Consider the following 56,632-nt stretch of genomic DNA (forward strand, 5'->3'; position numbering starts at 1 on the left):
CCCTGAACGAAGCCGTTGGCATGGTTGCCGTTCTTGCCGTGCCGCTCGATAACGGCGACCTTGATGATGTCGTTGCCGAGGTCGACGTCGGTCTGGTTGCCCTTCACGGGAAGCCGGTAGCGGCGATATTCGGTGATGATCTTGCCGGGGGTGACGCCGATGACGGGCGTTTCTCCATCGGCGACCGGCACGCCGAAATGAGCGGCGTTGACGGGCCTGGCCTTCACACTGTCGAGGCCGACGGGCTCCACCGGTTTGCGGGTGGCAAAGAGTTCGGCGGTTACCTCGCGTCCGGCCACAAAAACGATATCGGCGCGGCAGTTTTCCAGGCTGTCGATCACCACGAGGTCCGCGCGCCAGCCGGGGGCGACGAGGCCGCGATCTCTCAGTCCGAAGGCCCGCGCAGCCGAAATCGATGCGGCGCGGTAGATAGCCAGCGGCTCGACGCCGTTCTTGATCGCGGTGCGGATCATGTAGTCAAGGTGGCCGTGCTCGGCGATGTCGAGCGGATTGCGGTCGTCGGTGCAGAGCGCAAGGTGCGGCGACAGGCGTTCGGTGATAATGGGCATCAGGGCCGCGAGATCTTTCGACACTGAACCCTCGCGCACGAGGATGTGCATCCCCTTGCGGATCTTTTCCAGCGCTTCTGCAGCACTCGTGCATTCGTGCTCGGTGCGGATGCCGGCGGCGAGATAGCCGTTCAGGTCGTTGCCCGAGAGCAGGGGCGCGTGGCCATCGATATGCTCGCCCTGGAAGGCGTCGAGTTTGGCCATGCAGACGGGATCCTTGTGGATCACGCCGGGGAAATTCATGAACTCTGCAAGGCCAATGACTTTCGGATGACGGCGGAAGGGCAACAACCGCTCGATCGGCAGATCGGCGCCCGACGTTTCCAGGTGCGTGGCGGGCACGCAGGAAGAAAGCTGGACGCGGATGTCCATGATCGTCTCGAGGGACGAATCCAGGAAATACTGAATGCCTTCGGTGCCAAGGACATTGGCGATCTCATGCGGATCGCAGATGGCAGTTGTGACGCCATAGGGCAGGACGCAGCGGTCGAACTCGTGCGGTGTCACCAGCGAGGATTCGATGTGGAGATGCGTGTCGATGAAGCCAGGCACGACGATCTTGCCTGAGATATCGATCTCGGTTTCGCCATCGTAGTTGCCGCATGTGCCGACGATACGCTCTTGGGCGATAGCGATATCCGATGCCACAAGTTCGCCAGTAACGAGATCGAAGAAGCGCCCGCCTTTCAGCACGATATCGGCAGGCAGTTGGCCCGTTCCCTGGTCGATGAGGCGTTCGAGCTTGGCGGTCATGGGCATCCTCGTGCTGGCGTTTGTCCAGTTATAACCCATGTGTCGGACAAAGCGAGATCGGCTTGCCGGCTGGTCCACAAACGAAAACCGGGCGCCCCAAAGGGACGCCCGGCGATCCATCCGCGAGATCGAAAGGCTTATTCGGCCGGAACGATCTTGCCACCTTCCCACTTGTAGAGCGCGAAGCTCTGCGACGTCAGGTCACCGGTTTCGCCGTAGGTCAGCTTGCCGATGGTGGTCGAGATCGGCTCGCCGCCCTTCAGCGCCTTGGCGACTGCTTCGGAATCTTCGGCGCTGCCGGCCTTCTCGATGCCTGCCTTCAGGACTTCGACTGCGGCGTAGGCGTTGAGCGTGAAGGCTTCGGCCGGGATGCCCTTGGCCTTCAGCGCATCGGCTGCCGCCTTGGAATCCGGGCTCTTGGTCGCGTCGACCGCGTTGGTGAAGATCGTGCCGCCGGCGGCATCGGTGCCGATGTTCCAGAACTCGCTGTTGGAGAGGCCATCGCCGCCGATGATGACGGCATTGACGGAGAGATCATGCAGCTGGCGGGCCAGCAGACCGCCTTCCGGGTGATAGCCGCCGAAATAGACGACGTCGACCTTCTCGGCCTTGAGGCGGGTTGTCAGCGCGCTGAAGTCCTTGTCGCCAGGGGTCAGCGAGTCGTCGAGCACCTCCTTGATGCCGCCGGCGTTGAGCGTTGCCTTGAAGGAATCGGCCAGACCCTTGCCGTAGGCGCCCTTGTCGTTGATGATCGCGACGCGCTTGTCCTTGAAGTTTTTCAGGACGTAGTTGGCAGCGACTTCGGCCTGCTGGTCGTCACGGCCGCAGGTGCGCAGAACGTTGGTGAGGCCGCGCTTGGTCAGGTCCGGGGCGGTTGCGGTCGGAGTTACCATCAGCACGCCGTTTTCGGCGAGAACGTCGGATGCCGGGATCGCGACGCCTGAGGTGACCGGGCCGACGACGAAGCGGATGCCGTCGCCGACGATCTGGTTGGCAGCGGAAACGCCCTGCTTGGGTTCGCCGGCGTCGTCGGCGTACTTGAGGATGACTTTCTCGCCGAGGATGCCACCCTTCTTGTTGATCTCGTCAACAGCGGCCTGCGCGCCATTCTTCACCTGATCGCCATAGGCGGCGACCGGACCGGTCAGCGGCGCGATGAGGCCGATGGTGATGTCTGCATGGGCGAGCGGCGCAAAGGCGAGCGAGGCGACAAGGGCCGCCGACAAAGTCTTCAGACTCATTTTCTTTCTCCTTGGGTGGGTTTCAAAACCCGCGATTTGAGTACCGCGGCGGCGAGCCCAGATCGTACAACAGCCCTTGCGGGATGCGCCAAGAGACGATGAGCAGCCGCCCGGCCGAGACACCCGCCTTCCATGTTTGGCTTCGGAGGGTGCACAGCAAGTTTCTTAGGAATTTCACAGCGATTAGGCAAGAAGATAGCAAATCGATCGCCACTTTTGACGAATTCTGTCATGAGCTACGCCGGAATCACGGTTTTCACGAGAAAATCCGCGATTCCGCCTGTTCCGCCGCACCATCTATTTTGCGGGAAGTGCTTTGGCCAGAAAGGCAAGAGAAATGTCGCTGACCTGCCTGTGGATCGATTGTCGCTTGGCGCCCGTCGCGGCAGAGCTTGGATAGGCAGAGAATGCGGCGAGCACAGAAAGAAAAGCGCAAGCAGTCTCGTGAACATGAAATGATCTCCAATCGAAAGGAACGTGTCCTTTCTGGCGGAGAAATGCGGTGGCCAAGACCTGTAACGCGATTGAGGTCTTGGCGTTATACAGATTTGTCATTCGGTGGATGACGAGCAAAGCGGTGGTCGGTCATCGCGTATTTTGTGCTCATCGCGTTTGATGCCTCTCCCCCTCTGGCAGGGGAGAGGATTAAAAGGCGGGCACTCTACCGTTGCCGATATCAGATGTTGCTTTGCAGAATTTCGCGCAGTTTTCCGAAGAGTTCGTCGATGTGGTGCTTCTCGATGATCAGCGGCGGCGAGAGCGCGATGATGTCACCGGTGGTGCGGATCAGCAGGCCTTTCTCGTAGGCCCTCAGGAAGGCGGTGAAGGCACGCTTGGTCGGCTCGCCAGCGATCGGATCGAGCTCGATGGCGCCGATAAGGCCGGTGTTCCTGATGTCGATGACGTTCGGGCAATCCTTCAGGGAGTGCAGCGCGTCGGCCCAGTAGTCGGAGAGTTCCGCAGCGCGGGTCAGGAGGCCTTCTTCCTTGTACGTGTCGAGCGTGCCGAGCGCGGCGGCGCAGGCGATCGGGTTGCCCGAATAGGTGTAGCCGTGGAAGAACTCGATCATGTGTTCCGGGCCGCTCATGAACGCGTCATGGATCTCCGCAGTCACGAAGACCGCGCCCATCGGGATGACGCCGTTGGTCAGGCCCTTCGCGGTGGTGATCATATCGGGCTTGACGTCGTAATATTGCGCGGCGAACGGGGCGCCGAGGCGGCCGAAGCCGGTGATGACTTCGTCGAAGATCAACAGGATGCCATGCTTGGTGCAGAGCTCGCGGAGCTTCTGCAGATAACCCTTCGGCGGGATCAGCACGCCGGTTGAACCGGCGATCGGCTCGACGATGACGGCCGCGATCGTCGAGGCGTCGTGTAGCGTGACGATGCGTTCGAGCTCGGTCGCCAGATCGCCGCCATGCTCGGGCTGGCCGCGGGTAAAGGCGTTCTTGCCGGGCTGATGGGTGTGCGGCATGTGATCGACGCCCGTCAGCAGGGTGCCGAACATCTTGCGGTTGGAGACAATGCCGCCGACGGAGATTCCGCCGAAGTTGACGCCGTGATAGCCGCGCTCGCGGCCGATCAGACGGAAGCGCGAGCCGTTGCCCTTCACGCGATGATAGGCGAGAGCGACCTTCAGCGCGGTCTCGACCGATTCAGACCCGGAATTGGTGTAGAGAACGTGATCCATGCCTTCGGGCGCGATATCGACGAGGCGGTTCGCCAGTTCGAAGGCCTTGGGATGGCCGAGCTGGAAGGCCGGCGCATAGTCGAGCTCGCCCGCCTGTTCGCGGATCGCCTCGGTGATCTTCGGCCGGCAGTGCCCTGCATTCACACACCAGAGGCCGGCGGTGCCGTCGAGCACCTGGCGGCCGTCATGGGTCTGATAATACATGTCCTTGGCGCTGACGAAGAGACGCGGCTCCTTCTTGAACTGACGGTTCGCAGTGAAGGGCATCCAAAAGGCCCGCAGGTCATTTGGCGTGGTATTGAGGCGGTTGGACATGCTGTTCTCCATGGCCGTTTCGGAGGCCGTTCCCGGTATTGGCTGATGCCGTTTTTTACTGCCCGGTCAAATTATCAGCGCTTCTCCGGGCGTCAAGCCGCGGACGTTGCCGTCTGGGCACCGCAGCGGCGAACAACATGCAAAAAATAGACCGGCATTGCTGCCGGTCTAAGAGTATGCAGACGTGCTGAAATAAGGTTGCCACACTATTCCGGATGCATCCCTCGGCAGTGCGGCTTATAGGCTGACGTTATGTCAGCGCATCCTTACGCCGCAGACTTGGTGCGGCTTTGAACAGCATAGATGTCAGTGAGGGCTTCGAGGATTTTGAGAACCTGCTCGGAATTGCTCGAATAGTAGATCGTCTGGGCGTCGCGGCGCGTTTTTACCAGTTTCTGGGCGCGCAGCTTGGACAGGTGCTGCGAGAGAGCCGACTGGCTCAAACCGACCTCCTGCGCCAACGCACCGACCGGAATTTCACCCCTCACGAGGTTGCAGAGAATGAGAAGTCTCTTCGGGTTTGCCATAGCCGACAACAGGGCAGCGGCAACGTTTGCATTGGCGGTTAAATCGATTGTATCCATATCCTGTTCCCGATGTGAAACTAATTTCAAAAACGCACGTTCCCGCTCAATGCCGGACGGCGAAAACTATCAATACAGCGTCAAGATTGTATATAGCTAAATTTCAGGTATTGCGTATTTTATGTTAGGTATATGTGAATAAACGTCCTCAACACCCTGCGCAACGGCATCAAACTCGTAACGCAGGAGCAAATCACCCGAAATGAGATCGAAACCGGCGCAATCCACTCCACAAATGCGCCAATCGCCGTTGCCGGCCTCCCGGCCCGCCGCAGCCGCAGCCGCGAGATCCGGGCGCATGGCTAGCAATTCTTGCACTATCGCGTCGGCTTGCGCTGCCACGGCTTCGCTGCCGGGGGATCGAATCGTCAGATCTTCGCCCTCCAGCAGATAGGCGCGACCGAAACCGCCATTGAGGCTTGCGGACTGCGGCACAAGCCGGAAGAAACGGAAGTCCGGGAAATCGATGTAGAGCTTTGCCTTGGCATGGCGGTTGAGGAAGCGGCTGCGAATCCGGACGTGGATGTCGCTGTCGCGCTCGACCGGTTCGGCAAGGCATTGGGTCGTTAGGCGCGGATAGGCAAGCGGATCGCCCTTGCCGGGCTCGCCCGTCAGAAGCGAGGCGCGGCGGTCGGCGTCGAGCGCGCGCGTATGCGTCGACAGGCCCGAGACGAGAATGACGGGAACACCATCAATATCGGTGCCGAGCAGGACGCGACTCGCAAAGGGAAAGCCGGTCCCGGGATCGAGAACGGCAATTGCGGCATAGCGGGCGGAGCGGAGAAGCGTGCGAGCGAGTTTGCGGGCTTCTCCGTCCGTTTCCCTGAGAACGGAAGCTTGATCTTTCATGTCCACTTTGTGACGGAAGCGGACGGCGGGATCAAGCCTGTTCTTTGCGCCGGTGCTGGGTCAGGCCTTCGACGATATCCTGCGCCGAGATAGTCCCGACGATCGCGCCGTTTTCCACGACACCGATACTGCCCGGCTGGCGCGACAGCGCATCGAGAATGTCGATCAGCGGCGTCTCGGCGCGCGCCGTGCCGCTGACGCTCGCGCCAGCGGCCGCATGTCCGAGACCGCGCTGCATCACGTCCTGCGCCGTCAGCATGCTGATCGGGTTCATGTGCTGGACGAAATCGGCGACGTACTGGTCGGCCGGGTTCTTGACGATTTCCTGCGGCGTGCCGCACTGGATGATGCGCCCACCCTCCATGATGGCGATGCGGTTGCCGATGCGGAACGCCTCGTCGAGGTCGTGGCTGACGAAGAGGATCGTCTTCTTCAGCCGCCGCTGGAACTCGAGAAGCTCATCTTGCAGACGCGTGCGGATCAGCGGATCGAGCGCCGAGAACGGCTCGTCCATCAGCAGGATCGGTGCACCAGTCGCAAAGGCACGCGCTAGGCCGACACGCTGCTGCATGCCGCCAGAGAGTTCGTTGACCTTGCGGTCGGCCCATTTCGTCAGGTTGACGAGCTCAAGTTGTTCGCCCACGCGCTTCTTGCGCTCGGCTTCCGGCATACCCGCGAGCTCGAGGCCGAAGCCGACATTCTCCGCCACCGTGCGCCACGGCAGCAGCGCGAACTGCTGGAAGACCATCGAGACGGTGTGCATGCGCAGGTCGCGCAAGCCCTTGGCAGTGGTCTTGTAGGGATTACAGAGGCCGTTTTGCGTTGCGACAGACACCTCGCCACGTACGACAGGCGCCAGCCCGTTCACGGCACGCAGCAAGGTCGATTTGCCGGAGCCCGAAAGGCCCATGAGGACGAGGATCTCGCCTTCCTGTACGGAGAGCGAGGCATCCGCCACGCCGAGAACGAGACCGGTCGCGGCGCCGATCTCGTCGCGATTCTTGCCCTGATCGGCCAAGGCGAGGGCGTTTTCCGGCTTGTCGCCGAAGACGATGCTGACGTTGTCGAAGCGGACCGCGGTCATACGCCTTCTCCTTCACCTGTCGCACGGAACATGCGGTCGAGAATAATCGCGAGGATGACGATACAGAGACCCGCCTGGAAGCCCATCGAGACATTGACCGTATTGAGCGCGCGCACCACCGGTTTTCCGAGACCATCGGCGCCGACAAGCGCCGCGATAACCACCATCGAGAGGGAAAGCATGATGGTCTGCGTGAGGCCGGCCATGATCTGAGGCATGGCGAAGGGGAGCTCGACCTTACGCAGCACCTGCATCGGCGTCGCGCCGAAAGACTCCGCTGCTTCCACGAGGGACGGCGGCGTCGAGATGATGCCGAGACGCGTCAGGCGGATCGGGGCGGGGATCGCGAAGATTACGGTCGCGATCAGACCCGGAACCATGCCGAGACCGAAGAGGATGAGCGCGGGGATGAGATAGACGAAGGTCGGGATCGTCTGCATCAGATCGAGAACCGGCCGCATGATGGAAAACACCCAGGCGCGCCGCGCACCGGCGATACCGAGTGGAATGCCGACCGCCATGCTGACAAATGTCGATGCCAGGACGAGCGCCAGCGTTTCCGTCGTTTCCTTCCAATAGCCCTGGTTCATGATCAGCAACAAGCCGAGCAGGGTGAAAACCGCGACGCCGATCGAGCGGCGTAGCCAATAAGCGATCCCAACGATCGCAGCCAGTACGATCAAAGGATGCGGAGCCTGCAGAATGAAAAGCAACGCATTGATAACGTGCGACAAAACGAAAGCAAGCTGGTTGAAAAACCACTCACCGCTCGACGTCAGCCAGTCGACGGTCGATTTGGCGAAAGGGCCAATAGGAATTTTGTAGTCGGTGATCCAGTTCAAGGAGCGCGCCTATCCGAAAGAGCAAAGATCGAGATGAAACAAAAAGGGGCGGCGAGGGCCGCCCCCTTCATCAGTTTCAAAGGCCGAGGCCCGACTTCACGGCGGTAAGGGCGTCCTTGCCGTCCTTGGTCGTAACGCCTGCGAGCCACGGATCGACTGCGTTCGGATTTGCCTTCAGCCACTCGGTCGCGGCGACCTGCGGATCCTCACCATCGTTGAGGATCTTGCCCATGATCTGGTTTTCCATTTCCAGATTGAACTTCAGGTTCGAGACGAACTTGCCGACGTTGGGGCATTCGGTGGTGTAGCCGGCGCGGGTGTTGGTGTAGACCGTCGCGCCGCCGAAATTTGGACCGAAGGTGCTGTCACCGCCCGTCAGGTAAGTCATCTTGAAGTTCTCGTTCATGGGGTGGGGTGCCCAACCCAGGAATACGACCGGCTTGCCTTCCTTCTCGGCGCGGGCGACCTGTGCCAGCATGCCTTGTTCGGAGGACTCGACGAGCTCAAGGCCGCCCATTCCCATCTCGTTCTTTTCGATCAGGGTCATCACGAGGCGGTTGCCGTCGTTGCCGGGCTCGATCCCGAAGATCTTGCCGTCGAGTTCATCCTTGTGCTTGCCGATATCGCTGAAATCCTTGATGCCGAGTTCAGCGCCCTTGGCATTGGTCGCGAGCGTGTATTTGGCGCCCTCGAGGTTGACGCCGAGGGAAACGACCGTCTTCTCATCGAGGTAGGGCTGGACATCCTTCGCCTGAGCCGGCATCCAGTTGCCGAGGAACACGTCAATGTCCTTGTTCTTCAGCGACTGATAGGTGACCGGAACCGAAAGAACCTTGATATCAGGCTCGTAGCCGAGGTTCTTCAGAATGACTGCGGCCGTGGCGGTGGTTGCGGTGATATCAGTCCAGCCAACGTCGGAAAGACGGACGGCGGAGCAGCTATCGGGGTCTGCGGCAAATGCTGCTGTTGCGACAGAGAGAGCGGCAACTGCGGTGGCGGTGGTCAGTTTGAATGCGCTTGTCGTTTTCATTTTTAGACTCCCAGTCTTGCGTTCCCAAGCCAATCACCAATAACCGAGTTTGACAAGCGATCTGAGCGCGTTTGCGCCGCATTGCAGTACCCGATTGCGACGTGGGGCATTTTTCGCGGAGTGCCGGGTTTTCAAGGCTTTTGGCGGTTTTTGGCCGCGATTTTCCTGTGATTATCAAAATGAGGGACTTTTCTTCGCAGTTTCGAGCTTCCAAGAAGCGAAAGACGGAGAAAACGATGGCAAAACTCTATTTCAACTACTCGACCATGAACGCCGGCAAGTCGACGATGCTGCTGCAAGCCTCCTATAATTACGAGGAGCGCGGCATGCGTGTCGTTTTGCTGATCGCGGCCTTCGATGAGCGCGCCGGAAAAGGGATTATCGGCTCTAGGATCGGGCTGCAGGCGAGCGCCGTGGCCTTCGAACCGGAAGCAGACTTGCAGGCCTTGATTGGCGAACTCAGCAAGGAGGGGGAGCCAATCGCTTGCGTCTTCGTCGACGAAGCTCACTTCATGACGCGCGAGCATGTCTGGCAGCTTGCCCGGATCGTCGACCGGATGAACATTCCGGTCATGGTCTATGGTCTCAGGACCGACTTCCAGGGGAAGCTGTTTCCTGCGTCTGAGGAGCTTCTCGCGATCGCAGACGAGATGCGTGAAGTGCGGACCATCTGCCATTGCGGACGCAAGGCGACGATGGTGGTGCGCCTCGACGCAGAAGGAAAGGTGCTGCGCGAAGGCGCGCAGATCGATGTCGGGGGCAACGAAAAGTACGTATCGCTTTGCCGGCGGCATTGGGATGATGCCATGAACGGGCAATGGCTCGCCGAGGCGGTGTGAGTGTTCCTCAAATCGATTCCGGTTTGTCGGCTTATGCGCTAGGTTCGCGGTAACCGATTCATGGAGGCGTTCCGGTGCGCAAGCCTTTCTCCTTCGACACGCAGCTGGAAGCCGCGCGAGCGCTCGTGGAACAGCTGCGTCTTGAAGCCAGGGTCTGCGTCGATTTCGTCAGCGAGTTTGCGCGCCAAGGGGCCGCCGTCGATGATGAGCGCTTCCTTGTCGAGAACGGGCGCTTCCAGGCGTTTGTCACAAACGGCGCGAGCCTGACCAATCTGCTGGCGGAACTCGTATCCGTCCTCGACACGCTGACGGTCAAGGTTTCAGCGGATCTCGACAGTTTCCGCGGCCTGACGACAGGCGAGAAATTCATCGGTCGCTTTTCGCGTCAGCGGATGTGGCGTCGCCATAGCGCGCGGGTGCGCGCCGCCCCGGTTGTGGAGCGGCTGCGCGACCTGCTGGTGAAGTCGAACGAAACCGCTGCTGTCATTGTGAGCTACCGCACGATTGTGATCGACTTTCACAAGTTGGGGGAGCATGGGTTGATCGGCATCGTCGAGCAGCGCCGTCGGCTTGTCGACAAGATCGATATCGCGCGCCTGCGCATTCGGGAATTGAATGCCAAGGCGCTGACGAAGCAGGGCAGGATCGGTCTTTATGGAAGCAAGGCCGAATGGGAACGTATGGAACAGGAGCGGCGCGCCCTGAAGAGCGAAGCCGACCGCGTTGCCGAGGAAGAACGCGGAATGCGCGAGGATAGCCAGCGCCGCGAACGCTTCATCAATCTCTTCCAGGTTTTCGTCGATGCGCTGAATAGCCAGGTGGGCCGGTGCAACGCCCTCACGCGCAAGATGGTGATCGACACCGAAGAGCGGCTTTTGATCTATCAGGCACAGGTGGACACGGACATTCCCGGGTCGAAGGTCCAGATTTCGGCGGAACTCTTTCCCGCCATTGCCGGTCCGATTGAACTGTTTGAGCGCAATATGCTGGTGCCGCAGGAACTGGAGCATCGCAAGCGGACCGCCGACGCCGTCTTCGCGAGTAAGTTCGAGACCTTCCAGCGGGAGCCGGAGGAGGGCTCCGGAGGGCCGATCATCGATACGACGAAAATCTCCAAGCGCCTTCGCTTCCGCCTCCTGCGCCCCTAGCTCCTGAAGAAACAATAATATCAGCACGATATTGTCCTTCCCGGAGCGAGCGCATATGTCAGTGCGCAGACACTGTCTGCCCATCACGGCAAGGAGAAGAGGATGCTCGACCGGATCGCCGGTTTTTTCAGGCTGATCGGCCGGACCATCGCACGCTGGGCGCGGATCTTCTTCGCCTGGGCTTTCTGGCCATTTATCGCCGCCCGTGGCTGGTACGTTCAGCGGACCTGGATGGTCCGGTTGCCGATCCTTGGTTTTATCGGGCTGCTTACCGTTCTTTATTGCTATTTCATCTGGCAGACGCAGGTCTGGTCCGGCTTCAACCCGTCCTTCGTGAATGAGTACAGGCTTTCCGAACGCAAGGTGCCGGCTGGGCAGGAACTGCCGGCAACAGACGACGCGGCGGCGACGAAGACCTGCCAGCGCTCGGCCATCGTCGATGTCGCGGCCGATCTGACGGACTTCAACGTCAATCAGAATGCGTGGATCTCCTCCATGCTCCTCTATCGTCTCGGCTTCTTCGGCATCGACTGGGATCACACGCCGTTCCTCGACAACAAGGCGTCGTTCCAGCGTGGCGTGAACCAGGCGGTTCGTCGCACCTCGGTCGAACTCGTCGATACGCTTGGCCGCGTACGGGGCACGTCGGGGATCAACAACGATCTGCAAAAGGCACGCGGCAATCTGCAGTTCGATGAGTACAGCTGGTATTTCGGACTCGATCCGTTCGGGCCGAAGACGCCGACACCAAGCTATTATCGTTCCGCTCTCGAAAGCCTGCGCAAATTCAATGCCGACTTGGCCGCTTGCAATGCGATCTTCGATGGACGCGCGGATAACCTGATCCAGTTCATCGACCGCATCGCCAACGATCTCGGCAGCACCTCGGATGTGCTTGCGGACCGCTCGCAGAACCATCATCGCGGCTGGTTCGATACGCGCGCCGACGACCGCTTCTGGTTCGCCTATGGGCAGCTCTATGCCTACTACGCGATCCTTGCCGCCGCGCAGTCCGACTTTTCCCAGGTCGTCGCGGAACGCAATCTGGGCGCCATATTCGGCGCAACGATGAGGCAGTTCCAAGCCGCCTTGCAGATCCAGCCCGCAATCATTTCCAATGGTCGGGAAGACGGTTGGATCATGCCGAGCCATCTGGCGACGATGGGCTTCTACATTCTCCGCGTCCGGTCGAATCTCGTCGAGATTCGCTCCGTGCTCGATCGCTGAGCGTCTTGCTCAGTTGATCAGCTTCATCCGGATCGCCTTGGCGACAAGTTGCGTTCGATTTACACAGTCGAGCTTCTTGATGGCGCTCGTCATGTAGGCATTCACGGTGTGATCCGACAACGAAAGGATCTGGCCGATCTCGATCGACGTTTTTCCCTGTGCCGTCCAGCGGACGACCTCCCGTTCGCGGGCAGAAAGGGGCGTGTGCTCCGTAACCTTCGATTGCTTCGTGCGGTTATAGGCGTCGAGCAGATGGAGGGTCACCATCGTGAGTTCGTTGAGCTCGGTTTGTCCGAGCACCGGGCGATCACCGGCCAGCCAGAACAGGATTCGCTCACCGTCGCGTGTATATGCGGGGACAGCAACGCCCGTCGGTATGCCGAAGTCATGCAGAAGTTTACTCAACTCATGCGGGAAAATGTCGGCAGAGGAGTTGTCGGAAAGGCTCCACGAGCGCGGCAGGGCCGAGTCGCCCATTCCGGTCGACAGCATGGGAAAACGCATGATGCGGGCGCGGTCGAATTGGCTGTAGTATGTGGACGGAAGCGACGTTTCAATGAGGAGGGCTTTGAGAAGAACGCTTTCAGGAGCGGGAGCAAGCATCAACGTGACATGCCGGAAGCCATAGGCGCGCGCTACTCTGACGAGAATTTGCGCGAATTCGGCCTTGGTATTGACAGTTGAAATCTCTGTGGCCAGAGACAGCTGCCTTTCCGAGGTAGTCATGTAAGACATTAATGCGTCCCTGCTTACCTTCATTTCAGCGCCATAGAATATGCAAACTGATATATTTGCTAGTGCGAAACGGCGGGGTCTGCAGCGATTAATTTCAAATGTATTACTTTAACCACAGGATCGTCCTATGGTTGCGCCATCCCCTATTCAAAACGCAACCCAAGGAGACGGAAGTGGCTTTCCGCGCAAGCGCTCCAGGAAAATATGCAGGGTTCGTCGGGGGGGCGCCAGCGCCTGCGAATCACGTCACGATCAGATCTTGTCCGTCGCCTTCGCCTTTTTCGCTAGCTGCTCGAGGAAGCCGAGCATGACCGCAGAGAGGACGGATGCCAGGACGCGCTCGGCAATGAGTTCGAGTGATTTCATGTCTTGTCGTGCCACGTCTAGAATCAATGTCTGACTGATAGCGGCTTGGATAAGCGCTGGGCAACCAGCGCACTATTCACAGTCGCGGCATATTTCGCTATCCCGTTGAAACAAAGGTGGCGCCGATCGAGCGCACAGGCCAGTGGGGAAACGGGATGGCAGCCTACAAATCCGACATCGAGATTGCGCGCGCGGCGGAGAAAAAACCGATCTTCGAGATCGGTGCAAAGCTCGGCATTCCGGCCGAGCAACTGGCGCCATACGGGCATGACAAGGCCAAGCTCAGCGCGCAATTCATTGCGGCACAGGCCGAGAAGCCTGATGGCAGGTTGATCCTCGTCACGGCAATCAATCCGACACCCGCAGGCGAGGGCAAGACGACGACGACCGTCGGCCTCGGCGATGGGTTGAACCGGATCGGCAAGAAGGCGATCGTCTGCATCCGTGAGGCTTCGCTCGGACCATGCTTCGGGGTCAAGGGCGGCGCTGCCGGTGGCGGCTATGCGCAAGTCATTCCGATGGAAGACATCAACCTGCATTTCACCGGCGATTTCCATGCGATCACCTCGGCCCACAATCTGCTCGCGGCGATGATCGACAATCACATCTATTGGGGCAACGAGCAGGATATCGATCTCAGGCGCGTCACGTGGCGGCGCGTGATGGACATGAACGACAGGGCGCTGCGCGAGATGGTCTCCTCGCTTGGTGGGGTCGCCAACGGCTTTCCCAGGCAGAACGGCTTCGACATCACGGTGGCCTCCGAGGTGATGGCCATTCTTTGCCTCGCCACGGACCTCAAGGATCTGGAGGAGCGCCTCGGCAACATCATCGTCGGCTACCGGCGCGACAAGACGGCCGTCTATGCCCGCGACCTGAAGGCCGATGGGGCCATGGCCGTTCTCCTGAAGGATGCCTTGCAGCCGAACCTTGTCCAGACGCTGGAAAACAATCCGGCCTTCGTGCATGGCGGCCCGTTCGCCAATATCGCGCATGGCTGCAACTCGGTGATCGCCACGAAGACGGCGCTGAAGCTCGGCGACTATGTCGTGACGGAAGCGGGTTTCGGCGCCGATCTCGGGGCCGAAAAATTCTTCGACATCAAATGCCGAAAGGCGGGACTGAAACCGGATGCCGCCGTTATTGTCGCGACGGTGCGCGCACTCAAGATGAATGGCGGCGTGACGAAGAACGATCTCGGAACGGAGAATGTCGCCGCGCTGAAGAAGGGCTGCTCCAACCTCGGCCGCCATGTCGCCAACGTTCGCAAGTTCGGCGTTCCCGTCGTCGTCGCCATCAATCATTTTGTCTCGGATACGGATGCGGAAATCGCAGCCGTGAAAGAGTATGTCTCGCGCCTCGGGGCGGAGGCGATCCTCTGCCGGCACTGGGCCAAGGGGTCTGCCGGCATCGAGGAACTCGCCTACAAGGTGGTCGAGCTTGCGGAATCGGGACAGTCGAGATTCGAGCCGCTCTATCCCGACGATGTCTCCCTGTTCGAGAAGATCGAGATCGTGGCCTCGAAGATTTACCACGCAGGCGAGGTGACCGCTGACAAGGCGGTGAGGGACCAGTTGCTTGCCTGGGAGGAGCAGGGCTACGGGCACCTGCCGGTCTGCATGGCGAAGACGCAATACTCCTTTTCGACCGATCCGAACCTGCGCGGCGCGCCGGAAGGACATATCGTGCCGGTCCGCGAAGTCCGCCTCTCGGCAGGCGCTGGCTTCGTGGTGGCCATCACCGGCGAGATCATGACCATGCCTGGTTTGCCAAGATCGCCCTCGGCGGAGCGGATTTACCTCAATGATCAGGGCTATATCGAGGGCTTGTTCTGATCGGGCGTTGAGAAACCGATTGAAAGGGCTCGGATCTTGATTCAGCGTTGGTGTCTAGGCCTCTGGCTTTTTGGCATTTGCCAGGCAGGAGCTTGCTGTCGCTGCCGCTCAAGTGCTAAATCCAAGGCGTCGAAAAAGGCAGGGTCGGATATGGTAAGCACGGCCCCTTCCGCAAGGAAGCTCTGATCCGCACCACTATTCCAGTGCATGTGAGAACCCGCGACGAGAAACGGCGCATCCCGCGCCGCTCTCGGCGGATTCAATGCGCGTTATACGTCGTTCCGCCGGGCAACCCGAACGAATGAACAATGCGAATGAACCATATTGATATTCACGTGCCCGATGTCGCTGCCACTGCCGCATTTCTCGTCCGGCATTTCGGCCTGTATCTGCGGGAGATGCGAGGTGCGAGCGGCCTTGCGATCCTTGACGACGATGCCGGCCTTGAAATCGTGGTCAGCCACCCGATCGAAAAGTTCGGTAGCGGCGATCAGCAGGCGCTGGACCTCGTCACCTATCACCTCGGCTTCATCCAGACCGAGCGAAGCAACGTTGACCGGCTATATAGCGCGTTGAAGGAAAGCGACGCCGAAATCGTCGGTGAGCCGCGCGAGATGCGCGGTGGATATCTCTTTTATTGCATGGCGCCGGGGCGCGTGCTGATCGAGGTCGGATGGCGTGCGGGATGACCCGCCGCTAGTGACAGTAGCGATATCCTCCGTTCCGCTCCAACACGTCGAGGTGGAAGTGCGTTTCGTGGGCTGCGTCACTTTCGGGGTCCAGCACCGTCATGAAGTAGAGGCAGCCGGCGGCGCTGATCGTCCGCTGGAAGGCTCCGATCAGCGTTGAATCCTCCCTGCGCGGCTGAACGGCGATGTCCTTGCCTTTTTCGAAACTGAAGCTTGCAATGTCGATCGCATTGCCGCGCGCGTGCTCGGAAACCTTGCCGGTTTCCGCGCCGTTGCGCAGGCGGCAGATATAGGACGATGCCTGATTGACGGCGACGATGCGGCCCTGATCCATCGCGGCGGCGCTTGCCGCCGGGATGACGCTTTCCTTCATCCAGCGGGCCAGGGCGAGGGCGACAGGACAGCGAAACACCGCCTCAGGCTGCAATTTGATTCCCGGCAAAGCCTCGGAAACCTTGATCGGTTTGTCGATTCCGCAGCCGTTGCCGTCATCGATACGCGGGATGTCCTTGAAGACAACGCCGAGGACCTGAAGCTCCCGCTCACATTGCGAATGCTCGGCGTCGCTCTCTGCGGCAATCGTCAGATGCTGCTCTTCCAGCGTCTGCTGCGACGGAAGTTTCGGTCCCTGCTTTTCCGGTACGCCAGAAGAGTTTGGAGGACCCTGCTTGATCGGCGGCGCTTCGGTTTTGCCTCTCTCGGGTTTCGGTTCAGGTATCGGGGGAAGTTGCGGGGCGGGCGCAGCCGTATTGGATTCACCTGGACGGGCCGCCGGGAAAGGGCCCGTGTCCGGCAGGCGTGCGCTGGTCAAAAGCCCAATGCAGCTCAGTGCCGCTAAAATTACGATGATATTCTTCACGCATCCACCCGTTGTATGTTGAACCGGGGAGGAGAACGTGCGGATGCGGTTTTCGTTGCAATTTCGCAACGTTGATCTCTATGGTGAAAATATGATTTATTAAATCAAGATAACCGTCTCTCGATATATTGACAATTAAACTCATGTTTTTTATGCGGCAAAAAGAAGGCGAAAAACTTCGCCAGAAAGCCTAGCCAGCCCATCGAAAACGCAGCCGCGTCACGACCAGCCAGCCCGGTGGATATTTTTCTCAAGGGGTTGATTTCATGATCGTCCGGCACTCGCGCTCGGTTCTACTCGCCTGCACGGCACTTGCTTTTGTTTTGCCTTCCGCCATTGCTTTTGCGCAAAGCGCGCCTTCGACTGCCCAGACGGCCGAAGAGCAGCAGGCCAAGAGCGAGGGCGATACCTTCCTCTCGCCAATCATCGTGAAGGGTAGCCGGCAGGCGGCCAACGATCCCTACACCAAGCCGGGTCCTTCAAGCACGGTCACGGCGGACCAGATCAACCTCCAGGCGGGGCAGGGTACGGATGATCTGCTGCGCAGCGTTCCGGGAACGTCGACGGCCAACAATCCCCAGAACCCCGGCGTAGCCGTAAACATTCGCGGCTTCGAGGGCTCCGGCCGCGTCAACATGTCGATCGACGGCGTTCGCCAGAATTTCCGCTTCACCGGTCATGAGGCGCAAGGATTTACCTACGTGGATCCGGCTTTCCTGGCAGGCATCGACGTGACCCGCGGCGCAGTCACCGGTATCGGGGGCGGTGCGCTGGCCGGGACAGTCAATTTCCGTACCTACGAGATCGATGATCTGATCCAGGGCGACAAGAACTACGGTGGCATCGTCTCTGCGACGGTCGGAACCAACGAACTTGGTTGGTCCGAGTCGGCCATCGGCGCCTATCGGTTCAACGATGTCTTTGCCGTCCTCGGCGGTATCAGCAAGAGCGATCCGGGCAACTACGAGAACGGCGACGGCGTTACCGTGCCTTTCACCGAGCAGGATCTGCTTTCCGGCATGCTGAAGGCTGAGATCACGCCGAACGCGGAAAACACGATCAAACTCGGCGGCATCACCTACGACAACGACTTCTTCGCCAATTCCTATTTCCAGAACGTGAAGAACAAGACGTTTGCCGCGAGCTACGCCTATACGCCCGGCGACAACGAGCTGATCGATTTCAAGACGAACTTTTACTACAACCGCCTTGAGATGAAATATGACACGAACGCCACGGGCGGCGGTGCGGCCGCCGGTCGCCGGATTACCGATACCGGGATTGGCTTCGACGTCTCCAACACTTCCAGGTTTAACCTCGGCGACGTTGCTGTCGTCACCAACTATGGTGTCGAGTACTTCCACGACGATTACGATGTGGTCAACAGCCGGACGCAGCCCTCGGGTGGCGTCAACGGCGACGGCAAGAGCGGCATCCTTGGTGTCTTCGACACGACGACATTCACCTACGGCATGGCGGACCTGACGCTTGGCCTGCGCTATGATCATTTCGATATTGACGGTTCGGGGTCGGTTGTCGCAGGTAACCCGCTCGGTATGCCGGCCGGCGCATATACCGTCGACAAGTCCGATGGACGCCTGAACCCCAGCGTCACCTTTGCGCTCAATCCGACTGAATGGTTCCAGCCCTACGTGACCTATGCCGAGACGCAGCGTGCGCCGACCATCAACGAAACTTTTGCTGGCGGATCGCATCCAGGCGCTACCGGCCAGAACTTCTTCCCCAATCCCTTCCTCGAGCCGGAAACCTCCAAGGGCTGGGAAATCGGCACCAACGTCAAGTTCGATGGCATACTCGATGCGGGCGACAGCTTCCGCCTCAAGGCCAACTATTTCAACGACCGTATCGACAACTATATCACGGGTGCGTTTGCAGGGGGCGGCAGGCAGACCTTCTTCATCAACAATCCCGGTACGTCGAAAGTCGACGGCATCGAAATCCAGGCCGCGTATGACGCGGGCTTCGTCTTCGGGGAGCTTGCCTATACCCATACCAATACGGACCTGCCTGCGCAGATCAATGGCTTCGGTGTGCAGAGCTACCTGCCTGAAAACATCTTCAGCGCCACTCTCGGCGGCCGCTTCCTTGAAGATCAGAGATTGACCGTCGGTACGCGCCTGTTCGCTGCCGGACAGGCCGACATCGGGCAAATCAACGCAACGAATGCCGGACGCCCGCGGTTCATGAGCGGCTATGGCGTCGTCGATCTCTTTGCGAATTACCAGTGGGAAAACGGCCTGGAGCTGACGGCGAGCGTGACAAACGTCTTCGACAAGGCCTACACGCCGGCTTCCAGCACGATCCAGACCACGACGATCGACACCGGTCGCGGTCGTACCTTCATGGTTACAGCGAAAGCCAGGTTCTGAACCGACGGCATACTGATGCGTAGGGCGGCCATTGCGCCGCCCTTCTTCATTCGCCGGATTCGGCTCTTGCACTTGGTCCGATCTCACGCTAACAATTTCGCCCATGAACACGTCCTTGAACATTGCAGTTTGGTGGTGGGCTCGCTGAGGCGGCCTCGACCAATCGTGTCCAAAGACGACGAGTGAGCCGCCCGGAAAACGCCAGGCGGCTTTTTTGCTTTTTAAGGCTGCCTGTCATCCGGGCCCGACAACGGAGTGGAACAATGGTAACGATCCTTCGGGATGACGGAGCGGAAATCTACGAGACGAAGGGCGGCATAACCGTTACCCGGCAGCGCCGGGCGATCCCCTATGCCGATGCAGTCTCGTCCTATGTCGACAAGCTCGACGAGCGCCGTGGCGCCGTCTTCTCGTCGAACTACGAATATCCGGGCCGCTATACCCGCTGGGACACCGCCGTCGTCGACCCGCCGCTCGGCATTTCTTGCCATGGCCGCGAGGTCTGGATCGAGGCCTACAATGAGCGCGGCGAGGTGATCCTCTCCTTTATCACGGAGCGCCTCAAGACGATCTCAGATCTCGTGCTCGGTGCTTCGACGGCGCGGCGCCTCGACCTGACCGTGAAGACGCCCGAGCGCGCCTTCACCGAAGAAGAACGTTCGAAGATCCCGACCGTCTTCACCGTGTTGCGCGCCATCACCGATCTCTTCTATTCGCAGGCGGATGCCAACCTCGGCTTCTATGGCGCCTTCGGCTACGACCTTGCTTTCCAGTTCGATGCGATCAATCTGAAGCTGACGCGTCCGAGCGACCAGCGCGACATGGTGCTCTACCTGCCGGACGAAATCCTCGTCGTCGACAACTACTCGGCCAAGGCCTGGATCGACCGCTACGACTTCGAAAAGGGCGGGCTTTCGACCGAGGGCGAGGCCGGCGACATTCCGGCTGAACCGTTCCAGCGCACCGACGCCATTCCGCCGAAGAGTGACCATCGCCCCGGCGAGTATGCCAACCTCGTCGTCAAGGCCAAGGAAAGCTTCCGCAAGGGCGATCTCTTCGAAGTGGTGCCCGGCCAAAAGTTCATGGAGCGCTGCGACAGCAAGCCTTCCGACATTTCCAAGCGGCTGAAGGCGATCAATCCGTCGCCCTACTCTTTCTTCATCAATCTCGGCAACCAGGAATATCTGGTCGGCGCCTCGCCTGAAATGTTCGTGCGTGTGTCCGGCCGCCGCATCGAGACCTGCCCGATATCAGGCACGATCAAGCGCGGCGACGATCCGATCGCCGACAGCGAACAGATCCTGAAGCTGTTGAACTCCAAGAAAGACGAGTCGGAGCTTACCATGTGCTCGGACGTCGACCGCAACGACAAGAGCCGTGTCTGCGAGCCGGGTTCGGTGAAGGTCATCGGCCGCCGTCAGATCGAGATGTATTCGCGTCTGATCCACACCGTCGACCACATCGAGGGCCGGCTGCGCGACGACATGGATGCCTTTGACGGCTTTCTGTCTCACGCCTGGGCCGTGACGGTCACCGGCGCACCGAAGCTGTGGGCGATGCGCTTCATCGAAAGCCATGAGAAGAGCCCGCGCGCCTGGTACGGCGGCGCTATCGGCATGGTCGGCTTCAACGGCGACATGAACACCGGCCTGACGCTGCGCACCGTGCGCATCAAGGACGGGATTGCCGAAGTCAGGGCAGGGGCGACCTTGCTCAACGATTCCGATCCGCACGAAGAAGAAGCCGAAACCGAACTGAAGGCCTCCGCCATGCTTTCCGCCATTCGCGATGCCAAGGCCGGCAACTCCGGCAAGGTCAGCCGCGACGTCGCTGCCGTCGGCAAGGGCGTCAAGATCCTGCTCGTTGATCACGAAGACAGCTTTGTGCACACGTTGGCGAATTATTTCCGCCAGACGGGGGCGACGGTCTCAACCGTGCGCACGCCGGTGCCGGAGGAAATCTTCGATAGGCTGGATCCGGATCTGGTCGTCTTGTCGCCAGGTCCAGGCAATCCGAAGGATTTCGACTGCAAGGCGACGATCAAGAAGGCGCGGGCGCGCAACCTGCCGATCTTCGGCGTCTGCCTCGGATTGCAGGCGCTGGCAGAAGCCTATGGCGGCGAACTGCGGCATCTGGCGCTGCCGATGCATGGCAAACCGTCGCGCATCCGCGTGCTGGAGCCGGGCATCGTGTTCTCGGGCCTCGGCAAGGAGGTGACGGTCGGGCGCTATCACTCGATCTTTGCCGATCCGTCGACGCTGCCGCGTGATTTCATCATCACGGCGGAAAGCGAAGACGGCACGATCATGGGCATCGAGCACGAGAAGGAACCGATTGCGGCCGTGCAGTTCCACCCGGAATCGATCATGACGCTTGGCGGCGATGCCGGCATGCGGATGATCGAGAACGTCGTCGCGCATCTGTCCCGCAAGGCAAAGACCAAGGCGGCCTGAGACGAGGCGTCAGGCGAGGTCGTCTCGGCCTCTTTGGAGATAATCGAAGGCATGGCCACTGTTGTGGGCCATGCCTTCGTGCTCAGAGCTTCCCTGTGGCTCCACAATGATCAGGCCGTATTTGCTGACGAAGCCGCCTCCGGCAATCTGCCGTGAACTGCGATCTTGCGTGGCCGCCGCAATGGTAGCTCGGTCGCCGCCCTCTTGGTCTCGCATCGGTTTGGCAGGGTGCAGTTCGGACACCAGCGACAAGAGCCGGCAGAGTCTGATTGACATCCTGCAACAAATCAGAACATTTCCGGAACGATGAATGAGGAATAACGTCGTGGCCAATGCTGAGAAGTTTATCGTGCTCCCGTACCGTAAGAACCGGGGCAATCTGGTGCCGGGCGAGATGCGCCAGGCATCGAACGCTGTCAGCGCGGAGAAGATTGCGACCTCCATGGCCTCGCGTTTCGTCGGGGTTGCGGCCTATGCCGTGATGGTCGACGAGGAGACCGGCGATATGTCGTCGCCGCGGCTGCTTGCCCGGCACGGCGAGATTGCCGACCTCAATTCCTGATAACAGTCTCGATGGAAACCTCGCTCTATCTGCCGGTCAAAGGCTTTCTGGAAGCGGCGGGCTATGTCGTTAAAGGCGAGATCGGCGGATGCGATCTCGTCGGCCTGAGCGAGGGAGAGCCGTCCGTCGTCGTGGTGTGTGAGCTGAAACTCAGCTTCAACCTCGAGCTTGTGCTGCAGGCAGTCGATCGAGCGGCAATGAGCGATGAAGTGTGGATCGCCGCCCGCGTTTCCGCCAAAGGGCGAGGGCGCGAGGCCGACAAGCGCTATCGCGATCTGTGCCGTCGGCTGGGGATCGGCATGCTCGGCGTCTCCGATGCCGGCGAGGTCAGCGTTATCGTCAGCTCCGTCTCGCCGATGCCCCGCACCAATCCGAAGCGCCGGTCGCTGCTCGTCAAGGAACATCAGCGCCGGCGCGGCGATCCGGTCGTCGGCGGCGGCTCGCGTGCACCGATCATGACGGCCTATCGCCAGCGTGCCCTGATCTGCGCCGCGGCACTCCAGCAGGGGCTCGTGCGGCCACGCGACATGAAGGCGCTGGCGCCGGATGCTGGCAAGATCCTGCTCGGCAATGTCTACGGCTGGTTCGAGCGTCGGGAGAAGGGCATCTATGCGTTGACGCCAAGCGGCGAAGCTGCGCTCCTTCGCTGGCCGCAAGCCATCAGTGTGGTAGCTTAAAGCCGCTGCGCATCGGCGCCTCGATCATTGCGAGCCCTGCAGACTGACGCTTTACCAGCCACGGCCAGCCCAAATTGGGATCGCCGCTTGGCCGCGGCGACACGCGTTCCGTCGTCGCGCATCTGCGCAAGACAACGAACAAGCGACCTAAAGGGCTGAACAATCGGAGCCGCCGATGCCCCGCATACGGCGGCTTACTCTTGCCTAAAGGAGATAAACTAGATCGGACTCCAGTAACGCAACCTTTATCGGTAGCGGCGTGGCCAAGCGTCCGTGATCGCCCTAGCTTAGCCGTCGTGAAGAATGCTGCGCAGCTCGCTGGGGCCGCAATGGGTCCAGCCAACCCCCGAGGCTCGACGATGGTTACGTTCACGCTCAATGGACAGACGAAGACTTTCGACGGCGATCCGGATACGCCACTACTCTGGGTTATCCGCGATTTCGAGAGGCTCACAGGCACGAAATACGGCTGCGGGGTTGCCCAGTGCGGTGCCTGTACGGTGCATATGGACGGCTTCACGCGCCGCTCCTGCATCACGCCGATCTCGACGGCGGAAGGCTCCGAGATTTTCACGATCGAAGGGGTCGAGGGCAAGGAAGCGGAGGCTGTGAAAGCGGCATGGATCGCGATCGACGTGCCGCAATGCGGATACTGTCAATCGGGCCAGATCATGTCGGCCGTCTCGCTCTTGCAGAACACCCCGAAGCCGACCGACGAAGATATCGACGGTGCGATGACCGGAAATATCTGTCGATGCGCCACCTACCATCGCATACGGGCGGCAATCCACAGCGCCGCCGCTTCGATGGAGGGTTGAGACATGACCATCCAGGAGATTTCAACCACGCGCCGTGCTTTCCTCGCCGGAAGCGCCGGTCTCGTCATCGGATTTGCGCTGGCGCCGAGGATTGCCGCCTTTGCCGCCGAGAAAGGCGAACAGGCTGGCGGTTCGGACGCGCTCGTGACACTCAACACTTTCGTGAAGGTCGGGACCGACGACACGGTGACGATCCTGTCGAAGCATATCGAGTTCGGGCAGGGGCCGTTCACCGGTCTCGCGACGCTGATCGCGGAGGAACTCGATGCCGATTGGGGGCAGATGCGTGCCGTGCATTCGCCCGCCGATGACAAGATCTACGCCAACCTTGCTTACGGTCTGCAGGGTACCGGTGGCTCTACCTCGATCGCCAATTCCTACGAGCAATTCCGCAAGGCAGGAGCGACGGTACGCGCCATGCTCGTTGCGGCTGCGGCCGATGAGTGGAAGGTTCCGGCAAGCGAGATCACCGTCGAAAAAGGCCGTGTCAAGCATCCCGGTTCCGGCAAGGAGAGCGGCTTCGGCGCCCTGGCAACGAGGGCCGCCGCCATCAAGCCGCCGGCCGACATCGAGCTGAAGGATCCTGCAAAGTTCACTCTGATTGGGCAGGAACTGCCAAAGCTCGACACCGTCTCCAAGACCAACGGCCAGGCAATCTTTACGCTGGACATCGTGCCGGACAATCTGCTGGTCGCGGTGGTCGCCCACCCGAACCATTTCGGAGCAACGGTCAAATCGTTCGACGATCGCGAAACGCGCAAGGTGAAGGGTGTTGTCGACGTCAAGCAATTGCCGCAGGGTGTCGCCGTCTATGCCGACAACACATTTGCTGCGTTGAAGGGCCGTTCGGTCCTGAAGGTCGATTGGGATCTTTCCAATGCGGAGACGCGCTCCAGTGACAAGCTTGCAGCCGACTATGCGAAGGCGCTGACGGAGGAGGGCGTCACTGCCGCCGAGAAGGGCGATGTCGAGAAGGCCTTCGGCGACAAAGGGCTGAAGACCCTCGAAGCGCAGATCATCTTCCCGTTCCTTGCTCATGCGCCCATGGAGCCGCTTGACGCCGTTTTCATCAAGGCGGCGGATGGCAGTCTCGACGTCTACAATGGGGCCCAGTTCCCTGGCGCGGACAAGAATACTGCGGCAAAGATCGTCGGGCTCGATCCGTCAAAGGTCCGGCTGAACACACAGATCACCGGTGGCAGCTTCGGACGCAAGGCGCAGTTCGGCTCGCCCTATATGCAGGAGGCGGCCGCCGCCTTTGCGGCGACCGACCAGTCGCGCCCGGTCAAGCACATGTGGACGCGCGAGGACGATATCCGCGGCGGCTATTACCGGCCGATGTATCTTCACAAGATGCGCGGCGCCATGAATGCGGATGGCCGCATCGTCGCCTGGGACCAGGCGATCGTCGGCCAGTCGATCCTGGGCAAGGCGGATCTCGACAGCACATCGGTCGAGGGGGCTTCGGACCTGCCTTACGACGTGCCGAACCTCAGGGTGATCTCGCATAATGTGAAGCTTGCCGTGCCGCCGCTCTGGTGGCGATCTGTCGGACATACGCATACCGGCTTTGCGGTCGAGACCTTCCTTGACGAGCTGTTCCAGATGGCCGGCAAGGATCCGGTGGAAGGGCGGCTCGAGCAGCTGAAGGAAGATTCGCGTTACGCGGGCGTGTTGAAGAAGGCGGCGGAGCTTGCTGATTGGGGCGGGAAGATACCGGAAGGCAGACAGCGCGGCGTGGCCGTGGTCAAGAGCTTCAACACCTATGTCGGCCAGGTGGCGGAGGTGTCGGCCGGGGCCGACGGAACACCGCGCGTGCACAAAGTCTGGTGCGCGGTCGATTGCGGCGTGGCGATCAATCCGAACGTCATCAAGGCGCAGATGGAGGGCGGCATCGGCTACGGTCTTGGTGCGGTTCTGTTCGATGCCGTGACGCTCGGCGAGGGCGGCGCGATCATGCAGTCGAACTTCCATGATTACCGGTCGATCCGGATCAACGAGATGCCGGATGTCGAGGTGGCTGTCATCAAATCCGGCGAGCCGCCCACCGGTGTCGGGGAGCCCGGCGTGCCGCCGGTCGGGCCGGCGACCGCCAATGCCTGGCGGCGGCTGACCGGCACACCGGTTCGCAGCCTGCCAATCGTTGCCGTGACGACAAGCTGAGGGAGGCGGACATGAAAAGCAGACTGGCACTCGCCTGCGCGGCAGGCGGCCTCTCCCTTCTTGCGGCCTTGCCCGCCTCGTTCATGGCGCTGGCGCAGACGGCGCCTTTGTCCGACAAGTCGACACTCAAGCCCGTGGCATCCTTCTCGTCGATCGCCGATCAGAAAGCGCGCTCGGTCGCGCTCTTCAAAGAGGCGGGCAAAGTGATCGAGCATCCTCGATGTCTGAACTGCCATCCGGCGGGCGACAAGCCGCTTCAGACGATAGCCATGCATCCGCATCAGCCGCCAGTCACCCGCGGCGACGGCGGCATGGGCGTGCCTGGCATGATGTGCAACACCTGTCACGGCGCGGAGAATGCAACCATCGTCGGTCAGTCGCCGACGTTGAAGAGCGTTCCCGGCAATCCGGCGTGGCATCTGGCGCCGATCGAAATGGCATGGGTGGGCAAGTCGCTCGGCGAAATCTGTCAGCAGCTCAAGGACCCGACGCGCAACGGCGGCAGGGATCTGAGCAAGATTGTCGAGCACATGTCCCATGACAACCTCGTCGGCTGGGGCTGGAACCCGGGCGAGGGCCGCGAGCCAGCACCTGGCACCCAGGCGGAGTTCGGTGAACTGATCAAGGCCTGGGTCGATACAGGAGCCGCCTGCCCGGCAGGCTGATGAAAATAGCGCCAAGCGCTGGTCAGTCCTGGCGCTTGGCCACACCGAGGTTCATCTTCGAAGTCAAATTTGCAGAGCGAAATTACATCGGTATTTCTCGCCGCGCGATTTGACAAAATATGCATTGTCACCATATGAGCTTCATGGGCCGCCTGCGCGATTTTCGCGCGGGCGGTTTTGCGTTTGAATGGTCTGGTTTGTGCAATTCATTCGCATCCGCATCGATGTCTGCGCAGGGGATGAAAATGGACGAAAAGGGCAATCTCACGGTTCGGCGGCTGGCGCTCTGGGGTATCCCGATGTCGCTCGGGGTCATGGGCCTGAAGATGGTCGCATGGCAGGTGACAGGCTCGGTGGCATTGCTGTCGGACGGGCTGGAATCGACAGTGAACGTCGTTGCCGCCTTCATCGCCTTCTTCGTCATCCGCTATGCACAGAAGCCGGCCGATCACGATCATCCGTTCGGACATCACAAGGCGGAATATCTTTCGGCCGTGACCGAAGGCGTGCTGATCGTCGTGGCGGCGCTGTTGATCGTGAATGAAGCGATTGGGCATCTCTCCGATCCGCGGATGTTGGATGCGCCAGCGCTTGGTCTTGCGATCAACTTTGTCGCCGGCGTGATCAATGCCGTCTGGGCGCAGATCCTGATCAGGAGCGGGCGCAAGTATCGCTCGGCGGCGCTGACGGCGGATGGCCAGCACATCATGTCCGATGTCGTCACCTCGGTCGGCGTCCTGGTCGGTCTGCTGCTGGCGCTGGCCACCGGCTACGCCATCTTCGATCCCGTGCTCGCCATCCTGGTTGCCGTCAACATTCTCTATCAGGGCTGGAAAGTGATCTCGCATTCGATCGGCGGCCTGATGGATCAGGCGGTCACGCTCGAGGAGGAGGAGGCGATCAAGCAGGCGATTGCCACCCATGCGGCGGGCTCGATCGGCGTGCATGACCTGAAGACGCGCCGTGCTGGCACCGTCACTTTCGTCGATTTTCATCTTGTCGTGCCGGCCGCCATGTCTGTAAGGCAGGCGCACGATATCTGCGATCGCCTTGAAGATGCCATCCGTGCAGCGCATCGGGGCTCCAGCATCGCCATACACGTCGAGCCAGAGGGCGAGAAGGCCCACGGCATTCGCGTCAAAGTCATCAAGGAGGCTTGAATGCCCAAAACAGATGTATCCAACCTGTCCATGCTGGGCAGCCAGACGGAATCTCCGAAATCACCGGAGGAAGCGGTGCTAGAGCGCGTGCCGTCGAGCCATGCCGGCACCGACTACGTCGTCCGCTTCACGGCACCAGAATTCACGTCGCTCTGCCCGATGACGGGTCAGCCAGACTTCGCCCACATCGTGATCGATTACATCCCCAACGAATGGCTGGTGGAATCGAAATCGCTGAAGCTGTTCCTGCATGCCTTCCGCAATCACGGCGCCTTCCATGAGGATTGCTCGATTTATATTGCCAAGCGGCTGGTCGAACTGCTCGACCCGAAGTGGCTCAGGATCGGTGCCTACTGGTATCCGCGCGGCGGCATTCCGATCGACGTTTTCTGGCAGACCGGCAAGCCGCCCGAGGGCGTTTGGCTGCCCGATCAAGGCGTCGCCACCTATCGCGGTCGCGGCTGAACCCTGGCGATTTGGTTGAGAGGCCTGGAATTCAAACGTTGTCGCGGTCGAGTGCAAACTTGGCGACATCCATTTGAATCTGGCGCTTCTCGCTGCGAAGGCCGGCTCTCAGAAGATTGCGCGCCTTCACGAGTTCGAGACGCAAGCGCATCAAATGCTTGCCCAGCTTGCTCTTTGGCCTGAACGTATCGTCCTCGGATGCCCGAAGGAAAGGCGCCTTGTTTGCGCTGTCTTCGAGAAAGCGCAATTGGACCACGGGGGCCGGTTCGATCTGAAAGGCCGTAATCCACGATCTATGCCAGAAGTATGCATCGACCAATGCATAGTTCTTCGTGTCTTGAAGCATTTTCGCGGCTGCGCGTGGCCCTATGACATAACCCGCCAAGCCGAGCCGGTTTTGAAAGACGCGCGTCGCCCGGTGGCCGCTGTGATCATCGGTCCAAAGCGGTGACTTCGCCATGATATGGGGCAGGGGTACGAATTCCAGATCGTAGACGCAGTTCCAGTCGTCGTCACGGTCGCGGATAGTCCTTATCACTTCGGCAATATCGCTCGAAAGGACGGCATCGTCCTCCAGGATGATTGTCTTTTCATTTCGCTCTACGACGGCATTCCATGCCATTCGATGCGAGGTGAAGCAGGCTATGTCCTGGCGAAGCGTCGGACTTGGCCAGTTGTTGGCCGCTTCCTGGCAGGCCTCGAGAGATAGGTCGCTTGCCTCGAACGCGTCGAGAAAACGATATTCCAATCCGAGTCTCGCCATCTGCCGAGACTGATAATGCCTTCTCTCGTTCTCGGACTTGCGACTGATGATAAGGATATTCAACAGATCTTGCCTAGTAGATGGCCATAGCGTCCAAATCTTATTGAGAACTCTGTCTCTATCGTCAAGGTTGATCGTCGATGCCTCACGATGTCCACGCGTGGACGCGGCAACGATCAGGCGGTCTCCGGGAAGGCCGCCAGACCGCGTCAGACATTGAAGCTGTCGTCATTGCCGAAGTCGGATTGATCGTCATCGGCGGAATCGTCATCATTGGTGTCGTAGTCGGCTTGCTGAACACTGGCAGTGTCGTTGTCGTCGTTATCGCTTTTCGTGTTGTCGGCTGCCTGCTGCTTGTCACCATCGTTACTGAAATAGTTGTTGATGACCGTCTCTTCTGTCGGCGCGTTGCCGAAGGGATTGTTACCGGCAAGCGGTGAACCCAAGCCAAGCGACGACATGTGGCTCCCGAAGATACCGCTTAGCGAATTGGCAAGCAGCATGCCGCCTGCGACGCCTGCCGCCGTGCCGAGCGCGCCTTGCAGGAAGCTGCCACCTGCGGAAGGCGCCGCCGCCTGCGGGCTCCATGGCCCGGTCGGCTGCTGCGGCATGGCGCGGGGGGTGTCGAAACCGCGATCCTGCTGGATCTGCTGGCGCGGCGCGCTTCCCCATGGACCGGAGGAGGGCGGCGGCGCCGCCGGCTGCTGGGGCGGTGTCTGGCTGGTGCCGAAGATCGAACTGAGGAAACCGCCGCCTTGTTCGGCCTTGTGATATTCGCTCTGGTCGGCCTCGAGCACACGAATGCGCTCCTCCAGCTGCTTGATATGATTGGCGGCCGCTTCCAGCCCCTTTTCCTGCACGATAACGGCCTGCGCAAGATAATAGGTGGCATAGGGCTGCTCGCTCGTTGCCTGGTCGATCAGCGCTTCGGCGTCATGGTCACGCGGCGTTGCCGATGCGGTGCGGACACGCTCGAAAAGGGCGGTCAACAATTGGCGTTCTTCAGGTGACATGGCCGGTCTCCTTTGTTGCTGGCGATCTCGCGCCTAGGGATGACGTAGGAACGGATTTCGACTTTTCAAAGCCGTGCCAAGTTACATTTCGGTAAGCCGCGCCGTCTGCCTAACCATATCTTCATCCGTTCCGTGGCTTGTCTTTTTCCCGCATTGTTTTACGCATGGAGTCGCACTATGTGCGAGGAACCCGAATTCGACGCAAGAGAGGTTCGAATGTACGAAGAAGAAGAACAGGACGACAAGACGAAGGAACTGCCGCTCGGCAAGGAAACGGAGGCGAACCTTTTCAAGTCGCGTTCGATCTTCATCTACGGGCCGATCACGCAGGAACTCGCGCAGAAGGTCTGCACGCAGCTCGTGGCGCTTGCCGCGGCCAATGACGACGATATCCGCATCTACGTCAACTCACCCGGCGGCCATGTCGAATCCGGCGATTCGATCCATGATATGATCAAGTTCATCAAGCCGAAGGTCTGGATGATCGGAACGGGCTGGGTCGCGTCGGCCGGCGCGCTGATCTATGTCGCAGCGCCGAAGGAGCGGCGCATTTGCCTGCCGAACACGCGCTTCCTGCTGCACCAACCGTCCGGCGGCACGCGCGGCATGGCTTCCGACATTGAAATCCAGGCTCGCGAGATCATCAAGATGAACGAGCGTCTGAACAAGATCATGGCTGAAGCAACCGGTCAATCCTACGAGAAGATCGCTGCCGATACCGACCGCGACTATTGGCTGTCTGCGGAAGAAGCCAAGGCCTACGGCCTCGTTTCGCGCATTATCATGTCGCAGTCCGAGATCTGATTTCGTGCTATGAAAAGCGCCCTTGCTTGCCGGCTGGCAGGCCAGGGCGCTTTTTCATTTTCGTACCGAGCCGCGGAGTTCCAACATGCCCGATCTGCATTACGAGCATCCGCGTCTGGCAGCCCTCTATGATCTTGCTTGCGGCTGGTCCGAGGACCGGGATTTCTACCTCTCGCTGGCAGACGGCGGGCCGAAGTCAATCCTCGATCTTGGCTGCGGCACCGGGCTGATCTGCGATGCCTACGCAGCACGCGGTCATGACGTGACCGGCGCCGATCCCTCGGCACCGATGCTCGATATCGCGAAGCGCAAGCCGCATGGCGACAGGATCGAATGGGTCGAGTGTTACTCCCAGGATTTTCGATCCGAAAAGCGCTTCGATTTGATCATCATGACCGGTCATGCCTTTCAGGTATTGCTCGACGAGAGCTCCATTCTCGCCACCTTTGCTGCCATGCGCGAGCATCTGGCGGATGGCGGCTGCATCGTCTTTGAGACCCGCAATCCTGAAATAGACTGGAAAGCCCGCTGGGACGGCGGTGCGTTCGAGGTCGTTCACGGCGGGCTTGTCGTTCGCAAGACGCGCGACGTGGTCTCTTACGGGGAGGGGCGGATCCATTTCGAAACTCGCTATCAATTCCCCGAAGAGACGCTTGTCTCAAAAAGCGAGCTGCTGTTTTTGCCGTGCAGCGATATCGAACGGCACCTCGAGGCTTCCGGGCTGCGCGCCGAAGCCGTCTATGGCGATTGGGACCGTCAGCCTTTCGACCTGCGGACCTCCGAGGAGATGATCTTCGTCGTCCGGCGCGCTTCGTGAGTCAGGCAGCAAGGCACACTCTCAAGCAACGGCGGGCCGCCAGGCGATCACGGCTTCGGTGCGTGCACGGACATCCGGCGACGCCAGGCAGGTTGCGACCACCTCATAGCCGGGTGCACCAGGGTAGGGATGCACGGCCATCGGTGGACTATGGTTGGCCGGGCAAAAGATGATTGCCTCATTCGGTGTCACGATGCAGAGATCCAAGATCACCTTCGAACGCGTCAGCATGAAAAGAGCGCGTGCGGTTGAGGAGCGGTTGCGTAGGTAAGACATCAGGGCCTCCTGCGTGGCCTGATCCAATCCTTGCTCGATCATGTCGATGATCAGCACTCCCTGATGCTCCGTCTCCAATTCGGCAAGAAGTGCATACAGGGCGGGTGAGCCGGTGGCGCCCTCATCGACAAGCCAGTCGAGGGCTTGCAGGAAGCGCGCCCTCGATGCCGGATCCGTATCCAATCGCTGATCTATGTCCGCGCTCGTCAGGCCAGCGCGATCAAGGCCAAGGAAGCGGGAATTCGGCAACGCCTTGGCAATGGCATGGGCGAGCCGCGTCTTGCCGCTTCCAAGCGGACCGATGATGTAGTTCAGAGCCTTGACGTCTCGCAGTTCAAAACGTTCACCGCCCCATGGCCACGGCAGGTCGAAAGCCGCAAGAACCGGAGACCTAGGCATGATCGAGGTCAGGTCGGCAGCGGACGGGGCGTGCCCCGCCGCGATGGAGCTGCGGAACATCGCGACGCGACCGATCGTTTCGGTGAGCCGTTGCACACCGTTTTCGAGCGATGCCTGATGCGAGGCGAGTGCTTGTTCGAGGCCGCCGCGATCACCCTTCAGGACCTGCGCAATCTGTGTGAGGCTGAGGCCGAGTGCGCGAAATGCGACAATCTCGCCAGCGCGTGCCATCTCATCGGGCCCGTATGCGCGCCAGCCGGAAGATGTGCGCAGGGGGTCGACGAGGCCGCGTTGCTCATAGATCCGCAAGGCCTTGATGGAGATACCTAGCCGCGCTGCCGCCTCGGACGGGCTCAAAAAGTGTGCGGAATGACTCACGACTCACCTCTTTGGTTGTTTGTCGCCCTGCTTATCGGGGCAGCCCCGGGGGACAGGTCAACAGTATTTCGAACATTGGCGGCGTTTCTTTGCAGGTCGGTTCGATGGTGCAGGAGAACGGAACTTGGCCGTCGCGGACTTGTGTTCTTTCCGCGTGTAATGCTCCATGCGGCAGTTGCATTCAGTTCGAGTCCCGCCATGCTCAAAGACTTCTCCGTTCAAAGCCTGTTTATGGGCCTCCTCACTACGTTCGTGGGGTTTGCCAGCTCCTTTGCGGTCGTGCTGCACGGCCTGCAGAGTGTCGGCGCGACGGATGCGCAGGCGGCATCGGGCCTCATGGCGCTATCAATCGCGCTGGGGCTCTGCGCGATCGTGCTGAGCTCCGTGACGCGGCTGCCCATCAGCATTGCATGGTCCACGCCCGGCGGGGCGCTGCTTGCAAGTACCGGCGTGGTCGAGGGCGGGTTCAATGCGGCGGTCGGCGCGTTTCTTATCTGCGCAGTGCTGATCGTGATCGCCGGCCTGTTCAAGCCGCTCGGCCGGGCGGTTGCGGCCATTCCCGCGCCACTCGCCAATGCGATGCTCGCTGGTGTGCTGATCGGGTTGTGCTTTGCGCCGGTCAGGGCGATCGGCTTCAATCCGTCGCTCGGCTTGCCGATCGTATTGGCGTGGATCGCCGTTGGCGCCTTCAAGCGACTCTGGGCGGTGCCGGCGGCTCTAGCGGCCTTCGTGCTTGTGGTTGCCTTCGGCGTTGACATTCCCGAGGGGGCGTTGGGCTCGATCCAACAGGTGCTGCGGCCGCCGGTCGAGTTCGTCATGCCCGTCTTCAACCTGCCGGCTTTCGTCTCCATCGCCCTGCCGCTTTTCATCGTGACCATGGCGTCGCAGAACATTCCCGGCATCGCCGTCCTGAAGGTGAACGGCTACGAGCCGAAACCCGGCCCGCTCTTCTCGGTGACGGGCCTCTTTTCGATCCTATCAGCGCCGTTCGGGGGGCATGCGGTGAATCTGGCTGCCATCACAGCTGCAATGTGCGCCGGCCAGGACGCGCATCCCGATCCCGCGCGACGGTATTGGGCCGTCCTCGTCTCAGGCATCTCCTATGTCATTCTCGGACTACTGGCAGGCGCGGTGACGACTTTCGTGGCCCTGGCGCCGCCAATCCTGATCCAGGCGGTGGCTGGACTGGCACTGGTCGGCGCTTTCTCCGGCTCGGCCATGGCAGCGTTCCAGGCACCGGAATCGCGAGAGGCGGCGGCCATAACGTTTCTGGTGACGGCATCCGGCGTTTCCTTTGCGGGAATCTCCGGCGCATTCTGGGGATTGCTCGCCGGAGGGTCGATGCTGGCCCTGTCACGTTTTGTGCAAGCGGCGAAAAAATAGACGGAGGGATTGCCAGTTTTTTGTACCCCGGCTATAAGCGCGGCCATGAAGAACACGGGCATCATGATTTCTGAGCAGATTGCACGCGGGCGTATCGCCCTGCGCGACAATACGCGCGCCCTGACCTCGCTTCTTCTCCTCGGCCTTACGCGCGGTTGCCGGGTCCGTTGAGGAGCGCCCGGCGGCCGAAAGCCCGCCCAGGCCATCGCTCCTCGTGACCAATCCCGAAAACTGATCAACCGGATGCTTTCGCACCGGATTCGTCATCGCCAAGCCAGACCCGATACGCTATGACGCGGCTGGCCAGATGACGGGAAGAGGAAGAGAAGACATGGACACGAACACCCGCTCCCAAACCAAAGGCATGCCCGAGGCGGCGATCAAGTATCGCGCCTATCCGCAGGTGAACATCCCTGACCGTACATGGCCGTCCAAGACGCTGACCAAGGCGCCGATCTGGTGCTCGGTCGATCTGCGCGACGGCAACCAGGCGCTGGTCGACCCGATGGGCCACGACCGCAAGGCCCGGATGTTCCAGTTGCTGCTCGACATGGGTTTTAAGGAAATCGAGATCGGTTTCCCATCGGCATCGCAGACGGATTTCGACTTCGCGCGCTGGTGCGTGGAGCAGAGCAACGTACCTGATGACGTGTCGCTGCAGGTGCTGGTGCAGTGCCGTCCGGAGTTAATTACCCGTACGTTCGAGGCGCTGGAAGGGGCGAACCGCCCGATCGTTCACTTCTACAACTCCACTAGCGAATTGCAGCGTCGTGTCGTGTTCGCCAAGGATGTCCAGGGCATCAAGCAGATCGCAGTCGATGCGGCGAAGATGATCTCCGACATGGCTGCCAAGGCTGGCGGTGGCTACCGCTTCGAATATTCGCCGGAGAGCTTCACCGGGACCGAACTTGAGGTGGCTTTGGATATCTGCAACGCCGTCATAGAGGTGATGAAGCCGACGCCTGACAATAAGCTGATCATCAACCTGCCGTCCACGGTCGAGATGGCGACGCCGAACGTCTATGCCGACCAGATCGAGTGGATGTGCCGCAATCTCGACAATCGCGAAAACCTGATCATTTCGCTGCATCCACATAACGACCGCGGCACCGGTATCGCTGCTGCCGAGTTGGCCTTGCTGGCGGGTGCAGATCGCGTCGAAGGCACGCTGTTCGGCAATGGTGAGCGCACCGGCAACGTCGACGTCGTCACCATGGCGCTGAACATGTTCACTCAAGGAGTCGATCCGGAGATCGACTGCTCCAATATCGTGCGCATGAAGGAAGTGTTCGAATATTCGAACCAGATGCCGATCGGCGAGCGCCACCCTTATGTCGGCGAACTGGTCTACACGGCTTTCTCCGGCTCGCACCAGGATGCGATCAACAAGGGCATGAAGGCGATCAAGGTTGCCAACCACCCGGTTTGGGAAGTGCCTTACCTGCCGATCGATCCGCAGGATGTCGGCCGTACCTACGAGGCGATCATCCGCATCAACTCGCAGTCCGGCAAGGGCGGCATCGCCTACATCCTGCAGCAGGATTACGGGCTGAACCTGCCGCGCAACCTGCAGGTCGAGTTCCGCGAAGACATCCAGCGGATCACCGACGAAGAGGGCAAGGAATTGCCGTCGAAGCGCATCTACGACCGTTTCATCGAGCGCTACGTGACGCAGCCGGTAGGCCGCATCAAGTTCGTCGATCACCACACCTATGCCGATCCGGAGCACAAGGGGCAGCGCATCGTCGCCGCCGAGATCACCGACAACGGCGAGACGAAGCGCATCGAAGGCAAGGGCAATGGCCCGGTCGACGGCTTCGTCAACGCGCTCTCGCACTATCTCGGCATCGACATGTCGGTCGAGGACTATTCGGAGCACTCGCTGCAGCATGGCTCGAACGCTGCGGCCATCTCCTACGTCGAGACCTCCTATCCGGGCGGCAAGCTCTTTGGCGCCGGCATCAGCACGAACATCGTCGGTGCATCCCTGGAGGCGATCGTCTCTGCCGCAAACCGCGTGCTCGAGGTCAAGGCTGGAAAGGCCTGACGCGCTCTGGTGCAGCGGACTATTCCGCTGCACTCCTTCCTGGACAGTGCCGAGAATTTTTAGGCGTCGTCATTCGGGCGGCCGCATCGTTGCGGCCTACCCGAACATCAGATCGATGCCGCAACCTGCATGGCGAGCTGGCCGAGCGACGCTTCCGACGATGGGCCGATGAGCACATAGGACGTGCCGGCATTGTGCCAGGCAACCACCCCGATCTCGTCCTTGATCGTTTCTTTGAAATCGTCGGTCTCCGAGGGCAAGCTGTCCTTGCGGAAGCAGATGGAAGCCAGATCGCCATCGGAGCTCGTGTAGACCAGCTGGCCGACCGGCCGGCCGTCGCCGATGAAGACGCGTGCACCCTGGAAGGTCCAGCCCTGATCCGACAGGTCAGGCACGCGGAATGCAACGCCAACCGTTGAGGTCAGCCAGGTGGAAATTTCCTCCGCCTGCGTCGACGGCACCTCGAAAATATGACGCGGCTGGCGAGCGATCAGGCGTTGGTTGGCGATGACGTCTGTCAGCCATTGGCTGGAATCGGCGGCGGCTTCGATCGTTGCCGGGGGTGCCGATTGCATCGTGCTGGTGCTGCCGGCGGCGAAAAAACCGATGCCGCAGCCGGCGATGAAGAGGATGATTGCTGCCGCAAGAGCCTGTGGCCCGGTCGGCGCAAGCTTAAACGAGGGCCGCGAAACGCGCGAGGCAACCGGAGCCTTCGGTGGCTGTGCGCTCTTGATCGACCGAACAAGGGCGAGGGGAACCGGTTCCTTGAGAACATCGTCGAGGCGGTGCTTTCCGAAGTCGGCGCCGTGTCGCAGCTTGTCATAGAGCCGCTTGGCACCCTCGTCGTTGGCCAGGCGCTGCTCCAGCTCCTGCTTCTGTTCGGGCGTCGTCTCGCCATCCAGCAGGGCGGTTAGCTGAGCATCGAGCGGCAGTTTTTTGAAATCGAGCAATTCAGTACCTGTGAGAATAATTGTCCGCGATGCTGGCGAAATGCAGCCTCGCCGCGGCAAGCTGCGATACGACGATGTTGATCGTGACACCCATAATATCAGCCGTCTGTTGATAGCTATGCCCCTCGACGATGACCAGCAGAAACGCGCTAGAGGTGCCTTCGGGCATCTCGGAAACCACGCGGTGGATGACATCAGGATCGACGAGGGGGGCACGGTCGCGGCTCGCCTCGCGGATATCGGTGATATTGGTTTTCGAAACGGCATGCGGCTTGCGTCGGCGATGGTCGTCACTCCATTGCTGGCGGGCGAGGGTGTAGACCCAGCTCTCCAGACGGCCTTCGCCATTCCATTGGTTGCTCTTGGCGATGGCACGCTCACACGCCGCTTGCGCGAGTTCGTCCGCACTTGCTGCATCACCTGCAAGGGTCATCGCGAAACGCCGCAGCCGGGGCAGAAGGCCCACTAGGTCGCGTCTGATATCGATGGTCGTCACGGGTTGACGCATGGTCTTTCCAAGTAATGCATGGGCGTTCAGGCAGAACGCCCAGCAGGAGATCGATTTATATCGCTTCTGTGTCCTTTATGAAACAAGTACCTGATGCTTCGCAAGCATCCGGCGGCGTATCCCACGGGTTCTCAAAGCTTTTCTTCGCTGGCACCGGTGCTGCAACCTCAATACGTGCGGTAGCCGTTTAACGTTTGCAGTAGCGAGCGGTAGGCCCAGGTCTGCTCGCCGCCCCGATCCCGGATCTCGACGAGCTGGACGCGCGCTCCCTGTACATCACCCTGTTCCACCAAAGCTTGGCCCATGTATGACCGTGCCAGAACATAATTCTCGTCGGCCTGCAGTGCCTTGCGATAATACGACATCCCCAGTTCCATTCTGCCCGCCTTGCGGTTGGCGTAGCCGAGGTAGTTCAGGATGCGCGGATCGTTCTGGTTGTTGGCAAGCTGAAGCACGGTCAGGGCGTTGTCATATTGACCGGCATAGGCAAATTCACGGGCTGCCTTGTAGAGGTCGTCATCGTTGAACGAATTCTTCTTCGGAACCACGCATTCCTTGCGCTTTACGTCCCAGACCTTGCCGGCAGTGCATTTTGTCGTCGTTTCGGTCTTTGGCGGCGGCTTGGTTTCGTCGCTCTCATCACCGATCGCAAGGGCGGATGAAGAGACAGCGATGGCAAGCGAGCCGGCCAAAGCCAGACCGCGAAGACTGATGAACGCCATGGGCATGCAATGACTCCGTGAATTGATGCTGCAGAGACAACAAGTTTACGTGGCAATCGCCAATTGCCAAGGCCTCGGATGCTTTCCGAATTCAAGATACCGTCATCTTCAGTTTCTGAATCAACTTGGCGAGACGATGATTTCGAAGGTGGCGCTAACCCTTGAAAATATCGACACTTTCACTGCATACGCCGTCGCCCATGGAGTTGATGCTGAAGCGTTCCCCGGTCAGTTCCCAGGCACGCGGAGAGCCGTCGATCGAGAACAGATTGTAGGCGGCGCGGGGCTTTAGTCCTCCTGGTCCCTGCGATGCCGAGGCGATGCCGACCACCGGGACGGGGCCAGTCTGGCCGCGCAGCCAGTGGAGCGTGTTCAAATGGGTATGGCCGTGGAGCACCAGTTCGGCGCCGCCGGTGGAGATCACGGCGCCGAAGCGGCGAATGCCGATCATCCGCTTGTGGAAGGACGTTGCGCCACGAATAGGTGGATGGTGGATCATCACGACCCGAAACAAGCCGGCTTCGCCAGCCGCGCGCAGCATGTTGACGGTGTCTCGCGCCTGGCGCTCACCAAAGAAGCCGCTGGCCGCGAAAGGGGGCGTTGCGACGGCTGTCGAGCAACCGACGATGGCGACCTTGCCGCGAACGCGGAGATAGGGAAAGACGTGGCGATCTTGCTGCCATTCGGGCGGCGCGAGGTCGCCGCGCACGTTGTCGTACCATGCACGCACCGATTTTTCGTAGGCGCCGGGAACGTAAGCATCATGGTTTCCGGGCACGACGGAATTGTCCTCGGGGTCACCGAGTTCTTTCAGCCAGGCGGCGGCGGCGCGAATCTCCAAGCCGCTTGCGAGGTTCACCAGGTCGCCGGTGACCGCCAGATGATCGGCCTGCTTCGCGCGTATGTCGTCCAGCAGCAGATCCAGCGTGCTGCCGAAAAGGTGCTTGCGCCGGTTGCGATGCCAGTTCACAAAGCCGGTAATGCGTTTGGAGAAGAGCTCGCGGACGGAAAGGCGAGGGAGCGGGCCGAGATGGATATCGGAGATGTGCGCGAGCTTGAACATGCGAGCAGACATAGCCCAGTAAGTCTGCAATTCAAACACATCTGCTTGAACGGATTAATGGAATTGGAAAAAGCGTGACCGGAACCATCCGCCCCTGGCAATCACGAGTCCTGATGCGCATCGTGCATGTCTATTTCGCGATCGCGCGCGGAATGACGATGGGTGTGCGAGCCGCCTGCTTCGATTCGGCGGGGCGCATCTTCCTCGTGCGGCACAGCTACGTGCCCGGCTGGCATATGCCGGGCGGAGGGCTTGAGCGCAATGAGACTGCCGAGGAGGCCCTGATCAAGGAACTTCGCGAGGAAGGGAATCTGCGTATTCTCGGCCGGCCTCAGCTCTTCCACATCTATTTCAACACGGCGGCCAGCCGACGCGACCATGTTCTCTTCTATAAGACCCAGGTGGAGCAGACGGCACCCCGGCCACCGGACCGGGAAATCGTCGAGTGCGGCTTCTTTGAGGTCGATGATCTGCCAGTGGGCACAACTGAAGCGACGCGCCGTCGCCTGGCTGAACTCGCGGGCGAGCAGGAGCCCGCCCACGTCTGGTAGAACACAGGCTAGGCCGCTGCCAATCGGGCACGGCCATGCGGGTGGTCGAGATCGAGCGCCGGGCCGACGGGCACAATCCCCGTCGGATTGATCGTCTTGTGGCTGCGGTAATAGTGGTCCTTGATATGGCGGAAGTTCACCGTCTCCTTGACGCCCGGCGTCTGGTAGAGATCGCGCAGATAGGCCGAGAGATTGGGGTAGTCGTCTATGCGGCGGATATTGCACTTGAAGTGACCGACATAGACGGCATCGAAACGGACTAAGGTCGTGAACAGTCGCCAATCGGCCTCGGTCAGCCGATCGCTGAAGAGATAACGACCCTTGCCGAGGCGCTCGTCCAGCATATCAAGCGTCTCGAAGAGCCTGACGACATTTTCGCCATAGGCCTCCTGTGTCGTCGCGAAGCCGGCCTTGTAGACGCCGTTGTTGACGGTGTCGTAGACGACGGTATTTAGCTCATCGATGTCAGCCCGCAAATCCTGCGGGTAGAAATCAACGGCCGAGCCGGTCAGATGATCAAAGGCGCTGTTGAACATCCTGATGATCTCGGAAGACTCGTTGTTCACGATCGTATTGGTCTTCCTGTCCCACAAGACCGGGACAGTCACGCGGCCGGAATAGTGCGGATCGGCCTTCACGTAGACCTCCGACAGCGTCTTGGCACCGAAGAGATGATCGCCGGTCGCACCGTCGCCGACCTTGAACTCCCAGCCGTTTGACAGCATGAGCGGATCGACGACCGAAACGCCGATAAGATCCTCGAGCTTCTTGAGCTTGCGGAAGATCAGCGTGCGATGCGCCCAGGGGCACGCCAGCGAAACATAGAGATGGTAGCGGTCAGCCTCGGCCTTGAAGCCACCCGTACCGGACGGCCCGGCTGCGCCATCGGCCGTAATCCAGTTGCGAAACTGGGAAGCGGCGCGCTTGAAGTGCCCCTTGGTTTCTTTTGTATCGTACCAGACGTCATGCCAGACGCCGTCAACCAGCATGCCCATGTTGTCATCCTTCAGATTGTGTTGGGTCAGAACATATCGCAGCTTTTGCTTGTTTACAGGCGGTAAAGATTGAACACTGCGTCACGCCCGTGCGGTCTCTCGCCAAATTCCATTGGACGACCGAATTTTTTCCTGCTATCGGCCATTTCACATTTTGGAACCCGATTTGATGTTTGCACCGAGAAACCTGCGACGACGCTGATGCTCCCGAACGCCGAAGGGCGTGCTCGAGATCCATCAATTCTGTCTATCCGGTTTCCGTCTCATCATGCATAAGCACGATCTGGTCTACCTCACTGAGGACGCGTCGCACGACGCTGCAATCGAACACATCAACGAAGAAGCATTCGGCCCCGGCCGGCATACGCGCGCGGCAGCCCGCATTCGCGAGCAGGGACCGCACGATCTTTCACTTTCCTTCATTTGCGCCGATGACGGCGAGACAATCGCATCGGTACGAATGACGCCCGTCCAGGCCGGCTCGGTGAATGGGCACCTGCTTGGACCACTTGCGGTGCGGCCGTCTCACAAGGGCCGCGGCATCGGCCGGGAACTCGTCCGGATTGCCATCGACGCCGCGCGCCGCACGGGTTCGGAGGCGGTCATTCTCATCGGCGATCCACCCTACTATTGCCCGCTCGGTTTCGAGAAGGTTGCTCATAACGCGCTGACGTTTCCGGGGCCGGTCGATCCGGCGCGCGTTCTTGTTGTACCGCTCGCGGGGGACGCGCATGCGCGGCTGAAGGGAACTATCGGCTGGCGGAAATAGGGTGCATGCGGTATTGAGCCTTATGTCCGAGACGCGCTTTGCGTGATCTTTCAGTGGCTTGAAGGGCTTGATCATGAACGGCATTTCCATGGATGAGGCGCTGGATCGCGCCGGGACGGGTGCCTTCCAGCGCCGTCTGATCGGCATCTTCGGGCTTGTTTGGGCGGCGGATGCAATGCAGGTGCTCGCCGTCGGCTTCACGGCGGCATCGATCGCCGCCACCTTCGGACTGACGGTTCCGCAAGCCTTGCAGACCGGCACGCTTTTCTTTCTCGGCATGCTGATCGGTGCCGTTGCCTTCGGTCACCTGGCGGACAAGGTGGGGCGTCGGCAGGTGCTGATCGTGACGGTTGCCTGTGACGCACTCTTCGGCACGCTTTCAATTTTCGCTCAAGACTTTACCAGCCTGCTGGTGTTGCGCTTGCTGACCGGCATGGCGGTCGGCGGGACGTTGCCGGTCGACTATGCGATGATGGCCGAGTTCCTGCCCGCTAGAAGCCGTGGTCGGTGGCTGGTGGCACTGGAAGGTTTCTGGGCGATCGGAACGTTGATCGTCGCGCTGGCCGCTTGGGCCGCGAGCCTTACCGGGGTGGCAGATCCTTGGCGCTATATTTTCGCGGTTACGGCGCTGCCGGCAGTGTTGGGACTGACGCTGCGCTTCTTCGTTCCTGAATCACCACTCTACCTGTTGCGGACCGGACGGGCAGGCGAGGCCAAGGCCATTGTCAACAAGATGCTGGCGCTGCACCAAAAAGCGCCCCTGCCGTCCGACGACGAGATCGTCGCGACGCCGCAGGTGGCGGAAGGGATATTCTCCGAAGAGCTTCGTCGCCGAAGCGCATTGATCCTGGCGATCTGGTTCCTGGTTTCCGTTTCCTACTACGGCGTCTTCACCTGGATGCCGGCGAAGCTGGCCGGCGACGGGTTCGGTTTCGTCCGCGGATACGGCTTCCTGGTGTTCGTCGCACTCGCGCAGGTGCCAGGCTATGCGCTTGCTGCCTATGGCGTCGAGGCTTGGGGGCGCAGGCCGACGCTGATCGGTTTCTGCCTGCTCTCCGCGCTTGGGTGCCTGCTCTTCGTGGTTTCTCCTGATGACATGCTGGTCGGCGCGTCACTGCTGATCATGAGCTTCGCGCTGCTCGGGACGTGGGGGGCGCTGTACGCCTATACTCCGGAGCTCTACCCCACTGCATCGCGGGCGACTGGTATGGGATCGGCAGGTGCGATGGCGCGCCTCGGCGGGCTGCTTGCTCCGTCCCTAATGGCATTCGTCGTCTCAGGTGGATTGGGTTTGGCCATCGGCCTTTTTGCGGGCCTGCTGGTCGTGGCGGCCTTTGCCGCGAGGGCGATCGATACCGAAACGCGGCAGGCAGCGCTCAGCTGATTCCTGCGTTAGCGGGCACCCATCCATCGCTATCCCCGCTTCAAATTCAGTTGATCACAGGACTGTCATGCGCCGTCCCTAGACTTTGGAAGCGCTCTAAGGCGGATGACGTCAATATTATGGGGGTAGTTCGGTGACCGAACATATTTCGCAGAAGGAAATCTTTCCGACCAGCCAGCTCGAGGATGCGGATGGCGAGGGCCATAACCGCAGCGACAATCCCACGATGGGGGAAATCATTGGGCGGCGCTTCTCACGTCGCGGCTTCCTGCAAGGGTCGCTCGCCGTCTCCGCCATTGCCGCGACCGTCAGCCCAATTGCGCTGTTGAGCGCAGAAGAGGCTCGCGCGGCAAGCGGTTCCGCCTTCTCCTTCACGGAAGTCGAGGCCGGCGTCGACGCCAATCACCATGTCGCCGAAGGATACAACGCCGATATCCTCCTGCGCTGGGGCGATGCGCTGTTTTCCGATTCGCCGGCCTTTGACCCCAAGAAACAGTCGGCGGAGGCGCAGAGCCGGCAGTTCGGCTACAACAACGACTATGTCGGCTATATTCCGATCGAAGGTTCGTCGGAGCACGGCATCCTCGTCGTCAATCACGAATACACAAATCCGCACCTGATGTTCCCCGGCCTGGTAACGATCGCCGAAGGTAAGATCAAGCAGGCGCCACTTGCCAAGGAGCAGGTGGATATCGAGATGGCGGCTCACGGCGGCACGATCGTCGAGATCCAAAAAGTGGACGGCAAGTGGCAGGTCGTGCCTGATGGCAAGTACAATCGCCGCGTAACTTCGACGACCGAGATGGAGCTGACCGGTCCTGTGGCCGGCCATGAGCGCGTCAAGACGTCTGCCGATGCCACCGGCACCCAGGTCATCGGCACGTTCAACAACTGCGCTGGCGGCGTAACGCCCTGGGGCACCTACATTATGGCCGAGGAAAATTTCCATGGCTATTTCTCCGGCAAACTGCCTGCCGATCACAAGGAAACAGCGAACTACAAGCGCTACGGCGTGCCGGAAGGCGCCTATGAGTGGGCAAACTTCTATGACCGCTTCAATGTGGCAAAGGAGCCGAATGAACCTAATCGCTTCGGCTGGATCGTAGAGGTCGATGTCCTCGACCCGACGTCGACCCCGAAGAAGCGCAGTGCGCTTGGACGCACGAAGCACGAAGGCGCAGCCTCGATCGTCGACAAGGATGGCCGCGTCGTCTTCTACCTCGGCGACGACGAACGCTTCGACTATATCTACAAGTTCGTGACGGCGGGCACCTATAACGCCAACGATCGCACTGCCAACATGAACCTGCTCGACGAGGGGACGCTTTATGTCGCCAAGTTCGCCGAGGACGGCACACTGCAGTGGCTGCCTGTCGTCCACGGCCAGGGCTCGCTGACCGCTGAAAACGGCTTTGCCAGCCAAGCCGACGTGCTGATCGAGACCCGCCGCGCGGCGGACCTGCTCGGCGCGACGAAGATGGACCGGCCGGAAGACATCGAACCCAATGCCGTCAACGGCAAGGTCTATGTGATGCTCACCAACAACACGAAACGCAAGGCCGACCAGGTGGACGCCGCCAATCCGCGTGCCGAGAACGCCTTTGGCCATATCATCGAGATCAGCGAGGATGGCCGTTCCTTCGGGGCAGCCTCGGGCAAGTGGGAAGTGCTGTTGAAGTGTGGCGATCCTGCTGTCGCCGATGTCGGGGCGTCCTTCTCGACCGAAACGACGAAGAATGGCTGGTTCGGCATGCCGGACAACTGTTCCATCGATGCCGCCGGCCGCCTCTGGGTCGCGACCGACGGCAACAACAACAAGGCGACAGGCCGCACCGACGGCCTCTGGGCCGTCGACACCGAGGGCGAGGCGCGCGCAACGTCCAAGCTCTTCTACCGTGTTCCTGTGGGTGCCGAGCTCTGTGGTCCGCTCTTCCTGCCCGACGACCAGACAGCATTCGTGGCCGTGCAGCATCCAGGCGACGGCGGCGACGACTGGTCTGGTCACGGCCGTCCGTCCTACTATGAGGATCTCTCAACCCGCTGGCCGGATTTCAAGGACGACATGCCGGTTCGTCCGGCTGTCGTCGCAATCACCAAGATCGGCGGTGGAAAGATCGCCGTCTGAAGGGTGAATGACCTCCGCTTCGCCGTCTTCGGACGGCGAAGCATCTATCTACAGGCGCTTGCGCAGGAATGTGCGTGTGCGGCCTTTGGGGAATTCCGGCACCTCGCCGAATATTTCGTAACCCTGCCGCTGATAGGCTCGAAGTGCCTGGGGATTAAAGGTATCGATCCAGGCGCCGTGGCAACCACGGGCCGCAGCCTCTTTCTCGGCCAAGGCAAGAATCTTGCCGGCGATGCCCTTGCCGCGTTCCTTATCGGGCACATACAGCAACTGAGTGAAGAGCCAGCCCCAGGCAGTGTAGCCCGAGAGGCCGCCGGTGACGTTTCCATCGGTATCGCGAATGAGAACGGCGAGCGGCCGGCGTTCGGAAGGGCCGACGTCATGGAGATTGAAGGCCGAGAGCGCGTCGCCGATCGTCGCAAGGTCATCGGCAGAGGGCGAGCCAGTCACCTCAAACCCGGCCATGCGGCTAACGTCCTTCACGCCACCACATGGCGCCAAAGGCGAGTAGCAGGATGCCGACACCGGCGAAACCGGCAAACAGCGGCAGGGTGTTGATGCCCTTCAGCACCGTTTCGTTGGTGAGGTGGATTTGCATGCGATCGTCGTCTGCAACGCGGATCTGGCCGCGAACCGGCAGGATCGGCGGAATGCTGATCGCGCCGCTAGTATCGGACACGCGGGTAACAAGGCCCTTGGTCTTGTCGGCAACAGGCTTCAGCGCTTCGGTCGTCGATATCATTGCCTTGAATTCAGGAGCATCGACCGCGCCGACATGCGCGAGTGTCGTCATGTCGCCATTTCGGATTTCGAAAAGGCCGATCTCGTCCATCTTCTTCTCGGCCTTGAAGAGGCCGGGCTCGGCTTGTGTCAGGGGAAGAGTTTCGGTCCTTCCCGAGGGATAGCGTACCGTTGCGTTGCCTGGGGCGGCGCCAATGGTTTGGCGCGTAATCTCCAGCGTGCGGCCGGATGCGCGCGCTGTCAGGGCCTCCTCCTCCAGGGCAGGCTCCTTCATCAGCCAATGGGCGACGCGGCGGTAGAGCGACACATGCGGACCGCCGCCCTCGAAGCCACGAGCCCACAGCCAGCCTTGATCGGACAGAAGCATGGCGACGCGGCCCTGTCCGGCGCGATTGAGAACAAGCAGCGGATGGTTGTCGGCGCCAACCATTACCGTCTGGCCCTGCGGCGGCTCGACGTCGACGCTGCGGAACCAGCGGCCCCAATGCGGCGGCTCGTCGGCGGAACCATCGAGGCCACGGGTAACCGGGTGCTTGCGACCTTCTTCCGAAAGCCTGGGATAGAAAGCTTTCTCGATCATCTGGCCCGTCGGAGCGGCCGGCAGCACGGACGACAGAGGCGTCAGCGCAATCGAATCCTGGCCGGCATGTTCGGGGCCGGCCGCGATCAGCAGGGCGCCGCCATTTTCCACATACTGGGCGATGTAGTCGTAGTAGAGGATCGGCAGCACGCCACGATGCTGGTAGCGGTCGAAGATGATGAGGTCGAAGTCCTTGATCTTGTCGACGAATAGCTCGCGGGTCGGGAAGGCGATCAGCGACAGCTCATTGATCGGCGTGCCGTCCTGCTTTTCGGGCGGGCGCAGAATGGTAAAATGGACGAGATCTACCGACGCATCCGACTTGAGGAGGTTGCGCCACGCGCGTTCGCCAGCATGCGGTTCGCCGGAGACGAGCAGAACACGCAGGTTCTCGCGGATGCCGTCAATCAAGTGGACTGCGCGGTTGTTCGCGTCCGTGACTTCGCCCGGAAGGTTCGCGACCGAAAATTCGAGAACGTTGCTGCCGCCGCGCTCGACCTTGAACGAAAACGGTGTGTCGCGGCCCGGCGTGGCCTGGAGCGTCGCGATCTCGTTGCCGTTGAGCTTCACCGTGACGTTGGCCGTGCCGCCGGGGCTCGGCCCATCGTCGAAGACGCGCAGCATCAACTGCTGCTCCTCGTTGACGATACCGAAACGCGGCGCCTTGACGACTTCGATGCGGCGGTCGAATTCGTTGGCTTTGCCCGTGATCAGGCCGTGGATCGGGGCGTCGAAGCCGAGTGCCTGATTGACGCCGGGAACGTCGTGGACTTCGCCGTCCGTCAGCATGATCGCACCGCCGATGCGGGCCGGCGGCACGTCCGCGACAGCGGCGGAAAGCGCAGTGAACAGTCGCGTCGAGGGAGCGTCGGAACCTTCCGGTTCCGTCGCATCCACGTAGCGCGGTTCGATATTGGGGAAGCGAGCGAGGCGATCCTTCAGCTGCGCCAGGGCATCGTCGGTCATCTTGATGCGTTCAGGCGTCTGCTGGCTCTGGCTGCGGTCCACGATGACGGGCACGACGGTCGACAGCTGTTCGCGATCTTCCTGCAGCAAGAGTGGGTTGGCAAGGGCGGCCAGCAAAGCAAGGGCTGCGATCGAGCGGATCCAGGCGCCCCGCACGCGGCGCCAGATGGCGAAGGCTGCGGTCAGGAGCACAATGAGCGCCAGCCCCGCCAGGAGCGGCAAAGGGATGAAGGGCGAAAAATCAATCGTCATGTCACTGCCCCAACCGTTCCAGGAGAGCGGGGACGTGGACCTGATCGGTCTTGTAGTTGCCGGTGAGCATATACATCATGATGTTGACGCCGCTGCGGTAGGCATATTCGCGCTGCATTTCATCAGGCGGGACCGTCGGCAACATGGGCACGCCGTTGTCATCGACCGCCCAGGCGCCGGCAAAGTCGTTGCCGGTGATGAGGATTGGGGAAACGCCGTCGGCCGTCGCCGCCGACTTGGCGTTCTCAGCACGATTTTCCTGGCGGGCTTCAATCCAGAGCGGGCTGCCGGTGTAGCGACCGGGGAAGCTCGACAGGAGGTAGAAGGACTTCGTCAGCACGTGGTCGGATGGCACCGGTTCTAGCGGCGGAATGTCGAGATTCGCGAGGATCTGCTGCAGCCGCTCGCCGTTGGCGCTGACCGAGCTGCCATTGTTGTCGAGTGCGCTGAACTGGTCGCGGGTGTCGAACAGCACCGTTCCACCGGCGCGCATATAGGCATCGATCTTGTTGATCGCTGCCGTTGAAGGCATGGGCGCCGTTGCCGAGATCGGCCAATAGATGATCGGGTAGAAAGCGAGTTCATCCTTCGTGAGATCCAGGCCAACGGGCGGCGAGGGCTCCAGCGTGGTGCGGAAGGTCAGGAATTCCGTCAGGCCCTCGAGACCCCGCTCGGAAATCCGGTCGACTTCCTGTTCACCAGTGACGACATAGGCGAGATGCGTATTGTCGAGCCGCTGGAAGATCTGGTCATCACCGGGTTTGGCGTCATCCGCATGCGATTGACCTGGCTGCAGCAGCAAGAAAGCCGCGCTGAACGCAACGGCGACAATCGCGGCCGTGCGCGCCGCAGGGCGCAGCCGCGAGAATGCGCCGCTCATGAACATCACGACTAGGCTGTCGGCAAGCAGGAGCAGGAAGGCGATCAGGAACAGCGTAGGCTTTGCCGACCAGGTCTCGCCGCCGATCAACCCTTCACGCACCACGGTGGTACCCGAAACATCAAGCGGCTTCAGTTCGGCATTTTTCGGCAGTACGTTCAGCGCGGTAAATCCTTCTTCGGATCCGTAGAGGCCAGGCGGGTTATCGAAGCTGGCAACCGGCGTGACCTTGGCGTTGGGTATCAGCGGGCGTGCCGTACCGGTTTCGGTCGTCAATGCGCCCTTGGCGGTCAATAATCGGAATGGCGGTAGCGCTTCAGCGGTCGAAGCGCCGTCGGTTTGCGCGGTCACGCCGCCAGAGCGTGACAACTGCACGAGGCGACGCAGCATCTCGACGAAATTGCCTGATATCGGAAGGTCGGACCACGTGGCCTCCGCACTAACATGGAAGAGCACAATTCGGCCAGCATTGATCGGCTTCGTCGTCACCAGCGGCGTTCCATCGGCGAGGCTCGCCCAGGTGCGCTCGGCAAGATCCGGCGTTGGCTCTGCGAGAACCTGACGTTTGACAGTAATATCCGTCGGCTTCGGCATTCCGGCGAACGGGCCGAAAGCGGGAAACTCTGCAAGCGGCTGTGGTTCGGCCCAGGATAGCGCACCACCGAGGGCGCGCTCACCCTGGCGCAACGTGACCGGCACCAGCGGGTCGTCGGCGGGCGCAGCAGCAAGGCGTGGCCCTGCAAAACGGACCAACGTTCCACCGTTGCCGATCCAGCGCTGCAGCGGCTCGTAGGTTTGTTGGGGAAGGCGGCCGATATCAGCCATGATGATGACGGACGGATTCTGCGACAGGAGATCCGGGATCGAGGTCGCGAGATCGGGCGTGTTCGGCTCGATCAAGTCGGCATAAGGCTGTAGGGCGCGCTGGATGTAATAGAGCGGCGAAAGCAGTGGCTGGAACGTATCGCCGACTTCGCCGGACAGCAGGACGACACGGCGACGCTTGAAGCCGTCGTCAAGCAGATGCACGGCGCCAGCCGTAGCGTGGCTATCGATGCTGACGCGCGCAAAATCGTTGCGCATTTCAAACGGTGCGGCGATTGATCCGGTCGCGACGCTCTGCCCTGGTTGGAAGTCGATCGAGCCGGCCGCGATCGCGCGTCCCTGAGTGTCCTGCGCGGTGATAGGGCGCGAAGCGGCGCTGGTGCTGTCGAGGCGTGTGGCGGTAACCGTCATCGCATCCGCGGCATTGCTGGCCGACGTGATCGCGATCGTCTCGGCCGCGTCGCCGGAGATCAAGCGCAGTTGGGCAGGCGAGAGATCCAAGAGCTGGCGGACGGTTGCGTCGCTGTCGGTTGCGGCGGCGCCATCGGTCAGGAAGGCGAGAGTGCCAGGATGGACGCCGTTCAACGCGGTGCGGAGAGCCTCGAAAGCGCGCTGCCGGTCGGGCACCAGCGGCTTCGGTTCTGCGGCGCTTAGCTTGTCGCGGGCAACGGACGCCGTTCCCGGAACCGCATCGTTGGTCGGATCGGCGGTGAAGGCGATGGCAACGGGGGTACCGGCGGCTTCCGCGTCATCGATCAGTGCGTCGGCCGTCTTCACGCGGCGATCCCAATCCGGCGACGTTGCCCAGCCGTTGTCAACAAAGAGCACGAGCGGGCCGCCGGAAGCAATTGAATTCGTGCGCGGATTGAAGACTGGGTCGGCGATAGCCAGGATGACGGCGGTGGCAAGCAGCATGCGCAGCAGCGTCAGCCACCAGGGGCTCTGGGCCGGGGTTTCCTCCCGCTTCAGGACCGTTGCGAGAATCTTCAGTGGCGGGAAGACTTCCGTCTTCGGGCGCGGCGGCGTCAATCGCAGCAGCCACCAGATGATCGGCAGGGCCACGAGGGCGCCGAGGATCGCGGGGTAGGCGAAAACGAAGGGAAGAGCGTTCACGTGCGTTCTCCCTGCGTCATCCTTGCGGGCATTCCCGAGAGGTACATGTGAACGGCGACCAGCGCTTCAGAGGCGAGATGGTCGGTGCGGTGGCTGACAAAGGTCCAGCCCATGTGGCGCAGCGCCTGGCCGAGATCATCCCTGCGCTCAAGATAGGTGCGGGTGTAGGCTTCGCGAACATGCTCGGCCCGGCCGGATGTCAGCTTCGAACCCGTCTCGGGATCGGTGAATTCGGTGCGGCCATCATAGGGGAAGAGCTCTTCGGCCGGGTCGGCGATCTCGATCACGTGGCCGCGCAGACCGCGCCGCGCCAAGGGAGCGATGCGCGCCATGACCGCACGCGCATCGTCGAGAAAATCGCCGATCAGCACGAGTTCGCTCCAGCCGCGGATCATGGCTGTGTCGGGCAGTCCCCCGCTCAGCGGCGCATGCATCAATGCGGTTGCAAGCCGTTCCGCAGCGTTCCGCGCGGCGATCGGTTCCATCACGCCGGGGCATCCGATGCGCTCGCCGGATCGCGCAAGGATTTCGGCAAGCGCCAGCATGATGACGAGTGCCCGGCCTTCCTTGGAAGCGTTTCCGAAGGTCGATTTGTACATCATTGAAGCAGACATGTCGGCCCAGAGCCAGATCGTATGGGCTGCCTCCCACTCGCGGTCGCGGATGTAGGTGTGGTCGTCGCGGGCGGATCGACGCCAATCGATGCGCGATAGGCTTTCGCCCTCGGTGTAGGGGCGGAATTGCCAGAAGTTCTCGCCAATGCCGCGCTTGCGGCGGCCATGCCAGCCGGCGATGACGGTATTGGCGATCCGCTTGGCCTCGACCAGACAATCCGGGACAAGGCTCGCCCGCTGCCTAGCGCGAGCGAGCGCATCATTGCCCGGGGTCGGATTGACGATCTGTCCGATGGGTGTCACGCAGACGCTTCCTTATCCCTTGGCCTGCTTGACCAGCCCGTCAATGACATCGCGAACCGACATGCCTTCTGCACGCGCCGCAAATGTCAGCGCCATGCGGTGCTGCAGCACAGGTTCAGCCAACGCGTGGACATCGTCGATGGACGGAGCGAGGCGGCCTTCGTAGAGTGCACGGGCGCGGGCGCAGAGCATCATGGCCTGGCCGGCGCGAGGGCCGGGGCCCCAGGCGACGTTCTTGTCGGTGGATGCATTGCCCTGGCCGGGGCGGGCGGAGCGGACAAGCGCCAGGATCGCATCGACGACCTTGTCGCTCACTGGCATCTGGCGGATGAGCGTCTGGATTTCGACCAGCCGCTCGGCGTTCAAGACTGCTTGTGGCTTCGTCTCGCTGAGGCCCGTCGTCTCGAGCAGGATCTGTCGCTCGGCCGCAAGCTCCGGATAGTGGACGTCGACCTGCAGCAGGAAGCGATCGAGCTGTGCCTCGGGAAGAGGGTAGGTGCCCTCCTGCTCCAGCGGGTTCTGGGTGGCCAGGACGTGGAACGGAACCGGCAGATCGTAGCGATGGCCGGCGACGGTGATGTGGTATTCCTGCATGGACTGCAGCAGTGCCGACTGCGTGCGCGGCGATGCGCGGTTGATTTCGTCGGCCATCAGAAGCTGGGCGAACACCGGGCCCTTGACGAAACGGAAGGAGCGGCGGCCGCTCTCGTCCTGGTCCATCACTTCCGAGCCCAGTATGTCCGAGGGCATCAGGTCCGGGGTGAACTGAATGCGGTTGGAGGCGAGCCCAAGCACTTCGCCGAGCGTCGACACGAGCTTGGTCTTGGCGAGGCCAGGCACGCCGACGAGCAGGGCATGGCCACCGGAGAGAACCGCCAGAAGCGTATTCTCCACGACGCTTTCCTGGCCGAAGATCACCTTAGAGACTTCGCCCCGGACGACGGCGATATCTGCTAGTGCCTTCTCGGCCGCGGCGATGATCGCCTTTTCATCAAGGGGGGCTTCGGTCTTCATCATACCCATAAGGCATCTCCAGCGGCTGATAACATTCGTCGCGAATCGGCAGACTTACACGCAAGCCTCATACCAGATAGAGTTATGGAGATGTTGCGGGCTGACAAGTTCGTTCCAAATGACTATCTCGTGACCTTCTGGAGTTAAAGACAAACCGGGACAGAAGAATGGCAGCCGAAGAGATCAAGGCGACAACGGATGCGGCCGGTCTTGCCGCGCTGATTTCGCGCGCCGCCGGCGACGCAGGGGCCAAACCCCGAGGCCTTCCGCCCGTCGACAAATGGAATCCGCCCTTCTGCGGCGATATCGACATGGAAATCCGGGCTGATGGCACATGGTTCTATATGGGAACACCGATCGGCCGAGCGCCTCTCGTCAGACTGTTTTCAACGGTCCTGCGCAAGGATGAGGATGGGAAGACATATCTCGTAACGCCTGTGGAGAGGGTCGGTGTCCGTGTTGTAGACGCGCCGTTCTTGGCCGTTGAAATGAATGCCGGCGAAAGGGATGGCGAGCGATTGCTGACGTTCCGGACCAATGTCGGCGATGTGGTCGAGGCCGGGGCGGCACATCCCCTTCGCTTTGTAATTCACGGCGAAAGCAGCGAGTTGAAGCCCTATCTTCACGTTCGCGGGCGGTTGGAAGCGCTGGTCTCCCGGCCCATCATGTACGAACTCGTCGAGCTCGGCGAACGCCTTCAGGTCGATGGCGAGACGATGTTCTGTCTCCGCTCCGGCGGTGTGACCTTTCCTGTCATGCCGGCGGCCGAACTGGATGCACTTTCCCGATGACCAATGCTTTGACCGACCACCGTTCGCTCTATTCAGCGGCCGAATTCCGTCACCGCGCGCTTCACCAGAGCGGCGGCCCGGTAGACCGCTCCTGGCGTGATCACGGCGACCATATTCTGAACCCCGATATCGTTACGCAGGTGGAGACCTTCAAACTTCGTGATGCTGCGGTTCTGGTGCCTGTCGTCGACGACGGTGACGATGCGCATGTGATCTTCACGCAGCGCACCGCGACGCTGCGAAAACATTCCGGACAGATCGCGTTTCCCGGCGGCAAGATCGACGCCATCGACGGCTCGGCCGAGAGGGCGGCAATCCGGGAAACCGAAGAGGAAATCGGTATCGACGGGTCGTTTGTCGAGACCGTGGCGCGGCTTCCGAACTATCTTGCATCGACTGGCTTCCGTATTACGCCGGTGCTTGCCGTCGTCCGGCGCGGCTTCGAATTGAAGCTCAATCCAACCGAGGTGGACGACGTCTTCGAAGTGCCGCTGTCCTTTCTCATGAATCCGGCAAATCACAGCCGCGACAGGCGTGTACTCGACGGTCTCGAACGACATTTCTACCGGATGCCCTATGAAAGCCGGATGATCTGGGGCATTACCGCGGGCATCGTCCGCACCCTTTACGAAAGGCTTTATGCATGACCAACCTTGGCCACGAAACATGGTTCAAGGATCCGGCGCTGACGCGCGTATTCACGCTGCTCAACGCCGACGGAGGAGAGGGGCGTGTCGTCGGCGGAGCGGTCCGCAACAGCCTCATGGGGCACCCGGTCAGCGATATCGATCTTGCCACGACGCTCACGCCGGAACAGGTCATCGAGCGGGCGGCTGCCTCTGGCATCAAGGCCGTTCCGACCGGCGTGGCGCACGGCACGGTGACCCTCGTCATCGACGGCAAGCCCTTCGAAGTCACGACGCTGAGGGCCGATGTCGAGACCGACGGACGCCGGGCCAAGGTGGCATTCAGCTCGGATTGGCAGACCGATGCGGAACGCCGCGACCTGACGATCAACGCGCTTTATGTCGACTCCAAGGGCGATGTGATCGACCTGGTCGGTGGTCTTGCCGATATCGAGAAGCGCAACATCCGCTTCATCGGTGATGCGGCGACGCGCGTCGCTGAGGATTATCTGCGTATCCTGCGGTTTTTCCGGTTCTTCGCTTATTATGGTTCCGGCCGTCCGGATGCCGATGGGCTCCGGGCGTGTGTATCGGCTCGCGCCAAGCTAAAGACGCTTTCGGCCGAAAGGCTATGGTCGGAACTCCGCAAATTGCTCAGCGCGGAGGATCCTGGACGGGCGCTCTTGTGGATGCGGCAGGTCGGTGTGCTCAGTGAAATCCTACCGGAGACAGAGAAGTGGGGCATTGACGCCGTCCCGGCGTTGATCAGCACGGAGAAGGCGCTCGGCTGGAAGCCGGATCCGCTTCTGCGTCTCGCCGCCATCATTCCACCCGATGCCGATCGGCTGGAGAAGATGGCCGCACGCCTCAAGCTTGCCAATGCCGAATTCGCCTGGTTCAAAGCATGGGCCAAGGCGCCCGTTATCAATGATGAATTGTCTTCGGCTGCCTTTGCACGATTGCTCTATCGGCACGGTGGGGATGGGATACAGACGCGCTTGAAACTTGCGCTTGCAACGGCGCGGGGCAAGGCGGAAGGCGACATGCAGGAGATGGCGCGCTCAGCAAGGCTTGGCAAGCTGCTCGAACTGGCTGAAAACTGGAAGAAACCACAGTTCCCGATCAATGGCACAGACGTCATGGGCGCTGGCGTATCCGCCGGAAAGCAGGTCGGCGAAACGCTGTCGGCACTCGAGAATTTCTGGATCGAGGAAAATTTCTCTCCGGACCGGGCGGCGCTGCTCGCCCGGCTGAACGACCTGACAAAATAACTTCAAGCCGCCGTGGCCTCGTTGCGGATGCGGGCCTTGATGTTGTCGATCATGCTTTCGCGGATCACGGTCTCGCCGTGGACGCTACGCATGTGCTCAACGACACGGCGCACGATTTCAGCGTCGTCGTTCGCCCTGGTGTGCCATTCACATCCGGGGACAAGCGTTCCACATTCGAAGAGTCTCATTTTTTCCTCCTTCTTTCGGATTTCAATGACATTGCGCGGTCCTGCAATGCCTGAATGTTCGAAGCGGCAAGAAGGTTCCGGCCGGCGCGAAGGACCGGCCGGTTGGTCATTTTCTCGTTATTCGGGCATGGCCCAGGATCTGAAGCAATCGACGGCCGCTTTGTTGTCGTGAGCCTTGGCCGGGTGGTCGAGTTCCTCAGGTGTCTTGCCGCCGGCCAATTGAAGCTTCACTTGTTCGATGAAGCAGGAAAGTGGGAGGTCGGATCCGCTTTCTGCCCGGAGCCTTTCCGCAACGCGGCTCAAGAAATCGGGTCTATCCATGGGCGGGGGGCGCTCTTGGGCACCCGCCGATGCCGCAGAGCTACTTTGTATCGTCATGACAATCCTCCTCCGATTGTTACGCGTACATGCCTAGACTAAGTGATCCGGCCTCCGAATTTAACCCCTCCCGGCATCTTTATTTGTCAGGTCAAGGCCAACGGACAAGAGGAGGCAGGGACGAGAGAATGGATTCGACGTTGCCTCCTGTCTTGAGGCCGAAGATCGTGCCTCTGTCATAGAGAAGATTGAACTCAACGTAGCGTCCACGGCGAATCAATTGTTCGTCACGATCCGCCTCTGTCCACTGTTTATTGAAGTTGGCGCGAACTATCCGTGGATAAACCATGGCAAACGCCCGTCCAACATCGCGGGTGAAGGCGAAATCGGCGTCCCAGCCGCCGGCCTCCTCGCTGGAATGCAGCCAGTCATAGAAGATGCCGCCGATGCCGCGAGCCTCGTTCCTGTGCTTGAGGAAGAAATACTCGTCGCACCATTTCTTGTAGGCAGCGTAGTCGGCGACACCGGAGTGGCTTCGACAGGCAATCTCCATGGCCTTGTGGAACAACTGGCTGTCCTCATCTTCCTGCGTGCGACGGCGATCGAGCACCGGCGTCAAGTCGGCGCCGCCACCGAACCAGCGGCTCGAGGTGACCACCATCCGCGTGTTCATGTGTACGGCAGGCACGTTGGGATTGACCGGATGGGCGATCAACGAAATGCCCGAGGCCCAGAAGCGAGGATCCTCCTTGGCGCCGGGCATCTGGGCGCGCAGATCAGGCGCGAACTCTCCGTACACGGTGGAGGTGTGCACCCCAACCTTCTCGAAGACGCGGCCGTGCATGATCGACATGCGGCCACCCCCACCTGCACCATTTTCGCGCGACCAGTCCTTCGCCACGAAGCGGCCCGGCTCCCTATCGCAGAGCGGGCCCGAGAGTTCGTCTTCCAGCGCTTCGAAGGAGGCGCAGATCGTGTCGCGAAGACTTTCGAACCATGCCCGGGCAGTCGACTTCTTCTCTTCGATATCGTCAGGCAGGCCGATCGGAAGTTCGGGTCTTTCCATTCTATCTCTCTCCGAGCGGGTCGCCAGTCGACTCGCGCTTTCGTCTTTGCTGCTCTGATAGCAGGTAGGGCAGGGTCCTGCCAGCAGAGGGCGATGACTGAGGCTTCCTCAGATTCGACTCGCAAAAAG

Annotated in this window: 52 protein-coding genes (1 of these 52 running past the window's edge); 26 read left to right on the top strand and 26 right to left on the bottom strand. The window is 60.8% G+C overall.

All coding sequences use genetic code 11. The features are described from left to right. The 8 genes from ade to PMI09_RS05850 all read right to left on the bottom strand — a co-directional run. Nucleotides 1-1,322, bottom strand: the 5' portion of a protein-coding gene (gene ade / locus PMI09_RS05815; protein ID WP_007789850.1) for an adenine deaminase. It extends 376 nt beyond the left edge of the window; 1,322 of the gene's 1,698 nt are visible here — the first part of the coding sequence; it begins with the start codon at nt 1,320-1,322; its stop codon lies beyond the left edge, outside the window. A 137-nt stretch (nt 1,323-1,459) separates the two neighbouring features. Beyond that, nucleotides 1,460-2,563: a branched-chain amino acid ABC transporter substrate-binding protein gene (locus tag PMI09_RS05820; RefSeq protein WP_007789853.1), complete on the bottom strand. Its 1,104-nt coding sequence runs from the start codon at nt 2,561-2,563 to the stop codon at nt 1,460-1,462. Nucleotides 2,564-3,239: 676 nt separating this feature from the next. Continuing rightward, nucleotides 3,240-4,568 (bottom strand): aspartate aminotransferase family protein, encoded by a 1,329-nt coding sequence (locus PMI09_RS05825; RefSeq protein WP_007789855.1) that lies wholly within the window; start codon nt 4,566-4,568, stop codon nt 3,240-3,242. Nucleotides 4,569-4,834: 266 nt separating this feature from the next. After that, nucleotides 4,835-5,152, bottom strand: coding sequence for an ArsR/SmtB family transcription factor (locus tag PMI09_RS05830; RefSeq protein ID WP_007789858.1), 318 nt, complete (start codon nt 5,150-5,152; stop codon nt 4,835-4,837). A 96-nt stretch (nt 5,153-5,248) separates the two neighbouring features. Continuing rightward, nucleotides 5,249-6,001 (bottom strand): HugZ family pyridoxamine 5'-phosphate oxidase, encoded by a 753-nt coding sequence (locus PMI09_RS05835; protein ID WP_007789860.1) that lies wholly within the window; start codon nt 5,999-6,001, stop codon nt 5,249-5,251. 31 nt (nt 6,002-6,032) lie between these two features. Then, nucleotides 6,033-7,085 carry a choline ABC transporter ATP-binding protein gene (gene choV, locus PMI09_RS05840; RefSeq protein WP_007789862.1) on the bottom strand — a complete coding sequence of 351 codons (1,053 nt, stop codon included), beginning with the start codon at nt 7,083-7,085 and terminating at the stop codon, nt 6,033-6,035. Further along, a complete protein-coding gene (choW, locus tag PMI09_RS05845; protein ID WP_007789864.1) occupies nt 7,082-7,927 on the bottom strand; it encodes a choline ABC transporter permease subunit in 846 nt (281 codons plus the stop codon). Before choW ends, choV begins: the two co-directional genes overlap by 4 nt. A 76-nt stretch (nt 7,928-8,003) precedes the next feature. Continuing rightward, the gene (locus PMI09_RS05850; protein ID WP_007789865.1) at nt 8,004-8,957 is read right to left on the bottom strand and encodes a choline ABC transporter substrate-binding protein; all 954 of its coding nucleotides are present in this window, start codon (nt 8,955-8,957) and stop codon (nt 8,004-8,006) included. A gap of 236 nt (nt 8,958-9,193) precedes the next feature. On the opposite strand from PMI09_RS05850, the gene PMI09_RS05855 reads away from it, so the two are divergent. From PMI09_RS05855 to PMI09_RS05865, 3 genes are all read left to right on the top strand, one after another. Further along, the gene (locus tag PMI09_RS05855; protein WP_007789867.1) at nt 9,194-9,796 is read left to right on the top strand and encodes a thymidine kinase; all 603 of its coding nucleotides are present in this window, start codon (nt 9,194-9,196) and stop codon (nt 9,794-9,796) included. Between the two features lie 74 nt (nt 9,797-9,870). Then, nucleotides 9,871-10,944, top strand: a complete 1,074-nt coding sequence (locus tag PMI09_RS05860) for a hypothetical protein (protein WP_007789869.1) — start codon at nt 9,871-9,873, stop codon at nt 10,942-10,944. A gap of 102 nt (nt 10,945-11,046) precedes the next feature. Next, complete coding sequence (locus PMI09_RS05865; protein WP_007789871.1) at nt 11,047-12,171, top strand: DUF2333 family protein; 1,125 nt, start codon at nt 11,047-11,049, stop codon at nt 12,169-12,171. 9 nt (nt 12,172-12,180) lie between these two features. Here PMI09_RS05865 and PMI09_RS05870 read toward each other — a convergent pair whose 3' ends face one another. Continuing rightward, complete coding sequence (locus PMI09_RS05870; RefSeq protein ID WP_007789872.1) at nt 12,181-12,906, bottom strand: helix-turn-helix transcriptional regulator; 726 nt, start codon at nt 12,904-12,906, stop codon at nt 12,181-12,183. A gap of 521 nt (nt 12,907-13,427) precedes the next feature. On the opposite strand from PMI09_RS05870, the gene PMI09_RS05875 reads away from it, so the two are divergent. Both PMI09_RS05875 and PMI09_RS05880 read left to right on the top strand, forming a co-directional pair. Continuing rightward, entirely contained in the window at nt 13,428-15,107 is a 1,680-nt protein-coding gene (locus PMI09_RS05875) for a formate--tetrahydrofolate ligase (protein ID WP_007789875.1), read from the top strand. Between the two features lie 308 nt (nt 15,108-15,415). Further along, a complete protein-coding gene (locus PMI09_RS05880; protein ID WP_037082028.1) occupies nt 15,416-15,796 on the top strand; it encodes a VOC family protein in 381 nt (126 codons plus the stop codon). Between the two features lie 7 nt (nt 15,797-15,803). Here PMI09_RS05880 and PMI09_RS05885 read toward each other — a convergent pair whose 3' ends face one another. Further along, on the bottom strand, nt 15,804-16,655 hold the full coding sequence (locus PMI09_RS05885) for an extensin-like domain-containing protein (protein ID WP_007789879.1): 852 nt from the start codon (nt 16,653-16,655) through the stop codon (nt 15,804-15,806). Between the two features lie 266 nt (nt 16,656-16,921). Between PMI09_RS05885 and PMI09_RS05890 the strand changes: the two genes are divergently transcribed. The 9 genes from PMI09_RS05890 to queF all read left to right on the top strand — a co-directional run bounded on the left by PMI09_RS05890 (nt 16,922) and on the right by queF (nt 28,008). After that, the gene (locus PMI09_RS05890; protein WP_007789882.1) at nt 16,922-19,045 is read left to right on the top strand and encodes a TonB-dependent receptor domain-containing protein; all 2,124 of its coding nucleotides are present in this window, start codon (nt 16,922-16,924) and stop codon (nt 19,043-19,045) included. 263 nt (nt 19,046-19,308) lie between these two features. Further along, nucleotides 19,309-21,498, top strand: a complete 2,190-nt coding sequence (locus PMI09_RS05895; protein WP_007789884.1) for an anthranilate synthase — start codon at nt 19,309-19,311, stop codon at nt 21,496-21,498. Nucleotides 21,499-21,823: 325 nt separating this feature from the next. Then, nucleotides 21,824-22,060: a hypothetical protein gene (locus PMI09_RS05905; RefSeq protein ID WP_037082076.1), complete on the top strand. Its 237-nt coding sequence runs from the start codon at nt 21,824-21,826 to the stop codon at nt 22,058-22,060. An 11-nt stretch (nt 22,061-22,071) separates the two neighbouring features. Then, entirely contained in the window at nt 22,072-22,737 is a 666-nt protein-coding gene (locus PMI09_RS05910; RefSeq protein ID WP_007789889.1) for a DUF2161 domain-containing phosphodiesterase, read from the top strand. Nucleotides 22,738-23,096: 359 nt separating this feature from the next. Next, nucleotides 23,097-23,555 carry a (2Fe-2S)-binding protein gene (locus PMI09_RS05915; protein WP_007789891.1) on the top strand — a complete coding sequence of 153 codons (459 nt, stop codon included), beginning with the start codon at nt 23,097-23,099 and terminating at the stop codon, nt 23,553-23,555. A gap of 3 nt (nt 23,556-23,558) precedes the next feature. Continuing rightward, the gene (locus PMI09_RS05920; RefSeq protein ID WP_007789893.1) at nt 23,559-25,718 is read left to right on the top strand and encodes a xanthine dehydrogenase family protein molybdopterin-binding subunit; all 2,160 of its coding nucleotides are present in this window, start codon (nt 23,559-23,561) and stop codon (nt 25,716-25,718) included. Nucleotides 25,719-25,729: 11 nt separating this feature from the next. Beyond that, entirely contained in the window at nt 25,730-26,383 is a 654-nt protein-coding gene (locus PMI09_RS05925; RefSeq protein ID WP_007789894.1) for a hypothetical protein, read from the top strand. Nucleotides 26,384-26,628: 245 nt separating this feature from the next. Continuing rightward, nucleotides 26,629-27,543 (top strand): CDF family cation efflux transporter EmfA, encoded by a 915-nt coding sequence (emfA, locus tag PMI09_RS05930; protein WP_007789895.1) that lies wholly within the window; start codon nt 26,629-26,631, stop codon nt 27,541-27,543. After that, nucleotides 27,544-28,008 carry a preQ(1) synthase gene (gene queF, locus PMI09_RS05935; RefSeq protein ID WP_007789896.1) on the top strand — a complete coding sequence of 155 codons (465 nt, stop codon included), beginning with the start codon at nt 27,544-27,546 and terminating at the stop codon, nt 28,006-28,008. Between the two features lie 31 nt (nt 28,009-28,039). Here queF and PMI09_RS05940 read toward each other — a convergent pair whose 3' ends face one another. After that, nucleotides 28,040-28,834: a glycosyltransferase family 25 protein gene (locus tag PMI09_RS05940; protein ID WP_007789897.1), complete on the bottom strand. Its 795-nt coding sequence runs from the start codon at nt 28,832-28,834 to the stop codon at nt 28,040-28,042. Nucleotides 28,835-28,980: 146 nt separating this feature from the next. Beyond that, nucleotides 28,981-29,784, bottom strand: coding sequence for a DUF2076 domain-containing protein (locus PMI09_RS05945; protein ID WP_007789898.1), 804 nt, complete (start codon nt 29,782-29,784; stop codon nt 28,981-28,983). A gap of 216 nt (nt 29,785-30,000) precedes the next feature. On the opposite strand from PMI09_RS05945, the gene PMI09_RS05950 reads away from it, so the two are divergent. Next, entirely contained in the window at nt 30,001-30,588 is a 588-nt protein-coding gene (locus PMI09_RS05950; RefSeq protein WP_037082079.1) for an ATP-dependent Clp protease proteolytic subunit, read from the top strand. 85 nt (nt 30,589-30,673) lie between these two features. Further along, nucleotides 30,674-31,405, top strand: a complete 732-nt coding sequence (locus tag PMI09_RS05955) for a class I SAM-dependent DNA methyltransferase (protein ID WP_007789900.1) — start codon at nt 30,674-30,676, stop codon at nt 31,403-31,405. 21 nt (nt 31,406-31,426) lie between these two features. On the opposite strand, the gene PMI09_RS05960 is transcribed toward PMI09_RS05955, so the two are convergent. Continuing rightward, a complete protein-coding gene (locus tag PMI09_RS05960) occupies nt 31,427-32,458 on the bottom strand; it encodes a MerR family transcriptional regulator (protein ID WP_007789901.1) in 1,032 nt (343 codons plus the stop codon). Nucleotides 32,459-32,656: 198 nt separating this feature from the next. On the opposite strand from PMI09_RS05960, the gene PMI09_RS05965 reads away from it, so the two are divergent. From PMI09_RS05965 to leuA, 3 genes are all read left to right on the top strand, one after another. Beyond that, nucleotides 32,657-33,841 carry a benzoate/H(+) symporter BenE family transporter gene (locus PMI09_RS05965; RefSeq protein WP_007789902.1) on the top strand — a complete coding sequence of 395 codons (1,185 nt, stop codon included), beginning with the start codon at nt 32,657-32,659 and terminating at the stop codon, nt 33,839-33,841. Between the two features lie 45 nt (nt 33,842-33,886). Then, entirely contained in the window at nt 33,887-34,012 is a 126-nt protein-coding gene (locus PMI09_RS32510) for a hypothetical protein (protein WP_274533072.1), read from the top strand. A gap of 160 nt (nt 34,013-34,172) precedes the next feature. Continuing rightward, nucleotides 34,173-35,888 (top strand): 2-isopropylmalate synthase, encoded by a 1,716-nt coding sequence (gene leuA, locus PMI09_RS05970; RefSeq protein WP_007789903.1) that lies wholly within the window; start codon nt 34,173-34,175, stop codon nt 35,886-35,888. 107 nt (nt 35,889-35,995) lie between these two features. Here leuA and PMI09_RS05975 read toward each other — a convergent pair whose 3' ends face one another. From PMI09_RS05975 to PMI09_RS05990, 4 genes are all read right to left on the bottom strand, one after another. Next, nucleotides 35,996-36,838 carry an anti-sigma factor family protein gene (locus tag PMI09_RS05975; protein WP_007789905.1) on the bottom strand — a complete coding sequence of 281 codons (843 nt, stop codon included), beginning with the start codon at nt 36,836-36,838 and terminating at the stop codon, nt 35,996-35,998. A 1-nt stretch (nt 36,839) separates the two neighbouring features. After that, nucleotides 36,840-37,346, bottom strand: a complete 507-nt coding sequence (locus PMI09_RS05980) for an RNA polymerase sigma factor (RefSeq protein ID WP_007789907.1) — start codon at nt 37,344-37,346, stop codon at nt 36,840-36,842. Between the two features lie 167 nt (nt 37,347-37,513). Beyond that, nucleotides 37,514-38,074, bottom strand: coding sequence for a hypothetical protein (locus PMI09_RS05985; RefSeq protein ID WP_007789908.1), 561 nt, complete (start codon nt 38,072-38,074; stop codon nt 37,514-37,516). Nucleotides 38,075-38,222: 148 nt separating this feature from the next. Next, entirely contained in the window at nt 38,223-39,131 is a 909-nt protein-coding gene (locus PMI09_RS05990; protein ID WP_037082036.1) for a metallophosphoesterase family protein, read from the bottom strand. Between the two features lie 113 nt (nt 39,132-39,244). Between PMI09_RS05990 and PMI09_RS05995 the strand changes: the two genes are divergently transcribed. Beyond that, nucleotides 39,245-39,682, top strand: a complete 438-nt coding sequence (locus PMI09_RS05995; protein WP_007789910.1) for an NUDIX domain-containing protein — start codon at nt 39,245-39,247, stop codon at nt 39,680-39,682. Nucleotides 39,683-39,690: 8 nt separating this feature from the next. Here the strand turns inward: PMI09_RS05995 and PMI09_RS06000 are convergent, their stop codons facing one another. Next, nucleotides 39,691-40,677, bottom strand: coding sequence for a glutathione S-transferase family protein (locus PMI09_RS06000; protein WP_007789911.1), 987 nt, complete (start codon nt 40,675-40,677; stop codon nt 39,691-39,693). A gap of 268 nt (nt 40,678-40,945) precedes the next feature. On the opposite strand from PMI09_RS06000, the gene PMI09_RS06005 reads away from it, so the two are divergent. The 3 genes from PMI09_RS06005 (at nt 40,946) to PMI09_RS06015 (ending at nt 44,955) form a co-directional block, all read left to right on the top strand. Next, nucleotides 40,946-41,446 (top strand): GNAT family N-acetyltransferase, encoded by a 501-nt coding sequence (locus PMI09_RS06005; protein WP_007789912.1) that lies wholly within the window; start codon nt 40,946-40,948, stop codon nt 41,444-41,446. A gap of 73 nt (nt 41,447-41,519) precedes the next feature. After that, nucleotides 41,520-42,830 carry an MFS transporter gene (locus PMI09_RS06010; protein WP_007789913.1) on the top strand — a complete coding sequence of 437 codons (1,311 nt, stop codon included), beginning with the start codon at nt 41,520-41,522 and terminating at the stop codon, nt 42,828-42,830. A gap of 133 nt (nt 42,831-42,963) precedes the next feature. Then, complete coding sequence (locus PMI09_RS06015; RefSeq protein WP_007789914.1) at nt 42,964-44,955, top strand: PhoX family protein; 1,992 nt, start codon at nt 42,964-42,966, stop codon at nt 44,953-44,955. 48 nt (nt 44,956-45,003) lie between these two features. Here PMI09_RS06015 and PMI09_RS06020 read toward each other — a convergent pair whose 3' ends face one another. The 5 genes from PMI09_RS06020 to PMI09_RS06040 are packed head-to-tail and all read right to left on the bottom strand — an operon-like array spanning nt 45,004 to nt 52,252. Continuing rightward, nucleotides 45,004-45,420 carry a GNAT family N-acetyltransferase gene (locus tag PMI09_RS06020; RefSeq protein ID WP_007789916.1) on the bottom strand — a complete coding sequence of 139 codons (417 nt, stop codon included), beginning with the start codon at nt 45,418-45,420 and terminating at the stop codon, nt 45,004-45,006. 4 nt (nt 45,421-45,424) lie between these two features. Then, entirely contained in the window at nt 45,425-47,494 is a 2,070-nt protein-coding gene (locus PMI09_RS06025; RefSeq protein WP_007789918.1) for a hypothetical protein, read from the bottom strand. Nucleotide 47,495: 1 nt separating this feature from the next. Beyond that, nucleotides 47,496-50,312 (bottom strand): DUF4159 domain-containing protein, encoded by a 2,817-nt coding sequence (locus tag PMI09_RS06030; protein ID WP_007789920.1) that lies wholly within the window; start codon nt 50,310-50,312, stop codon nt 47,496-47,498. Beyond that, the gene (locus PMI09_RS06035) at nt 50,309-51,229 is read right to left on the bottom strand and encodes a DUF58 domain-containing protein (RefSeq protein WP_007789921.1); all 921 of its coding nucleotides are present in this window, start codon (nt 51,227-51,229) and stop codon (nt 50,309-50,311) included. Before PMI09_RS06035 ends, PMI09_RS06030 begins: the two co-directional genes overlap by 4 nt. Before the next feature lie 12 nt (nt 51,230-51,241). Further along, a complete protein-coding gene (locus tag PMI09_RS06040; RefSeq protein ID WP_007789922.1) occupies nt 51,242-52,252 on the bottom strand; it encodes an AAA family ATPase in 1,011 nt (336 codons plus the stop codon). Nucleotides 52,253-52,410: 158 nt separating this feature from the next. Here PMI09_RS06040 and PMI09_RS06045 point away from each other — a divergent pair, with 158 nt between their 5' ends. The 3 genes from PMI09_RS06045 to PMI09_RS06055 are packed head-to-tail and all read left to right on the top strand — an operon-like array spanning nt 52,411 to nt 54,931. Beyond that, nucleotides 52,411-53,034, top strand: a complete 624-nt coding sequence (locus tag PMI09_RS06045; protein WP_007789924.1) for a DUF1285 domain-containing protein — start codon at nt 52,411-52,413, stop codon at nt 53,032-53,034. Beyond that, nucleotides 53,031-53,681, top strand: a complete 651-nt coding sequence (locus PMI09_RS06050; protein WP_007789926.1) for a CoA pyrophosphatase — start codon at nt 53,031-53,033, stop codon at nt 53,679-53,681. The genes PMI09_RS06045 and PMI09_RS06050 overlap by 4 nt, the downstream gene beginning before the upstream one ends. Continuing rightward, nucleotides 53,678-54,931 carry a CCA tRNA nucleotidyltransferase gene (locus PMI09_RS06055; RefSeq protein WP_007789928.1) on the top strand — a complete coding sequence of 418 codons (1,254 nt, stop codon included), beginning with the start codon at nt 53,678-53,680 and terminating at the stop codon, nt 54,929-54,931. The genes PMI09_RS06050 and PMI09_RS06055 overlap by 4 nt, the downstream gene beginning before the upstream one ends. A gap of 2 nt (nt 54,932-54,933) precedes the next feature. Here the strand turns inward: PMI09_RS06055 and PMI09_RS06060 are convergent, their stop codons facing one another. The 3 genes from PMI09_RS06060 to hemF form a co-directional block, all read right to left on the bottom strand. Continuing rightward, the gene (locus tag PMI09_RS06060; protein ID WP_007789929.1) at nt 54,934-55,119 is read right to left on the bottom strand and encodes a DUF1059 domain-containing protein; all 186 of its coding nucleotides are present in this window, start codon (nt 55,117-55,119) and stop codon (nt 54,934-54,936) included. Between the two features lie 117 nt (nt 55,120-55,236). Next, the gene (locus PMI09_RS06065; RefSeq protein WP_007789930.1) at nt 55,237-55,497 is read right to left on the bottom strand and encodes a hypothetical protein; all 261 of its coding nucleotides are present in this window, start codon (nt 55,495-55,497) and stop codon (nt 55,237-55,239) included. A 91-nt stretch (nt 55,498-55,588) separates the two neighbouring features. Continuing rightward, on the bottom strand, nt 55,589-56,503 hold the full coding sequence (gene hemF, locus PMI09_RS06070) for an oxygen-dependent coproporphyrinogen oxidase (RefSeq protein WP_007789932.1): 915 nt from the start codon (nt 56,501-56,503) through the stop codon (nt 55,589-55,591). Nucleotides 56,504-56,632: the final 129 nt, after the last annotated feature.

The organism is Rhizobium sp. CF122, from assembly GCF_000282035.1.
Lineage (GTDB): Bacteria > Pseudomonadota > Alphaproteobacteria > Rhizobiales > Rhizobiaceae > Rhizobium.

What these genes read in the sequence shown, in the direction of transcription:
- PMI09_RS05820 (WP_007789853.1), bottom strand. Translation starts at nt 2,563, where the DNA reads ATGAGTCTGAAGACTTTGTCGGCGGCCCTTGTCGCCTCGCTCGCCTTT.
- PMI09_RS05825 (WP_007789855.1), bottom strand. Translation starts at nt 4,568, where the DNA reads ATGTCCAACCGCCTCAATACCACGCCAAATGACCTGCGGGCCTTTTGG.
- PMI09_RS05830 (WP_007789858.1), bottom strand. Translation starts at nt 5,152, where the DNA reads ATGGATACAATCGATTTAACCGCCAATGCAAACGTTGCCGCTGCCCTG.
- PMI09_RS05835 (WP_007789860.1), bottom strand. Translation starts at nt 6,001, where the DNA reads ATGAAAGATCAAGCTTCCGTTCTCAGGGAAACGGACGGAGAAGCCCGC.
- choV (WP_007789862.1), bottom strand. Translation starts at nt 7,085, where the DNA reads ATGACCGCGGTCCGCTTCGACAACGTCAGCATCGTCTTCGGCGACAAG.
- PMI09_RS05850 (WP_007789865.1), bottom strand. Translation starts at nt 8,957, where the DNA reads ATGAAAACGACAAGCGCATTCAAACTGACCACCGCCACCGCAGTTGCC.
- PMI09_RS05855 (WP_007789867.1), top strand. Translation starts at nt 9,194, where the DNA reads ATGGCAAAACTCTATTTCAACTACTCGACCATGAACGCCGGCAAGTCG.
- PMI09_RS05865 (WP_007789871.1), top strand. Translation starts at nt 11,047, where the DNA reads ATGCTCGACCGGATCGCCGGTTTTTTCAGGCTGATCGGCCGGACCATC.
- PMI09_RS05870 (WP_007789872.1), bottom strand. Translation starts at nt 12,906, where the DNA reads ATGTCTTACATGACTACCTCGGAAAGGCAGCTGTCTCTGGCCACAGAG.
- PMI09_RS05875 (WP_007789875.1), top strand. Translation starts at nt 13,428, where the DNA reads ATGGCAGCCTACAAATCCGACATCGAGATTGCGCGCGCGGCGGAGAAA.
- PMI09_RS05880 (WP_037082028.1), top strand. Translation starts at nt 15,416, where the DNA reads ATGCGAATGAACCATATTGATATTCACGTGCCCGATGTCGCTGCCACT.
- PMI09_RS05890 (WP_007789882.1), top strand. Translation starts at nt 16,922, where the DNA reads ATGATCGTCCGGCACTCGCGCTCGGTTCTACTCGCCTGCACGGCACTT.
- PMI09_RS05895 (WP_007789884.1), top strand. Translation starts at nt 19,309, where the DNA reads ATGGTAACGATCCTTCGGGATGACGGAGCGGAAATCTACGAGACGAAG.
- PMI09_RS05910 (WP_007789889.1), top strand. Translation starts at nt 22,072, where the DNA reads ATGGAAACCTCGCTCTATCTGCCGGTCAAAGGCTTTCTGGAAGCGGCG.
- PMI09_RS05915 (WP_007789891.1), top strand. Translation starts at nt 23,097, where the DNA reads ATGGTTACGTTCACGCTCAATGGACAGACGAAGACTTTCGACGGCGAT.
- PMI09_RS05920 (WP_007789893.1), top strand. Translation starts at nt 23,559, where the DNA reads ATGACCATCCAGGAGATTTCAACCACGCGCCGTGCTTTCCTCGCCGGA.
- PMI09_RS05925 (WP_007789894.1), top strand. Translation starts at nt 25,730, where the DNA reads ATGAAAAGCAGACTGGCACTCGCCTGCGCGGCAGGCGGCCTCTCCCTT.
- emfA (WP_007789895.1), top strand. Translation starts at nt 26,629, where the DNA reads ATGGACGAAAAGGGCAATCTCACGGTTCGGCGGCTGGCGCTCTGGGGT.
- queF (WP_007789896.1), top strand. Translation starts at nt 27,544, where the DNA reads ATGCCCAAAACAGATGTATCCAACCTGTCCATGCTGGGCAGCCAGACG.
- PMI09_RS05945 (WP_007789898.1), bottom strand. Translation starts at nt 29,784, where the DNA reads ATGTCACCTGAAGAACGCCAATTGTTGACCGCCCTTTTCGAGCGTGTC.
- PMI09_RS05950 (WP_037082079.1), top strand. Translation starts at nt 30,001, where the DNA reads ATGTACGAAGAAGAAGAACAGGACGACAAGACGAAGGAACTGCCGCTC.
- PMI09_RS05955 (WP_007789900.1), top strand. Translation starts at nt 30,674, where the DNA reads ATGCCCGATCTGCATTACGAGCATCCGCGTCTGGCAGCCCTCTATGAT.
- PMI09_RS05965 (WP_007789902.1), top strand. Translation starts at nt 32,657, where the DNA reads ATGCTCAAAGACTTCTCCGTTCAAAGCCTGTTTATGGGCCTCCTCACT.
- PMI09_RS32510 (WP_274533072.1), top strand. Translation starts at nt 33,887, where the DNA reads ATGAAGAACACGGGCATCATGATTTCTGAGCAGATTGCACGCGGGCGT.
- leuA (WP_007789903.1), top strand. Translation starts at nt 34,173, where the DNA reads ATGGACACGAACACCCGCTCCCAAACCAAAGGCATGCCCGAGGCGGCG.
- PMI09_RS05980 (WP_007789907.1), bottom strand. Translation starts at nt 37,346, where the DNA reads ATGCGTCAACCCGTGACGACCATCGATATCAGACGCGACCTAGTGGGC.
- PMI09_RS05985 (WP_007789908.1), bottom strand. Translation starts at nt 38,074, where the DNA reads ATGCCCATGGCGTTCATCAGTCTTCGCGGTCTGGCTTTGGCCGGCTCG.
- PMI09_RS05990 (WP_037082036.1), bottom strand. Translation starts at nt 39,131, where the DNA reads ATGTTCAAGCTCGCGCACATCTCCGATATCCATCTCGGCCCGCTCCCT.
- PMI09_RS05995 (WP_007789910.1), top strand. Translation starts at nt 39,245, where the DNA reads ATGCGCATCGTGCATGTCTATTTCGCGATCGCGCGCGGAATGACGATG.
- PMI09_RS06000 (WP_007789911.1), bottom strand. Translation starts at nt 40,677, where the DNA reads ATGGGCATGCTGGTTGACGGCGTCTGGCATGACGTCTGGTACGATACA.
- PMI09_RS06005 (WP_007789912.1), top strand. Translation starts at nt 40,946, where the DNA reads ATGCATAAGCACGATCTGGTCTACCTCACTGAGGACGCGTCGCACGAC.
- PMI09_RS06010 (WP_007789913.1), top strand. Translation starts at nt 41,520, where the DNA reads ATGAACGGCATTTCCATGGATGAGGCGCTGGATCGCGCCGGGACGGGT.
- PMI09_RS06020 (WP_007789916.1), bottom strand. Translation starts at nt 45,420, where the DNA reads ATGGCCGGGTTTGAGGTGACTGGCTCGCCCTCTGCCGATGACCTTGCG.
- PMI09_RS06025 (WP_007789918.1), bottom strand. Translation starts at nt 47,494, where the DNA reads ATGACGATTGATTTTTCGCCCTTCATCCCTTTGCCGCTCCTGGCGGGG.
- PMI09_RS06040 (WP_007789922.1), bottom strand. Translation starts at nt 52,252, where the DNA reads ATGGGTATGATGAAGACCGAAGCCCCCCTTGATGAAAAGGCGATCATC.
- PMI09_RS06045 (WP_007789924.1), top strand. Translation starts at nt 52,411, where the DNA reads ATGGCAGCCGAAGAGATCAAGGCGACAACGGATGCGGCCGGTCTTGCC.
- PMI09_RS06050 (WP_007789926.1), top strand. Translation starts at nt 53,031, where the DNA reads ATGACCAATGCTTTGACCGACCACCGTTCGCTCTATTCAGCGGCCGAA.
- PMI09_RS06055 (WP_007789928.1), top strand. Translation starts at nt 53,678, where the DNA reads ATGACCAACCTTGGCCACGAAACATGGTTCAAGGATCCGGCGCTGACG.
- PMI09_RS06060 (WP_007789929.1), bottom strand. Translation starts at nt 55,119, where the DNA reads ATGAGACTCTTCGAATGTGGAACGCTTGTCCCCGGATGTGAATGGCAC.
- PMI09_RS06065 (WP_007789930.1), bottom strand. Translation starts at nt 55,497, where the DNA reads ATGACGATACAAAGTAGCTCTGCGGCATCGGCGGGTGCCCAAGAGCGC.
- hemF (WP_007789932.1), bottom strand. Translation starts at nt 56,503, where the DNA reads ATGGAAAGACCCGAACTTCCGATCGGCCTGCCTGACGATATCGAAGAG.